The organism is Rahnella perminowiae (assembly GCF_019049695.1).
Lineage (GTDB): Bacteria > Pseudomonadota > Gammaproteobacteria > Enterobacterales > Enterobacteriaceae > Rahnella > Rahnella perminowiae.
This window is the reverse complement of the sequence record NZ_JAFMOT010000164.1, coordinates 1-57,671: the sequence shown is the minus strand read 5'-3', so window position 1 is coordinate 57,671 and position 57,671 is coordinate 1. Positions and strand designations below refer to the sequence as shown.

Genomic DNA, 57,671 nt, shown 5'->3' with positions numbered 1-57,671 from the left:
CTCATCAGGTACATAACCGACCTGTTCAAAGAAATAATCAGAACCATAGTATTGGCTCTGGTCGATCATATCAAAACGCGTTTCGAAGACAGGCGTAACAGTATTTGATGGACCATCCTTGAGTGAAGGTTCACCGGTATTACGCTGGTTCCATTCTGGTGAATAAGGGAACATCGCCGGCATTTTACTCATCGCATCAATGGTGCTCATTGGCGAAATACCGGCGCGATATTCTTCAATATCTTTAAGGTTAATCAGAACCTCGGTGCTGCCACCAATCGGGGTGATTTCCTGATCCCCAACTTTTTCGACATTCACAGAATCCGACGTACCCGTTTCAATCGTAAAATCACCGATACCGTTATTCAGTTCCCCACCGTTATGGGTGAAAGTCCCCAACGTGACAATGCTGCCCTTATCATTAGGCAGGAAGTAAAATCCTTTTTCCTTCAGTGCTTCATCATCAGACTGAGTAATATTGTCCCAGTCCCCTCTTAACGTATTCAGATCTTTGGTAATCCAGCTCTCACCAAACATCATGGTCATCACAGTGTTAAGCTGCGGAGATGCGGTAGATTTGCTACCGCCACCCGCAGCCTTACGTAATGCCTTCAGGAAATCATCCTTATCCAGCGATTCACCGCCACCCTTTGAGCTTGGTTTACCGTCGCCAAATATCCAATCCATGAAAATATAAACTGAGTCAAATGTTGCATAACCTTCACCATCAGCAACGAGTTTCCAATAATATTCGATCTCTATCGGCTGTGCTAAAGGTTCAGTGATATATTCATACAGTGATGCTTCTGTATATTTAGGTTTATTGGTCAGATTACCCGTAATGGTCATATCGCCGACCGACTGGATCATACCGCCTTCGTTGAGTACCTCTAAAGGATTCTCAGCCGTATTTTCAAAAATACCGCGCTGATTGATGTCGATCTTACCGCCCGATGAAATCTCCGCTTTGGTTGTTACCGCAAGATCAGAGGATAATACCGGCAGATAAGTTTCTACTCTCCAGGAAACATAGGTTGCAGCTTTTACATAATCCTCAATAAAGCCTTCCCCCTCCTGAAGGGCACCTGTTTGCCAGCCACCGCCGCTGTATTCACTGAGGTTGCTCAGGCTTTGGGCATCCAGCGCCATATCACCTTCTGAGCGAATAATACCCGCATCATTGATGATATCGTGGGCGATAATACTCATATCGCCCACGCTCAGGACGTTACCGTATTTTTGATTGTGGAATGTACCTTCCCGTGCATCAATATTAACATCACCGAACGCCCAGATAAGGCTGCTCATGCCAGCAACAGGGTTGCCTTCACTATCCGTACCTGGCGCATTATAAGCATTGGTAATATTCTTACCTTTCAGCGTAATATCCTGGTTACTGACAATCGCAAAATAGTTAGTAATATCTTTCCCGGCGTCCAGAATAATATTACCCATACTTTCAAGGGAATCACGAACCTCAATATTCCCGTCAGAATGAATAGATAATTCCTGCGTGGTCAGAAGATCCCCCGCCGCCTCATTGAACACAAAATCTTTCTGCATATCCAGAGATAATTTATCATTACCTCGGACAGTACCATCCTGATTCACAAAATCATTTTTAATTCTAAGATCAGCGGTGCTGAAGCCTTCAATGTTACCCGAGGTATTATTCAGATCATTAACGTCTACAAGAACATTTGTTGCATTAATTTCGCTGTTATTCACCAAAGTATTTGCATGAATATCAATATTTCCGTCAGAAACCAGATTGGCATTAAATACGGTCGGGTTATCGTATTCATCAATGCCAGAGGACGATAAGTTTTCAAGTATATTCGTGATATTGAGAACAATATCACCATAACTTTGAATATTACCGGCCAGGTTCGTGAGATTAGCGGCATTGATAGTCAACGCATCTTCTGACTGGATGAGCGCCGCGTTATTGATCAGCGTACCAATGGAATTGAGCACTAATTCCAGACCCGCAGACAGGGTTGCGCTCTCGGTATTGGATAAGCTGGTGATATTCGCCATCGTCAGATTATCAAGCGCAGCAATCAGGGAAGATTCACCTGAGTTCAGCAACGTGAGCACATTCTCAATGGACAGATTGCTATTGGACTGGATAGTCCCCGCATTCTCCAGACTTTCTGCATTCGAGATATTCAGCGCAGTTTCACTGATTATCTGACCCGAAGCATCATTATGAATATTTTTTACAGTATCAATATTCATCACATCTTGTGAAATGAGAGAAGAACCCTCTGTATTTTCCAAAGAAGTGACAGAATTGATCAACAATGCCGCAGAGGCCTGAATGGTTGACACCGCAGTATTGAGTAAATTTTCAACATGGTTGATGTCCAGAATGCCACCGGAACTTATCAGACCATTCACGTTACTCACATCAGAGACGTTGCTTATAGTGACATCGCCATCAGACTGAAGAGACGATTTATTGTTATTCAGGGTATTAACATCAGTGATCTGAAGGTTACTGCTACCTTCAATAACGGAGTCTTGGGTGTTGTCGATATTTTGAACATGGCTTAATAATACAGAGTCAGCCTTAATCAGAGAATCATCATTAAAGATGTTATTAATGTTGGTAAGCTCAATAGCATTATTGGCAATGAGCGTCCCGTTCGCCGTGTTACTGATGGTATCAATATCACTTAAGCGAATATTACCGCCCTGTATCCAACCCGCCTCATTGAATACAGAAAGTTCATGATCAGTCAGGTTACTGTGAATTAACAGGTCCTGTTCGGCAATGATTTCTGCCGCTTCGCCACTATTTTTCAATTCTTTCGTTAACGCAAGATCAGCCACTGTACCTGCAGTGACTTGGCCGCTGTTATGCATTGAATCAGAATTGATATGCAGGGAACCACTGGTATCTATACTGCCATCATTGACAAAAATGGCACTTTTATCAGCCTGATTTTTCTGATTGATGGTGATATTTTTCGCAGCCATGCTGCCGTTGTTATTGGCTGTCGTACCATTAACATTAAGCTGAATATCGCCGTCAGTTGAACTCATCTTACCGCTGTTGATGAATGAGTCAGTTGTCGCATCAATGGTATTCTGCGCATACAAACCACCGGTATTTTCTAATGAGCCGGTATTAATCAACTGACTGTCAGTAAAGATAATCCCTTTATTTTTAAATGCGCGGGTATTGATGGTCAGTTTACCCGATGCGTTGATCATACCGTTGTTTTCGACCAACTCATCAATGTTTAATACCAATGCGCCTTTCTGAGCAACGATGCCCCCGTTATTATTTTTGGCAGATTTGGCATTGATGACAACATCACCACTATTACTCACAACCTGGGCATTGGAGGCAACGCTGGCCTCGATGACCTGGCCATTTCGGCGTACCACATAGTCGCCATTTTCCAGAGAAACCACCGCCCCTGGTATAGTCTGGCCGGACTGATCAACCGCATACAGCGAGCCGACGATCTGGTATTCATTCGCAACGTTGATCTGGATTGATGGCACGTTGACAGAGGCATTCTGACCATTTTTTGCCATTAATGTGGCGGCATTTTGCAGCATTGAACTGGCATCAATAATGATCCGGCCCTGCTGCGAGATAGCATCAGCACCAATATCTACATGGCCCAGCGCATTGATCATCAGATCCCATTGGCTGTCGATGCCACCTTGCCCCGCTGAGTTTTTCTGTATGCTGACATTATTACCGGCAAGCGCGACGCTACCCTGATCGCTTTTCAACCCGGATAACCGCAGATCACCGTTCGCCGAAATTTCGATGCTCTGATTGCCAATGATACTGCCCTCGTGACGTACACCTGCGCCACTTTCGGTACTGATCAGTTGGATACGGCCACCATACATTGAGCCTAATGCACTGCCGTCAATGGAAACTTCGGGACGGTCGCTGGCATTGGCATCACGGACAGTATGCGTACGGGTCTGAATGTCATAGTCATTCAGACCTGTTACCATTTTAATATCAGCCTGGCCGGCAATTTCACCTTCCAGTACGGCTGAACGGCTGATGATATCAAAGTAACCCAACCCTTCGGTTGAAATCCCTTGCCCCTCAATATTGATCGTCCCTTTCTCGACGCTCAGTTGGATGCGGCCATCAGCCTGCGGATTAATTTTACCCGTCGTTAAGGTCAGGTTATTGGCATTAACCGTTGATACACCATTAACGGAAATACCATTTTGGTTAGCAATAATGACATCGGCTTTTTTACCAAAAACTTCCATCGCACCATTGATCTGAGTTCCCTTTGTCCCGGTCACTTCAGAAATAATGGCATTTGCCTCATTATTCAACTGATCATTCTTAATAACAAAACCGCCGATCTTACTGGCACCATCGGTCGTGCTATTGTTAAAAATGACACCTTCCTGATTAACGTTAAATTCAGTAAATTTATTATGAGAAATACCGCTTGCATTGGGATCAACAATGTTAATAACGGGTGTGCCATTAGCACTTTGATTCATCGTGGGCGCGCTATGGTCACGACTATCAGGAATAATTGCCCCGGCATCGGCAAAGCTTGAAAAAATACCAGCCATTGCCAGGTATAGTGGCTTCAATTTTATCACTCTTTTTGAGTGACCTTTTTTACTATGATTATTCATAACATCCTCTGTTTTCATAGGTAATTATTGGTGTTTTTCATTAAAACGAAACTGACGCATTATAATAAATTGCTTCTTCTGACATTCCGGTATGTCTTAATGAGGTTGGTTCTGTTAGTGGGCGGCTGTACGTTAATGCACTATTGAAATGAGTGGCATTAAATTTCAAACCTATTGCCGCGCCGGTCATGTATTCTGCATGGCACAAGGAGATATCTTGGGAGCAATTATCTTTTACCGCAGCCAAATCATAACCGATGAAGGGTGAAATCTGATTGATGCCGTATTTGAAGATACTGATTGGGAATTTGAAAGTATTGGAAATATAGGCAGCACTGTTTACAGACATATAGCTATCTTTATATCCACGAACGGTATATTCATCGCCTACGCTCATATTTTCGTCGCTGACCAAAATATCATCTGTATACTGGAAACCAGAACCCAGTTCATACTCAACGCCAACACGCCCGGCCTGATACAGATTCTTTGACCAACTGAGCAAACCGTTGTATTTCACGGCATCGATGTCGAACCCCGTTAAATCAGGGTCGTTTTTCCAGGCAGCACCAAACCATGGCACACCAAAGGTCGTACTCAAATCAGCGTAAAGTGATCCATCAAACATCGTGCCGACCCGGGTTAACCCCAATGTCACATTCGAGAAACGCTTACTGCTCACATCAATTTGTGAGCCTTCGATGCGGTTGTTACTGTCATTAGTTTCTACTTTGGCATAAGCACTGGTTTTACCCTGTGCATTACGGAAAAGCATCCGGCTGACTTTCAGCGACAAACGATCGGATGAACCGTCGGAACCGTAACCACCGAAATCTCCCCCAATGGTTTTGTCATAACTTGAATGATAATACTGTGTATCAAATGCCCAATATCCCAACGGGATGCTGTAGTTCAGAGACCAGGACTTCTGATTATCATTATTATTATTCAGATCATTGAATGAAGTATAATAGTTAAGTACATCATTAAAGCCGACCAGATTATTCGCACTGAGGCTGGCAAAATATTGACTCCAGCCATCTCTTTCTGTGCCTGAGTTATTGGTCCCCAGGCTACCTGAAAACATCTGAACATCGCTGTTCTGTAAATCCAAGGTGGAATAGCCATTTTTATCTGACGGGACAATAATGAGTTTGCTGCCCCCGGAGACGCGCAGGAGGTTATCCAGCCCCTGGTCTACGTCAGACATATTCAGCACGTCATTTTTGGCAAACGGGATTGCACTGAACAGACGGGTCGATTGGCGAAAATTTGGGTTTTTCCCCTCAACGCTAAAACCATCAATTTTTCCCCACAACACTTTAAGTGTCAGAACGCCGCTTTTCAGGCTACTTTCCTGAATAGTCACGGTGGTGGTTGTGTAGCCTTTACCCACATAAAAATTAGTCAGGTCTTTAACGAGCGAAATAATCTCATATTGCCCCATTTTCTTATGATTATAGGCATCAATAATTTTCTGTCGCTGTGGAGAGTCATTAAACTCCTCATCACCCGACACAGTAATTTCATTAATATCAAATTTATACCCTGGCCCGGCTTTCGCAAAGCTATCAGGTAACTGTTCGCTATCCTTCTCAGCATTGATAATTTCTGCTTCGCGGCTTTTCTCCTGCTCAATATTCATTTGAGTCTGGCGACGTTCTAACTGGTCAAGTTCACGATTTGAGTTCATCGGCGTCAATACAGCGGCCTGCCCAGAAAGTGAAATCACAAGTAAACCAGCGCCCAACGCACCGTATTTCCTATACATTACATTCTCCCTAAATAGTATTTATATATGTAATTAATCAATTCATTAAAATATCGAAAACCACGAAAGTATCTATTTTACCTGCGGTCATTTGAGTTTCATCAAGCGGATATATTTGTGCTTTATATCCAAATGTTTTATCACCCGATATAATGGTTGATGCACCTTTCTTTCCTGTCGCATCGACAGAAGCACCTGCGGTATCAATAGCGGCTCCTGAATTATTCAGCAATCTCACACCGACCTGCTGAGCACAGCTTTCGTCATCGCAATTAGCAATATATCCGTTCGGTGCACCCACAGGTCTTTCACCCCGAAATTGAAATTGCACTGAGGTTTGATCAGGGCAACTAAATATCAGCGTAAAGGGGACTTCCGCGCCCCGCCTGACCTTCCGGCTCTGAAAATCAGCCAGGGAATAGGTGCCTAAATCAACGTTTTGAGTGGTTGTTAAAATGGCACATGAGCGTGGCACCACATCAATAGGTGCCCCTAAATTAATAGTGACAATATCAACCGGCGTACCCGGACTGGTATCCGCAACTAAACTCACATGCCCGATAAGGCCAGCAGGGATCGTCCCGCTTTTGATGACACCAGTCTGAACAAACTCCAAAACGACTTTATCAGCAGGTTCAGTACATATGCCTATGCACTCAAAGGCATCGGGGAAATAGGCATTTCTGGAAGCCGGCCAACTTAACCGGATCCCAAGACCGACAATGTTCGTATTATAAACATTGTCCGATGCCTGCAACGTTGACTCAGGCCGGGTAAAAGCTGAGCGCCAGGTATTGCGGACTAACCCGCCGCAGGTATAGGTAATGGCAGAAGTATTCACTTCGGCCCTTCCTAATACGGTTCCCACTGTGCCTTTACTGGCGGGCCTGAGCGTCGGTATTATTACGGAAACATTAATGGCTTTACCCTGTGTGATGGTACAGTCATTAGCGGCAAATGCCACAGACACAGGCATCAGCCAGGATAATAAACCCAGCATAACGACTGATATTATCAACCTCATCATGCCCCTCCTTAAGTTATCAATAAATATGAGTTATCGTTATTCACACACTTTATTGAGTGTGGCGATACCAACTGTTTTTTCTGCAGATTCCTTTTCGTCTGGAATATATCTCATACGACAAGAATGAGCGTTTTTCTTTTCAGACCAGGAAACGGATAACCATTGTTCAGCATTATTTTCAGGCTGAGCCACCATCGCCCTTCCGCCCTGCCCAACAATCCCAAGGACGATTTCATCACTGTCTTTAATCATCGCTCCATAAGGGACAACAACACCTTTTTTATCTTTAATAAGTAAGAATTTATTGATGTTATTTTTTGTTTTAAAACTTAGTTTTACTGAGGCGCCGGCAGTAGGAACTAAACTTGCCTTAGTATCGTCAACTTCGACTTCCATATCCGCACCCTTAGTATCAAGATAAATATCGTTATATTGATAAGGATTGAGTGAGGAAATAATGGCATAGCCATTCTCTGAAACCTGAGAGATCATATCAGGGTAAACATGTGAGCCTGTTGCTCCTTTCGCTTCGACAATACCGAAGGTATCGCTCAATGCAGAACTGTAATTAACGCCTCCTTCATGCAATACGATCCCGCCACTGGCATTCATCGTGGTCATAAATGAAGTTTCGGTTTGGCTATACCCGATATTCCCCTGCATGGCACTGCCGCTGTAACCTAAATTTATCCCTGCATTTGTCTGGTGATCCTGTACATAGTTTATCCAGCCACCATACGACATCTGGTTATATTCCCCGGCAGTACCGTTCAGCGCGGTTCTGATGCTGGAGTCTTGGTCGCTGTAGCTGACAGACGCATTAAGTTTCGGCACCTTCGAGTGCAGCGTACCAAATGGCACTGACATACTGAGATATATCGCATCATCGGTATCGCCATCTTCATCAATAGTTTTGCTGAAGTTAATGTTATAACTCATTGCATGCCATGAATTGGAATAACCAAACTGATAGCTGCTGGCGTTATTTTTTTCTGTTTGTGAATCCCAGGCACGGCCATAGTATCCGGAGAGATAAACATTCCCCCAGCCATCGATAAGATTCTGGCTAATATTTATTTCAACCTTATCCCGGTAGTTAATAGGTAAATATTTACCATCATCGTCCTCTAATGCCTGAGCGGTCAGCAGAGCATCACTGAGAGAATAATAATCCTTACTTGAATAACGGTAACCCGCAAGGCTGAGGTTCGTTCCGGTGTCATTGAAAAATTTAGCCAGACTCAGTTTCAAACTCATATTGCAGAAACGATCACAGGAATCCTCATCTTCCACCTCGAACGAGGTGAAGGACCGGGTAATATCGGCCCCCAAAGCGCCTATGGGTGTATTGACAGCAGCACCGGCCATCAGCGCGGAATATTCGTTATCCTCTGTGGTCTGAAAACCTGTGTAAGCGGTGACCTGGTTAGTCAACCCATATTGGTAAGTTCCCTCCAGAACCAGGGGTTTATCGCGTAATGAGTCATTACGTATTTCACCGACAGTGGTTGAAAATCTCGACTGCCCCGGACGTAATAACATCGGTACGCTGGAGTAAGGCGTAATAAAGGTACGTACCTGACCTGTTGCCTCGGTGATTGTAACTTCCAGATCACCGCCATAGCCCGTAGCATAAAGATCCGTGATTTCGAATTCACCGGGTGGAACCGTCAGTTCCTTAAGGACATTACCATTTTGTCTGATGGTTATTTTTGCATTGGTATCCGCAACACCACGGATCACCGGCGCATAGCCGCGCAGTGAATCAGGCAGCATGCGTTCATCAGTGGCTAAACTGACACCACGCAGCGAAACGGTATTAAACAGTTCGCCGGTCGTGTTGATATCACCGGCTTTCATTTCGGCTTTAAGCGGTGCGATTGCACGCTGTGTATACGCTGAAATATGATCCCACTGGGTGGAAGTGCTGTCTTTAGTAACGCTGTCGAACGTATAGAAACGCCATGCTCCCAACTTTAATGATGAGAGGGCATTCCCGTAATAGTAATCATCGGAGGTATGATCCTGATTACGCACATTCGTTGCACTGAGAGAATAGTTTACCGCTAAAGAAGGTACACCATTATCCCAAAGCGCAGGGTTAACATACCCTTCAGGATTATTGAGTAAGCTTACCTGGGGTATAGAAAACTCTAATGTTTCTTCATCAGAGTCATACTTAAATGTTGCGGAAGGAATGAGCTTACTTAATAGTATACACTTATCCACATCCCATCCGGCATGAAGCTTAGAAGTATCAATATCGAACTGATAAATAAACTCTTTTGTTAAACAAGGTTGAATTTCGCTACCTACAGAGACATATTTAATTTTTTTTACGCCAATAGATTTGCCATTGACTTTAACATCTACGTGATAGTCGCCTGGTTTCGTTAATTCTTCATTATCAAACGCCGAGAGATCCATGCCTGCAAGATTGCCGACCATAAACCCATTGTTAAACCGTACGGCTTTTTTCTCTTTTACAGTACTCTTAGATTCAATATTGCTTCCAAGCGTCATTCCAGTAACAGGCACTGTTTCGCAAAATGCATTACTTACCATGAAACTGGAAAATCCCACTATAAAAGCGGAAAAATTTCTTGATGCTTGATTTAAGCGAATCACAAAAATATCCCTTTATTTATTGCAATAACGTTACGTCATTACAATTTCAATTCCTTATTGACAAACGCACCTAGGTCTGTGATGAAAGTATATTTAAGGACCGGTGCCGTAGAATTTTTAATATTTTTAAATTCAAACACTTTACTACTGAAAGGTTCGATAACATCACCCTGAAGAATAGTGTCTTCCTGACCCGCAATCTTTAGCGAGGCAAAAGAAATATAATATGGCGAGTTATTGCTTCCCGTAACTTTATAACCTGTTGCTGTTTTCTGTGTGGTCCAGGCAACATTCTCTGAAGCAGTCAAAAGTTCGCCTTTTAAGCCCGCCGGGCGGTAAAAGAATTTAAGGCGTGTTCTTACCGCAATATTCATCAGATTCTTATCAGCTGCATTCTCACTTTCAGGGGGTATATCGAGAATGTTTATCCAAAGCATCGTCTCGCGATCCTGAGGGTATTTACTGGCTGTTTCGTCTGTCGGAAAGATACGTAAGACCTTCCCTTTGCCTTTATTAACTCTGGCAATCGGCGGGTTGATGATAAAAGGTAGATTCTCTTTATCTTCAACACTTGATTCCCGGCGACTATCAATCCAGACCTGAATAAGCGCAGGAGCATCCCCGACATTATTAATACGGACTGATTGTTCTTTTTCTTTGGCGTTAAAAATAACCCGCGTTCCCATTACCTGAATAGAGGCAAAGGCTGGCGTCAGAAATGAGAAAAGCAGAGGCAACAGAATTGCCAATTTTAGCTTCATCTTTAATACTCCGATAAATTAACCAGGGTACAAGTACCCTGGCTTTTATTCTTAGTTATAAATAATGGAGTAAACAACGTCGGTATTCACTGTACCTGCGCCGGTGGCACCACCGGTAGCAATATATTGTGCCCAATAATCAAAACGGGCAGCATTATTTGCAATCACTTTACCGGTAGTCGGATCAGTCACAGGTACACGTAAATCGATGGCTTGTTTATTTTCGTCAGACAAGACAACCTGTACTTTCGTTGCCGAACCTGAAGCAGTAGAGTTCATCAGGTTACCGGTCGCACTGTCAATTTTGGTGCTTGCCGCGCGTTCCCAGGAAACGTTAGCAAATTTACCATTCGGACAGTCAGTACCGCTTAAGCTGATATAAAATGGCGTATCACCCGCTTTCTTACCGGCAACATCCAATGCTGTCGTGCTGACAGGTTTAAGGTTGACTGTAAAAGTACCGGACGGCGTCAGACCTTCATCAGTCCCACCATTGACAATACAGGTTGCACTACTAATGGTACCGGTAAAAGTAATGGTACCGTCTTCAGCACTGGCCGCCATGCTGCTGGCAAATAAGCAAACAGGCAATAATAAAAGTTTGGATTTCTTTAACATAAATAACTTTTCCTTGTTATTGAGACAAATATAATCAACCGCTCTAGAAGGTGCATATTGTACATAAATGAACGATAGTTGAAATATATACTAATTTTTAACAAATCACTTCCATATGCGATTAATTATATTTTATTATGTTTTTTTGATTTATTATTTACAACCCAAATGAATTTATGCCGCTATTGTATATTCACTTTCAAATTCAGCATGAAAAACACCGGGTTATACTTTTAGAACTCCACTTCGTGTTAAGCATTTCGTTTAATTGCCCTGTCTTTTTTTTAAATTAAGATATGGATAATTATAAATTAAAATAACTTAAGATCTAAATTGTAAAAAACACCTAGAATAATTTACATTTGGAGAAAAGATAAAATCTAATAGAATCAAAGGAGAGTAAGCATTTAGTAAAAACTATCCTAAGGTAAATGTTAATAAATCGCGTTTCAAAAAGTTCCCTCAATTTTGAACTTTTTTCCCCTTATTCCATCTTTCACATCACTGCAACCAGAACTTCACCCAACTGTCACTTAACTTCTCCAACATGATGCCAACACCGAACTGAGGATTGCATCATGTCTCCTTTATTTCGTTTCCGAAAAATTCTCCGGCGAATGCACATTACCGCAGCGCTCTCCTTTGCCTGTTTCTCCCGTGCGAGGTATTCATTGTGATGAACTTATCTAGACATCCGACCAGTCACACGACTGTCTATCAACAAATTGCCGCTGAGCTGGAACAGGAACTGCGTAACGGTTACCGCTGTGGCGATTATTTGCCACCGGAACAACAGCTTGCCGAACGTTTTCAGGTAAATCGTCATACGCTGCGCCGTGCGGTGGATGAGCTGGTGGATCGCGGCTGGCTGCAACGCCGCCAGGGAATTGGCACGCTGGTCCTGATGCGCCCTTATGATTATCCGCTGCATTCACAGGCACGGTTCAGTCAGAACCTGTTGGATCAAGGCAGTCACCCGACCAGCGAACGACTGCTGGCGGTGCTGCGTCCGGCGACCGACCACGTTGCGGCGGCACTGTCCCGTCAGGAAGGCGATACGGTGATCCATCTGCGTACGTTACGCCGCGTTAACGGCGTGCCGGTCTGCTTAATTGACCACTATTTACCGGACCTGGACTGGTGGCCTGCGCTGCAAAATTTCCACAGCGGCTCGCTGCATGATTTTATTCGCCAGGAAATTAAGCAAAAACTCACCCGCCGTACCACCCGCATTAATGCCCGCCGCGCACTGGCTAAAGAGAGCAAATTACTTGAAATCGTACCCCAGGCACCGCTGCTGTGTGTCCGCACCCTGAATATCTGTGAAAGCAACGCGTCCGTGGCGGAATACTCCGTCAGCCTGACACGTGCCGACATGATTGAACTGACAATGGAGCACTGAATGGATCACTTGCAAACCCGCCAGCGCTGGATGTCAGTGCTGGCTCACAGCCGGCCTGATGAGCTGCTCGCACACTGGCAACCGCTGAATTTATCGCCGCAATTTGAGCGACTCCGTGCAGCTGAAACCGGCCTGACTCAGCTTCAGGGCCGGATGGGGGGTACCGGTAAACGTTTCGTGATGGGCGACATGACCATTACCCGCGCGGTTATCCGCACCGATAACGGCATCTATGGCTACAGCTATGTTGCCGGTCGCAATAAAGCCCACGCCGAACTGTGCGCCATCATTGATGCATTACTGCAAATACAGGGCATGGACGAACTGCTGCATAAACGCGTGATAGCACCGCTGGCCGCACTGCAACAGGAACGCCGCCAGCAACGTGCCCGCGAAGTGGCTTCCAGCCGCGTCGATTTCTTTACTCTGGTTCGTGGAGAATAACTCATGTCACTTGTTGCCAGTTTTCAGCATCCGGTCGCCGATGCGCAGTACAGTTTTCGCCGTATTCTCAAAGGATTAAGCGAGCCAGGCATCAGCGTACAACTGCCTGCCATGCCCGGTTTCGGCGCACTGGGATCCGCCAGTGCCTGTGTGCTGCTGACGCTTATCGATCAGGACACACCGCTATGGCTGAGTGCATCGCTTAACGATGAAATCCTGCGTAAAAACCTGCGTTTTCATACCGGCGCCGTACTGACCAATGACCCATCCGCTGTCAGTTTTGCGCTGGCTGATCCTGCGCTGGACAGCGCAACCCTGCTGGCTTTCCCGTGCGGCGATGAAATGTCGCCGGAGCTGGCGACCAGCGTGATTGTTCAGCTCGAAAGCCTCACCGGTGGCACGCCGCTGCGCCTGCGCGGGCCGGGGATTGAAAACAGCCGGACTATTTCTCCACAGTTGCCTGATTGCGTGCGCGATTATCTGCTGAACCGTCCTCACCGTTTCCCGCTGGGTCTGGACTTTATGTTCACCTGCGGCGAAGAACTGATTGCCATACCGCGCACCACGCGCGTGGAGGTCTGCTGATGTATGTAGCCGTTAAAGGGGGTGAGAAGGCGATTGCCGCCGCCCATCAGTTGCTGGCGCACGAGCGCCGTGGCAACACGAATGTGAATGAAATCGGCTGTGATCAGATCGAACAACAATTAGGTCTGGCAGTCGATCGCGTCATGAGCGAGGGCGGGATTTATGACCGCGAACTGGCAGCACTGGCCATTAAACAGTCCGGCGGGGATCTGGTTGAAGCCATTTTCCTGCTACGCGCTTACCGCACGACATTACCCCGTCTGGCCACCAGCGAGCCGCTGAATACCCAATCGATGCGTATTGAACGGCGTATTTCCGCCATCTATAAAGACTTACCCGGCGGTCAGGTGCTTGGTCCCACTTACGATTACACCCACCGTCTGCTCGACTTTGCGCTGCTGGCCGAAGGCGAAGCGCCGTTCACGCCAGTGGCAGATGAACCGCAGCCGGAAAACTGCGGCCATGTGTTTGATTTACTCACGCAACAACAGCTGGCGATTCAGGAAGAAGATGACGGCAGCGAACCGGAAGATATCACCCGCACGCCGCCTGTCTATCCGGCATCCCGCGCCGCGCGCCTGCAGCAACTTGTCCGCGGCGATGAAGGATTTTTGCTGTCGCTGAGCTATTCCACGCAGCGCGGTTACGGGCGAACGCATCCTTTCGCGGGTGAAATCCGCACCGGCTGGCTGACGGTCGAAATCGTGCCGGAAGAGCTGGGCTTTGCGATTGATATCGGCGAAATCCTGCTGACCGAATGCGAGATGGTGAACGGTTTTGTCGCACCGGAAGACAAGCCCCCGCACTTTACCCGCGGTTACGGACTGGTGTTTGGTCGCGCTGAACGCAAGGCGATGTCGATGTCGCTGGTCGATCGCGCACTGCAAACCCGTGAATACAACGAACAGATCAGCAGTCCGGCGCAGGATGAAGAATTTGTGTTATCCCATGCCGATAACGTCGAAGCCGCCGGTTTTGTCTCGCACCTCAAGCTGCCGCATTACGTCGATTTCCAGGCCGAACTGGAGTTGTTAAAACGTCTGCGCGCCGCAAAACAACAGGACTCCGCCCATGAACAATAATGCCGCCCAAACGATCACCGGCTACAACCACGGTTATCTCGACGAGCAGACCAAACGTATGATCCGTCGTGGCATCCTGAAAGCGGTGGCGATCCCCGGTTATCAGGTGCCGTTCGCCGGTCGCGAAATGCCGATGCCTTACGGATGGGGCACCGGCGGGATCCAGCTGACTGCCAGCGTGATTGGCGAAAACGACGTGCTGAAGGTTATCGATCAGGGCGCTGACGACACCACCAATGCCGTGTCGATCCGTAAATTCTTCCAGCGCGTCGCAGGGGTGAAAACCACCGTAAAAACCGTGGAAGCCAGCCTGATCCAGACCCGGCACCGCATTCCGGAAACGCCGTTGCAGGAAGATCAGATCCTGATCTTTCAGGTGCCGATCCCGGAGCCGCTGCGTTTTATCGAACCGCGTGAAACCGAAACCCGCAAAATGCACGCGCTGGAAGAATATGGCGTGATGCAGGTGAAGCTGTATGAAGACATCGCACGCTTCGGCCATATCGCCACCACCTACGCCTATCCGGTGAAAGTGAATGATCGTTACGTGATGGATCCGTCGCCGATCCCGAAATTTGATAACCCGAAAATGAACATGATGCCTGCATTGCAGCTGTTCGGCGCCGGGCGTGAAAAACGCATTTACGCCCTGCCACCGTTCACCAAAGTAGAAAGTCTGGACTTTGACGATCATCCGTTTACCGCTCAGCGATGGGATGAGCCCTGCGCCCTCTGCGGCTCGCACCACAGTTATCTCGATGAAGTGGTGCTCGACGATCAGGGCAACCGCATGTTCGTGTGCTCCGACACCGATTTTTGCGCTCAGCAGGTTGAACAACAGGCTTCAAACGAGGGTAACCACTGATGAACACTCCCTTAAATCTTACCGCCGGGCCGCTGTTGTCGGTGAATAATCTGACTCATCTTTATGCGCCGGGCAAAGGCTTTTGCGATGTGTCGTTCAATCTGTATCCCGGCGAAGTGCTGGGCATTGTCGGCGAATCCGGTTCCGGCAAAACCACACTGTTGCAGTCGATTTCTGCCCGTCTTGCGCCGCAGCAAGGCAACGTGATTTACAACAACGGGCAGGTTCCTGCGCAATCGTTGTATGACATGCCCGAAAGTGACCGCCGCCGTCTGCTACGCACCGACTGGGGCGTGGTGCATCAACATCCGATGGACGGCCTGCGTCGCCAGGTTTCAGCCGGGGGAAATATCGGCGAGCGTCTGATGGCTGTCGGTGAGCGCCATTACGGCAATATCCGCAAGAAGGCCGGTCAGTGGCTGGAAGATGTCGAAATCCCGGTTTCACGTATTGATGACCTGCCGACCACGTTTTCCGGCGGAATGCAGCAACGTCTGCAAATCGCCCGCAATCTGGTGACGCATCCCCGTCTGGTGTTTATGGATGAACCAACCGGTGGCCTGGATGTGTCCGTTCAGGCACGTCTGCTGGATTTACTGCGCACGCTGGTGGTGGAAATGCAGCTGGCAGTAGTGATTGTCACCCACGATCTTGGCGTTGCCCGCCTGCTTGCGCACCGTTTGCTGGTGATGAAACAAGGTCAGGTGGTGGAAAGTGGTTTAACCGACCGCGTGCTCGACGATCCGCATCATCCCTATACACAGCTGCTTGTTTCTTCCGTGCTGTCCTGAATCTACTTCCAGAGAAAGAGTGACCAAAATGACGACGAAGCTCAGGGTCGAAAATCTCAGTAAAACTTTCGTGCTGCATAACCAGAACAGTGCCCGATTACCGGTGTTCAGTCACGCCAGTCTGACGGTCAATGCCGGGGAATGTGTGGTGCTGCATGGCCAGTCCGGTAGCGGAAAATCCACCCTTTTGCGCTCCTTATACGGCAACTATTTGCCGGACAGCGGCACCATCTGGGTGGAGCATCAGGGTCAGCAAATCGACATCGTCAGCGCCGAAGCGCGCGAGATTCTGGCGGTTCGCCGTCATACCGTCGGCTGGGTCAGCCAGTTTTTGCGGGTTATTCCGCGTATCAGCGCGCTGAATCTGGTGATGCAGCCGCTGCTCGAACTGGGTGTGGATAAAGCGCAGAGTGAATCACGCGCCAGCGCATTGCTGCACCATCTGAACGTACCGGAACGCCTGTGGCATCTTGCGCCTTCAACGTTTTCCGGTGGCGAACAACAGCGCGTGAATATCGCCCGTGGTTTTGTGGTCGATTATCCGGTGCTGTTGCTCGATGAACCTACCGCCTCACTGGATGCGGTTAACCGCGCCGCCGTGGTTACGCTGATTGAGCAGGCCAAAGCACGCGGTGCGGCGGTCGTCGGGATTTTCCATGACGAGGATGTGCGCCAACGTGTTGCCGATCGTTTGTATGAAATGAGCCCCGAAACCGCGCCGGAGATGTCCGTATGATCATCAATAACGTCAGACTGGTACTCGACGATCAGGTTGTTGAAGGATCGCTTGAGATGAAAAACGGCGTGATCAGCGCCTTCGCAGACAGCTGCAGTCAGTTGCCGCAGGCGCTGGATGCGCAGGGCGGCTGGTTGCTGCCGGGTTTAATCGAGCTGCACACCGACAATCTGGATAAATTTTTCACGCCGCGCCCGAAAGTTGACTGGCCGGCGCATTCGGCTATGAGCAGTCATGATGCCCTGATGGTCGCCAGCGGCATCACCACGGTGCTGGACGCCGTCGCCGTCGGTGATGTGCGCGACGGCGGACATCGTCTGGATAATCTGCAAAAGATGATCGACGCTATCATCAACAGTCAGAATGCCGGACTAAACCGCGCCGAACACCGGTTGCATCTGCGCTGCGAACTGCCGCATGAAACCACCTTGCCGTTGTTCGAAAAGCTGATGGATACGTCAATACTGTCACTGGTTTCGCTGATGGACCATTCACCGGGCCAGCGCCAGTTCGCCACGCCGCAGAAATACCGTGAGTATTATCAGGGCAAGTACCACCTTAACGACCAGCAGATGGACGACTATCAGGAAGAGCAAATCGCCCTCTCGCGCCGCTGGGCACAGCCAAACCGTGAAGCCATTGCCGCGCACTGCCGGGCACGCAATATTTCACTGGCCAGCCACGACGACGCGACGGCCGCGCATGTTGAAGAATCGCTGGCACTCGGCAGCGTGATTGCCGAATTCCCGACCACTGAAGAGGCCGCACGCGCCTCGCACGCCAACGGTTTGCAGGTGCTGATGGGTGCGCCAAATATTGTGCGCGGCGGGTCCCATTCCGGCAATGTCCCGGCGCATCATCTGGCCTCGCTCGGTCTGCTGGATATTCTCTCTTCTGATTACTATCCCGCCAGCCTGCTCGATGCTGTTTTCCGCATTGCCGGTGATGAAAATAACGCTTTCAGCCTGCCGCAGGCGGTGAAACTGGTAACACGTAATCCGGCCAATGCCCTGGGCCTGAAAGATCGCGGTGAAATAGCCGAAGGCAAGCGCGCGGATCTGGTGCTGGCACGCGCGCATGGCGATCATCATTACGTGCAAAACGTCTGGCGTCAGGGCATTCAGGTGTTCTGAGGGGATGAGAGTCTAAGGAGATGAAATGAGTCGTTTACTCTATCTGATGGGCGCTTCTGGCTCGGGAAAAGACAGTTTGCTGGATGCCCTGCGTCAACATTTACCGGACAATGTCACGGTGGCGCATCGTTATATTACGCGCCCCGCAGACGCCGGTTCGGAAAATCATATTGCATTGAGCGAAGCTGAATTTATGCAACGCCGTCAGCAGGGATTGTTCGCGCTGGAATGGGTCGCACACCAGTGCCGGTATGGCGTGGGCATTGAGATCGACCATTGGATGCAGTTGGGCTGTCATGTGGTGATGAACGGCTCGCGTGCTCATCTGGAACAAGCCCGTCAGCGTTACGGCCAGCGCCTGCTCCCGGTGTGTTTGCAGGTATCGGCTCCTGTGCTGGCCTCACGACTTTCGCAGCGCGGACGTGAGGATGTGGCGCAAATTGCCCGCCGTCTGCAACGTGCCAGAGAATATGCCAGCACGCTGCCCGCAGAGTGCCATCTGCTGAACAACGACGGTGCATTGCAGGAAACCTTACAGCGTCTGCTGGCGATCCTTTCTCTGCCGGTCAGTACGCCTGTTTATCCCGTAACTTCACAATGAAGGATCCTATGACAGACATCATTTCTCCCTTTTCGCTGGCTGATGAACAGGATTATGCCCGACCTAAAATTGGTCAGCAGGTCGAGCTGAACGGATCGCAGCTCGGACAATATGTACATATTGCCGATAATGCGATTATTGAAGAAACGCAGATCGGCGATTACTCCTATACCGCCGGAAATAATCAGATCTTCTACGCAACGATCGGCAAATTTGTATCGATCGCCACCTATGTACGGATCAATCCTGGTAACCATCCGACTTATCAGCGCGTGGCTCAGCACCATTTTACCTACCGCAGTTCGGCATACGGGCTGGGTGAGGACGATCAGGCATTTTTCGACTGGCGACGTGAACATCACGTCACCGTGGGTAATGATGTATGGATTGGTCATAACGCGGTACTGATGCCCGGCGTGAAAGTCGGTAATGGCGCGGTCATTGGTACGTCAGCCGTCGTGACCAAAGACGTCGAGCCATACTCCATCGTCGCAGGCGTGGCGGCTAAAAAGATCGGCATGCGGTTTGACGACAGTATGATCGAACGGATCGAGAAAAGTCAGTGGTGGAACTGGGATCATGAAACACTGAAAGAAAGGATGCCGGACTTCAGAGATCTGGCTGTGTTTGCGGAAAAATATCTGTAGAGAAGGTGGGGAGCGGGCTCAGGGTTTGACAGGCAGAAAATTCGCATTTTTTACCTGTCAGCTTATCACAGGGATCCGCTGAAGCGGATCCCTGTGCATTAAAGTTCTTCAACGCTGGCAGCAATCTGATCGGAATCCAGCACGGTGATTCCCCCCAACCCGGCGTTAAACGCCTGTTCCAGCAAAGCTTTTGCCACGATGTCAGACTCCACGGCTTTCCATTTCCCTGGCAGCATTTTGAATAATGGCGCGCTCAGTTGCTCGAGCAGGCGCGGCGGATGACGCCGGCCTACCAGCAGCGACGGTCTGACCAGCGTGAGCAGTGGCCAGCCCTGTTGCATCAGCGCCAGTTCCATTTCACCTTTGGTGCGGTTGTAGAGGAAACACGAATGCGCATCCGCGCCGTGTGCGCTGACAGCCAGACAATGGCGGGCACCCAGTTCCCGTGCCGCTTTGGCGCAATCGACCACCAGATCGTAATCCACGGCCCGAAATGCCTGTGCACTTCCCGCCTGTTTACGTGTGGTACCCAGACAGCAGAACAGCAAATCAATCGGTTCATCAAGTGCAACAACCAGTGAGGTCAGATTCGTGCCCAGCGGATTGATCAGTTTATTGCCCGGTGGCAATGGACGGCGACTCGGCGCAACAATACGGCTGACACGCGGATCCAACTGCAGCAGGCGTAAAAGCTCCCTCCCGATCAGACCACTCCCACCCAGCAGAAGAACTTTTGCCATATCACTTCCTTTTAAATCACGGCATACAGACACAGAGGATCGAAGTGTTACCTGAATGTGAATATCACGCTATAAGACAGTTCCTGTTACCTGACCAGACTCGGAGGAATCCAGTTTGATCAGTCCGTCCCTGGCTTCTAGGATTATGGGGGTAAGTCAAAAAACACATTCTCAGCAGGAGGAACCATGAGCAAGAAGATAGCGGTACTCATCACTGATGAATTTGAGGATTCTGAATTCACTTCACCCGCCGGGGCTTATCGCGAGGCTGGACATCAGATCATCACCATTGAGAACAAAGCGGGTAACGTCATTAAAGGCAAGCAGGGGAAAGCTTCCGTTACCATTGATAAATCAATTGATGATGTGAACGTCGCTGAGTTTGACGCCCTGCTGCTGCCCGGCGGACATTCGCCGGATACCCTGCGCGGAGATGACCGGTTTGTCGAATTTACCCGGGAGTTCGCCAATAGCGGCAAACCGATTTTCGCCATCTGTCACGGGCCGCAATTGCTGATTAATGCCGATGTCGTTCGGGGACGCAAACTCACCACGGTGAAACCGGTGGTCGTGGACGTGAAAAATGCGGGTGCCGAGTTTTATGACAAAGAAGTGGTGGTCGACAACAACACGCTGGTCACCAGCCGGACGCCGGATGATCTGCCCGCTTTTAACCGTGAATCACTGAAGATTCTGGCAGAATAAACCCGCCGCCCCTCTGCACAGAGGGGCAAATCACCTTGTCTCTTCTCTGTCCCATACAAGTTTCTTACCAAATCCCAACGCATTATCTGTCATTTTAATGTGGCTGAGCCTCAGTGCCCAGACCGGCGCTTTCATCGCGATGGCGACAGGGAAACGTTTACAATACTGACTGCGCGCACGGCTTTCTTCTTCACCATCGAGAACGGTAGCTTCCCCACGATACTGAATGCCTTTAATCAGCGCGATGGATTTCGGAGGTGGCGCAATCGTTCCCACAATGTGTGGCGATCGGGACATCAGCGAGCCATGAAGAGTCTTGAGTTCTGTCATGAAATAGAGCGTCATGCTGCCCTCATCGGTAACATAAAAGCAATTAGCGCTCCACATTTCGCCGTCAGCAGTAGCGCACAGCGCCAATACATGGTTCTTTTTCAAAAATTTCAGGATATGTTGCAGATCATCAGGGTTATTCATCGCCAATCCTCATCTTCATTTTTCACAGTTTAACGCTGTATGACGATGTTTTGCCTCACTCTGTTGTGCCTTTCGGGTAAACTGACACGACCTTTTCCTTTCCCATACCTAAGCTTATGCCCGTCACCGCCAACTGGTTTTTATATATGCTGAGAACGCCTACCGGGATGCTCTATACCGGCATCACGACAGACGTGACGCGGCGTCTCGCCCAGCATCAGTGTGGTAAAGGAGCGAAATCATTGCGTGGGAAAGGAGAATTAGCGTTGGCATTTCAGTGCCGGGCAGGTGACCGCTCGCGGGCATCAAAGCTGGAAATAAAAGTCAAAAAACTGAGTAAGGCACAGAAAGAGCTGCTGGTGACAAACGCGCCGGAATGCCTGGAAAATTATCTGGGATTCGCGGAAAGCGGAAAATAAAAAAGGCCGGGAAACCGGCCTCTGTGCCCTCTGACTGTCATCAGAAGCGATTAAACGCTGACGGGAAGACCACTTCACCGCTGGCGTCGGACAGCGCATCGTCTGCCAAAGTAAACAGCTGGAACATGATTTCAGTATCTGTCCAGCGGCAATGCAGGCCGTGAGCAGCCGCAGGTTGAAAACCGAAACGCTTGTAATACGCAGGGTCACCTAATACCACGACGGCGGCATAACCAAATTCATTCAGGGAATCTAACCCTTCGTACACCAGTTTTTCGCCCAGTCCCTGACCACGCAGAGAGTGCTCTACCGCCAGCGGTGCCAGCGCCACCCAGTTACGGTCTTCGCCCTGAATATCCACCGGACAGAATGCCACATACCCCACGACACCCCCTTCATCGTCGGTCGCGACCACGCCCAGCGTCAGGAGACCATCTTCACGCAACTCCTGCACCAGATCAGCTTCTGCGCCAGTCGGAAATGAGGCGCGCAGCAGACGGTCTATGCCCGCAGCATCGACCGGAATTTCAGTACGGATTAACATGGCTCAGCTACCGGAGTTTTTGACCCGCGGTCCTCTTGCAGTCCCGCTTCGACAAAACCGGCCAAACGCAGCAGACCGTTTTTCAGCAACAGCGGCATGGTATCAAGATCGATAGAATCCATCAGATTTTTCACATACAGACCGAGCTCCGTATCGCCTTCAATGCGCAGACGGCGCTGGAAGAACAGCGTATCAGGATCTTCTTTACGGGCGGCAATCAGGATCAGGTCGTTAGCGTTTGCGCTGAAGCTGACATCCGCCTCGCCGTGTTCAGCGATCATCAGCTTACCTTCGCCCACCGACATCAGCCAGCTCAGGTTCAGATCGCTGACATCAATTTTCAGCCATCGGTTTTCGAGGAAATCCAGTTCGCCATCAGCCAGTGCCTGACGAAGCTGCCAGCTCAGCACCTGTTGCAGAACCTGACGTTGTAATGCAAATGGCGTGAATTTCAAAGGCACACTCAACAGGGTTGGTCCCTGACGAACCAAACCTGCACGTAGTTTTTGCAACACTGGCACTACTCCTCTCGGTAACTTTTCGACAAGTTTTAAGGCGGTTATGCGGCCTATTTTGACACATTGCCGGTAACGTTCAGCGGTCTATATCAATAAATACTGCAACAGAAAAACGCCACGTACAACCTCCCCGGGGGCGGTAAGCCCTTCAAAGCCGCAGAAACTGCCTCAAATCAAAATATTGCATCCCTGCATTCTCTAAAATAGTTCGCCAATCAAAGCCCTGACTGATGAATGAATGACGTCGGCAACTGGCTTTTCATCACCCCCAACTGTTCAGCTCTGGCTGACCGGTTGCAGTAAGGAACGAGAATGGAGCTACTTTGCCCGGCAGGAAATTTACCTGCGCTGAAAGCGGCGATCGACAATGGCGCGGATGCGGTTTATATCGGTCTGAAAGATGACACGAATGCGCGCCATTTCGCCGGCCTGAATTTTACGGAAAAAAAACTGCAGGAAGCCGCCAGTTACGTTCACCGCCACCGTCGTAAACTGCATATTGCTATCAATACATTTGCCCATCCTGACGGTTATCAGCGCTGGGAACGCGCGGTAGATATGGCGGCACAACTCGGCGCAGATGCGCTGATCCTGGCTGATCTGGCGATGCTGGATTACGCGGCGAATAAATATCCTCATGTTGAACGCCATGTATCGGTGCAGGCTTCCGCCACCAACGACGAAGCCATTCGTTTCTATAAACGCAACTTTGATGTTGCCCGCGTGGTATTGCCGCGTGTGCTTTCCATGCATCAGGTGCGTCAGCTTTCCCGTACTACCGTTGTGCCGCTGGAAGTATTCGCATTCGGCAGCCTGTGCATTATGGCCGAAGGCCGCTGCTATCTTTCGTCCTATCTGACCGGCGAATCGCCCAATACTGTGGGTGCCTGTTCTCCGGCACGGTTCGTACGCTGGCAACAGACCACGCAGGGCATGGAATCACGTCTGAATGATGTGCTGATCGACCGTTATGACGAAGGCGAAAACGCCGGTTATCCGACTCTGTGTAAAGGCCGTTATCTGGTGGATGGCACGAAATACCATGCGCTGGAAGAACCGACCAGTTTAAACACGTTGGAATTATTACCGGAACTGTTCGCCGCCAATATTGCGTCAGTGAAAATTGAGGGGCGTCAGCGCAGCCCGGCGTATGTCAGCCAGGTCGCACGCGTATGGCGTGCGGCCATCGACCGCTGCATGGCTGATCCGCAAAACTTTAAAACCGAGGAAGCCTGGATGAACACGCTGGGCTCCATGTCTGAGGGCACACAAACGACGCTGGGTGCCTATCACCGCAAGTGGCAGTAACTGAAGAGACGATGATGAAATATTCTTTAGGCCCCCTCCTTTATTACTGGCCGAAAGCACAGGTGGAAGACTTTTATCAGGCTGCGGCGACCAGCAGCGCGGATGTGATTTACCTCGGCGAAAATGTGTGTGCCAAACGCCGGGAAATGAAAGTGAACGACTGGCTGGAGATCGCGCGTCAGCTGGCTGCAACGGGTAAACAGGTGGTGATTTCCACGCTGGCGTTGTTGCAGGCACCATCAGAGCTCAATGAACTGAAACGCTATGTGGAGAACGGTGAATTTTTGCTCGAAGCCAATGATTTCGGCGCGGTGAATATGGCGGCGGAACGCAATCTGCCGTTTGTCGCCGGCCATGCGCTGAATTGCTACAACGCGGTCACGCTGAAATTGCTGCATAAACAGGGCATGGTGCGCTGGTGTATGCCCGTCGAGCTTTCCCGTGACTGGCTGGTGAATCTGCTCAACCAATGCCAGGCTTTGGGCATTCGCGATAAATTTGACGTAGAAGTGCTGTCCTACGGGCATCTGCCACTGGCGTATTCGGCGCGCTGTTTTACTGCACGTTCAGAAAACCGGGCGAAGGATGAATGTGAAACCTGCTGCATCAGTTATCCGCAGGGCCGTAAAATGCTGTCTCAGGAAAATCAGCAGGTGTTCGTGCTCAACGGCATTCAGACGCAAAGCGGCTATTGCTATAACCTGGGTAACGAACTTATGTCAATGCAGGGGCTGGTAGACATTGTGCGTCTGTCGCCGGAAACCATGGACACACTCGCCACGCTTGAAGCGTTTCGCACCAACGAACGCGGACTGTATCCGCTGACACTTACCGATAAAGCCGACTGTAATGGCTACTGGCAGCGTGTCGCCGGGCTGGAACTGCGCCAGTAACCAAAGACAAACAACACTAAGAAGGGATATGACCACTGCGCCATATCCCTTTTTTATGAGTGCGGAGGCTTTGGCCGGAACATCGCGCGCAGCCGGACGCCATCACGCAACATGCCCACGGCAATGCCAATGAAAGTGTAAAACACGCACAGGATCAGCAGCATCATAATGTCGCCACCCACGTCTTTAAACGGCAATCCCATCTGATTCACACCGGCAATGGCTTTGGTCGCCCACGTTGAAGGGAGCATGGAAGAAATCGCCCGAACCCATGCGGGCATCGCCTGCAACGGCCAGATGGTACCTGATATATAGAAGACCGGCGTAGTCAGAAACGCCAGCGTCAGGTAAATCAGCTCCACGCTGCGCAGACATTCCGTCACCAGTTTCCCTAAACCTAATACCGCCATCAGGAACGGAAACGTCAGCAGCAAAATCTCAGGAATGGTTGCCGTTTGCCGGTAACCCAATACCCAGGGCCACAATACGAACAATACAATAGACAGAAAAAGCCAGACCGGAATCAACGCCGAAATTCCCCCCAGAAACGCCGGGATCGATGATTTCCCGGAAGGCCCGCTGTTGAGCACAATACTGACGCGCACACTGGCTATCAGTAATGAGTGCTGCAAAAGCATCACCAGTAAACCTGGAAAAATAATGGCGGCAAAACTGATGCCGGGGTTAAACAGATCAGATGACTGGCCCAGGATCGGCGAAAGCACCACGCTGGCCTGACGCTCACTGAAACCGTTGCTGAGCAGCAAATCTGTGTTGTACTGCGTCAGGATTGACTGATACGCCGACAGCACATCCTGTTGAATCTGCCCGTTTGCCAGCCGGTTGGTGGCATCACCATACACCGGGATCACAATATTTTGTCCGGCGAGGATCTTCTTCTCCAGATCGACCGGCATGATGATCACTGCGAACAGTTTTCGCAGCGCCAGATCGTGTTCCGCGTCAGCCAGATTGTCATACGCGACGGTGGCAATTTTCGACCCCGCATCAAGCTGGCGGGACAGCATGCGGCTGGCCGTACTGTGATCCTGGTCGATCACCGCGACGGGCAAGTCCCACACTGTTCTGTTGGCATAAACCAGACTCATCACACACAGTGAAAGCAGTAACATCATCCACATCGGTTTATCGAGCAAACCGGTCAGCACTTTACTGAAGGTTTTCCACCAGGTTTTCCCCCATTCGCGACCCGTCATTGCCCTGGTTCCTGTTGTTTCATTCGCATATACAGGCGTTTACGCACCAGCAAACTGGTCAGCAGCGGATAGATCAGCAGAATGCAACACACCATCAGAATGCCGCGCACTGACACTTCCCGCAGGAAAACATCAAACATGGCGGCCAGCGCATAACTCAGCGGCTCAATACCGGAAATGATACGGGCTGGCAACGGCATTGACAGCACCGGCACCGCCATGCCCGAGAAAGTCAGCGCAATACTGACGAAAATCCCCATCATGGTGTAAGCCGTGATGGTGGTTTTAGTGAAAGTGAAAAGGAGTAATCCGAGGCTTTGTGCGGCGATCACATAGAAAAAACCGATCAGCAGCATATACAAAGGATTACCACTGACACGGGCGTCAAAAAACCCGACCAGCATGGCGATTTCCACCATCAGCAACGTGGTAAAACACAATGTGTATGGCGCGAGTTTGCCAAGCAATGCCAGTGTGAACGAAGGTGCGCCGAGTAATGCCTGGCTGCGCGCCATCACGTAAATCATGCAGGTGACAGTAAACAGTTGCAGCAGATGGATGGTCGCGGCAAATTGCTGATAATAAATGTAGCTGCCACTGGCGTTAAACAGGCTGCCGTACGAGAGATCTACACTTGCCAGCGAAGGCAGCGTTTTCCCCATTTCTGTCGCAATGATTGAACGGTAGCGGGTATTAAGTTCGGTGATCAGTCCGCTGAAATCTTGCGTGGAATATAATCCGGCACCGTAGAATAATGCGTTGTAATAGAGGACGGCGCCGGGCTGTTTTCCGGCCAGCACATCGGCTTCAAAATCGTTGGGAATATACAAAAGCGCATAATCCTGCGCGGTACGCAGACGGTATTCAGCTTCCGGCAAACCGCCTTCAAAAGCCTGCACGTGCGCGTGAGAACCGGCGTCCAGTTTGCGGACCAGCATTTTGGATAGCGGACTATGATCATTGTCGACCACAGATACCGGTAAATCCAGCAATGTACCTTCCGAGAAGTTACTGCTGATAAGCCCGAAAAGCAGCAGAGGAAAAATCCAGCACAACCAGTGGATCACCGGCTTGCGGAAAGCATGCCGGACCTCGCGGGTAAAAGCCCGACTGAAACAGCGCCATGCGGCTTTTACCCTTTCACTGCGCGGCGCTTTGACCGGCCTCATTGAGCTTGCCATTGCCACAATGCGCTCATGCCCTGACGTAATCCGGGCACAGGTTTCGCGGGATACAGACGCACTTCAAAAGTTTTTAAATCAAAGTCGCCGGTCGCTCGCGTGGCGCGTTTGGTCGCATAATCGCCAAGCGGAGCAAGGTAACGCACTTCCGCTTCGATCATCTGGTTATTCAGCGCGGGAACGCGTATCCGGACTTTATCGCCTTTACGCACGCCCGCCAGGATATCCTCCCGCAGGTTAAACACGAAATACGCATCAGGCAGACGAACCAACGTCAGTAACGGGCTCGAGGCGTTTTGCAACTCGCCGACCTCCACAGGAATCGGTCCGACCTCACCATCAACCGGGGCTTTGACTAATAAATCATCGGTTTGCGCTTTTACTTCCAGAAGGTCTTCTTCCGCCTGGCGCAACTGAGCGGCATAGCTTTCACGTTGCTCGACGCGGTCACCGTTGACGCCTTCATCCAGGTTGGCTTTGGCCACCAGCACCTGCTGATAAGCACTGTCGCGGGCGCGGCGGGAATCTTCCAAATCAGCCGCAGAAATGAAACCTTTGGATGCCATTTTGGCATTACGGTTATAAAGGTCCCGTGCATTAATGTATTCCGCCTGCGACTGCGCCAGCGTGGCTTTCAGATTGCGAATACTTTCTTCACGCGTGCCGTTAACGGAAAGATCAAGCTGCGCTTTTGCCTGATCGCGTGCCGCTTCAGCCGCACGTAACTGCGCCATTAATTCGGGGCTGTCGAGGGTAATCAATAGCTGTCCGGCTTTGACATCGTCACCGCGTTCTACATGACGTTCTGTCACCCGGCCTTTGGCTTTCGAGGCCACAATGACTTCCGGTGCATCCACTTCACCCTGCAATAACAGATCCTGATTGTGCGCCCGGAACAGCACAGCCAGAGAAACCGCTACTGCAATCAGCAGCAGGGTCAATAAAATTCGTTTACTCATCGGTACGACATCCTTTTTGTTTGCCTGTTTTTATCAGCGGCTTTGGGTATCCTTTCCATATTGTTGTCCTTTGTTGCATCAATCTCTTCAGGCGGAACATACAGATATCAGTGAAATCATAGCGGGATAAACAGAGCATTTTTAACTCAAAACAACATATTGTCTGAAATGATAGTTTAGGTTAATTCAATCATATTTTTGGATGTTTAAATGGCATTTAAGGGCACAAATGCCGTATTCAATCTATTACTATTGGGTGATACTCGTTCTAATTATGAGCGGAGTGAATACTTTCTCCACTCACCTCAATCAAGAGTGAGCTGCGATTATGTCTGATAAAAACACCGTCCCCCTTTCCGTTCTCGATCTGGCACCGGTTCCGCAGGGCGCCGATCCTGCCCGCGCATTTCAGTGTTCACTGGAACTGGCACAACATGCCGAGAAATGGGGCTACCAGCGTTACTGGATGGCGGAACACCACAATATGACCGGCATCGCCAGTGCGGCAACCTCTGTGCTGCTGGGTTATATTGCAGGTGGGACGAAAACAATCCGCGTGGGTTCCGGCGGCGTGATGCTGCCGAACCACTCACCGCTGGTGATTGCCGAGCAGTTCGGTACGCTCGCTACACTCTACCCGAACCGTGTGGATCTGGGATTAGGTCGTGCGCCGGGCACCGATCAGCGCACCATGATTGCCCTGCGCCGCCATCTCTCCGGTGAAATCGACAACTTCCCGCAGGATGTGCAGGAGTTGCAGATGTACTTCGGTGACGTTCAGCCGCAGCAACCTGTCCAGGCCGTGCCCGGCCAGGGTTTGCATGTGCCGATCTGGTTACTGGGCTCAAGCCTTTACAGCGCCCAGCTGGCGGCGGCGCTCGGACTGCCCTTCGCCTTCGCTTCACATTTCGCACCGGACATGCTGTATCAGGCATTAGCAATTTACCGCAGCAAGTTCCAGCCTTCTGCACAGCTTGAGAAACCCCACGCCATGGTATGTATCAATGCCATTGCTGCCGACACGGATGAAGAAGCGCGCCGGATGTTCACCTCTAATCAGCAACAGTTCATCAATTTGCGCCGTGGAATGCCGGGTAAACTCCCTGCGCCGGTTGATAACATCGAAAGCTTATGGTCCGCTCAGGAACGCTTTGGCGTTGATAATGCGCTGCGTATGTCGGTGGTCGGCAATAAAGAAAGTGTGCGTCAGGGGCTGCAAAATATTCTGCGGGAAACTGAAGCCGATGAACTGATGATCAACGGCCAGATTTTTGATCATCAGGCACGCCTGCATTCATTCGAGATTGTTTCACAACTTCAGGGTGAACTGGTCAAAGAGCAACGCATCAGCTGACAGGTCAGGTAAATCGCAGGCATAAAAAAACCAGCCCGGAGGCTGGTTTTTTATTATCTGAAAATCAGCGAACTGAGAGCAGATTATGCGTCAGAAGTACGACGTGGTGCGCGGCTTGGCGGACGACGATCACCTGCGGCTGCAGAACCTTCACGACGGTCACCGCTGAAAGAACGTGGAGCACCGTTACCACGGCCACCTTCACGACGTTCACCGTTGAACGGACGCGGAGCACCATTACCACGACGCTCACCGCCAGCACCGGCCGGACGATCACGACGTGGAGCCTGTGGCACCGCATCACCGATCAGTTGCATGTTCATCGGTTTATTCAGGATACGTGTACGGGTGAAGTGAGACAGGATCTCGCCCGGCATACCTTTCGGCAATTCGATAGTAGAGTGCGTACCGAACAGTTTGATGTTACCGATGTAACGGCTGCTGATGTCGCCCTCATTAGCGATAGCACCAACGATGTGACGAACTTCAACGCCATCGTCACGACCCACTTCGATACGATACAGCTCCATTTCGCCAGCGTCACGACGCTCACGACGCGGGCTGTCGCCATCACGTGCAGGGCGGTCATTGCTGCGGGCCGGACGGTCACGACGATCACCACGGTCGCCACGTTCTTCGAATTCACGACGTGGTGGGCGGCTTTTGAAGACAGGATCCGCTGCAACGATCAGAGGGCGTTCACCCTGTGCCATTTTCAGCAGTGCCGCAGCCAGTGTCTCAACGTCCAGCTCTTCTGCAGGTTGCAGTTTTGCCAGCAGCGCACGGTATTGATCCAGATCGCTACTTTCCAGTTGTTGCTGAACTTTCGCTGCAAACTTAGCCAGACGACGCTCGCCCAGAACTTCTGCAGTTGGGATTTCAACTTCCGGAATGGTCAGCTTCATGGTGCGTTCAATGTTACGCAGCAGACGACGCTCACGGTTCTCAACGAACAACAGTGCGCGACCTGCACGGCCTGCACGGCCGGTACGACCGATACGGTGAACGTAAGATTCTGAGTCCATCGGGATGTCGTAGTTAACCACCAGGCTGATACGTTCTACGTCGAGACCACGTGCTGCCACGTCGGTTGCGATCAGAATGTCCAGACGGCCATCTTTCAGACGTTCCAGAGTCTGCTCGCGCAGGGCCTGGTTCATGTCACCGTTCAGCGCAGCGCTGCTGTAACCGCTACGTTCAAGTGCTTCAGCCACTTCCAGCGTCGCGTTTTTGGTACGTACGAAGATAATCGCCGCATCAAAATCTTCTGCTTCCAGGAAACGTACCAATGCTTCGTTTTTACGCAGACCGTAAACAGACCAGTAGCTCTGGCTGATATCAGGGCGCGTGGTCAAGCTTGACTGGATACGCACTTCCTGAGGATCTTTCATGAAGCGACGGGTAATACGACGGATAGCTTCTGGCATGGTTGCAGAGAACAACGCGGTCTGATGTTCAGCCGGGATCTGCGCCATGATGGTTTCGACGTCTTCGATGAAGCCCATACGCAGCATTTCATCAGCTTCGTCCAGCACCAGGCCGCTCAGGTTAGAGAGGTTCAGCGTGCCACGTTTCAGATGGTCCAGCAGACGACCCGGAGTACCCACAACAACTTGTGGTCCCTGACGCAGAGCGCGCAACTGGACGTCATAGCGCTGGCCGCCATAAAGGGCAACCACATTCACGCCATGCATGTGTTTAGAAAAATCGGTCATTGCTTCAGCAACCTGAACCGCCAGTTCGCGGGTCGGGGCCAGAACAAGAATTTGTGGTGCTTTCAGTGAAGCATCAATGTTATGCAGCAGCGGTAAAGAGAATGCGGCTGTTTTACCGGAACCTGTCTGAGCCATGCCCAGAACGTCGCGGCCATTTAACAGGTGAGGAATACACTCAGCCTGGATTGGTGAAGGTTTTTCGTAGCCCAAATCAGTCAGGGCAGAAATGATCGGAGCAGACAGCCCCAGGTCAGCAAAAGAGGTTTCAAGCTCAGTAGTCATGTACACGTGCCTCATTAATAATGGCAGCCAGTCTACATAACTCGTCGAGAAAATTTTCAGTCATTTTCATTGAAAAGTGTGAACCGGCTCAAATTAGATTATAAAACGAACAAAGCAACCCTCGCCCGTAAAGGCGCTAAAAAATGGTAAATACCATGATTTAAAAGGCTGATTGGTGTCGTCAGCTATTGCTGGTCCGATTCTGATAGGTCGTCTTGCTCATGGCCCAAAAGCGCCAATTCCAACAATGCATAGCGGTGCTCAACAAAGTTATGAACGTTGTTAGCTACCGTCAGTTTGAACAGTGCCGCAGCGCTGTTCTTGTCCCCCAGACTTAGGTAATGTTTACCTAAATAGAAGTCAGTTTCACTGAGATGCTCAGCGAGCGAAGTGTTATCCGTTGCTTCTGCCTTGAGGCGTTCCATCAGCGTAGATTCGCTGATTTTGCCCAGGTAGAATTCGACGATATTCCATCCCCATTGCCCTCTGTCCGCTTTGTCATAACGCTGTTGAAGCGCTACCTCGGCATCCTTCGGATTGATTTCTCGCTCCGCAAGATAAAGCCATAACGAACGGAAGGGATCATTTGGATCGTCTCGATAAAACGCCTGCAGATCATCCTGCGCTAACGAGAATCGGCCACCGTAATACAGTGCGATACCTCGGTTCAAACGCGCGTAGTTGTAAGTTGGATCAAGCTCTAGTACAGAATCAAACGCTTCATAGGCAGCATCGAAATTGCCTGCCTGCGTTAAGTAAATCCCCAGGTAGTTAAAAACTTCTGGCATATCAGGACGAATAGACAGCGCTTGTGAAAAATCATTTCGCGCCAATGCTCTTAGCCCGAGACTATCATACAGCACACCGCGCTCATATAATAGCTGTGCTCTCTCATCATCGGTTAATGACCGACTGGCAAGTATTTGTTCCATGCGTGCCAGGATGACTTCCTGCTGCAACGTCGGTTGCAACGGAATCGCCAGAACTTCATTTTTACGCCAATCATGGTTGCTGCATCCTGCCAACATAAGTGCTGTCGCAACATAACACCAGCGCAAGAAAGGCTTCATTTCTACTCCCGGAGACAAACATTGGATGAACATCCTGTCATCCGCTTGCTTAACACAAACGCGTCCTGCGTCCGTGAGACGAACAGCTCCTTTCCAGATGGAAAGGAGCTGTAAAACTTCTGTTACAGATTATTCTGCTGCAGGTTGCTCAGTTGTTTCGTCCTGAGTAGGTGCGGTAGCTTCTTTGATGCTCAGACGCACACGACCCTGACGGTCAACTTCGAGAACTTTAACCGGAACTTCCTGGCCCATCTGCAGGTAATCAGTCACTTTCTCTACACGCTTGTCAGCGATTTGAGAAATATGCACCAGACCTTCTTTACCGCCGCCGATGGCAACAAATGCGCCAAAGTCTACGATACGGGTCACTTTACCCTGATAGATACGACCCACTTCGATTTCAGCAGTGATCTCTTCGATACGACGAATAGCGTATTTCGCTTTCTCGCCGTCGGTTGCTGCGATTTTCACAGTACCGTCATCTTCGATTTCGATCGTGGTGCCGGTTTCTTCGGTCAGCGCACGGATCACAGAACCACCTTTACCGATCACGTCCTTAATTTTGTCCGGGCTGATCTTGATGGTGTGAATACGTGGAGCAAACTGAGAGATATCGCCACGTGGAGTGCTGATAGCCTGTTCCATCACGCCCAGGATATGCAGACGCGCACCCTTAGCCTGGTTCAGAGCCACCTGCATGATTTCGCGGGTGATACCTTCGATTTTAATGTCCATCTGCAGCGCGGTGATACCGTCGCGGCTACCGGCCACTTTAAAGTCCATGTCGCCCAGATGATCTTCGTCACCCAGAATGTCGGACAGAACGATAAAGCTTTCGCCTTCTTTAACCAGACCCATTGCGATACCGGCAACAGCGGCTTTAATCGGAACACCTGCATCCATCAGGGCCAGAGATGCGCCGCAAACAGAAGCCATTGAGGATGAACCGTTGGATTCAGTGATTTCAGAAACCACACGCACGGTGTACGGGAAGTCTTCTGGTTTTGGCATCATCGCCAGCACGCCACGTTTAGCAAGACGGCCATGGCCAATCTCACGACGTTTTGGCGAGCCCACCATCCCGGTCTCACCGACTGAGTACGGAGGGAAGTTGTAATGGAACAGGAAGCTGTCAGTTTTTTCGCCCATCAGCTCATCCAGGTTCTGTGCATCACGGGCAGTACCCAGCGTTGCAGTCACCAGCGCCTGAGTTTCACCACGGGTGAACAGAGCAGAACCATGGGTACGTGGCAGAACGCCAGTACGCACATCCAGACCACGGATCATGTCTTTTTCGCGACCATCGATACGCGGCTCGCCACGCAGCACACGGCTACGAACCACATTCTTCTCGATGCTGCCCAGGATGTCAGAAATTTCGCCAGCATCCAGGGATTCGTCTTCAGCTTGCAGAGCCTGAACAACGTCAGCTTTGATGACATTGATCTGGTTGTAACGTTCTTGCTTCTCGGTGATCAGGTACGCATCACCCAGACGGGATTCAGACAGTGCAGCGACGCGAGCATGCAGCTCAGCGTTAACGGCTTCTGGCTGCCAGTCCCATTTTGGCTTACCGGCTTCAGCAACCAATGAGTTGATGTTGTCGATAACAATTTGTTGTTGTTCGTGGCCAAAGACGACCGCGCCCAGCATCTGATCTTCACTCAGTACTTCAGCTTCAGATTCAACCATCAGAACCGCGCCCTGAGTACCTGCCACAACCAGATCCAGACGGCTTGTTTTCAGCTCATCAGCGGTTGGGTTCAGAACATACTGGTCGTTGATATAACCAACGCGTGCCGCACCGATCGGGCCATTGAATGGAATACCAGACAGGCTCAGGGCAGCAGATGCACCTATCATCGCAACGATGTCAGGGTTAACTTGTGGGTTCAGGGAAACCACAGTCGCGATAACCTGAACTTCATTCAGGAAGGAGTCCGGGAACAGCGGGCGAATCGGGCGGTCAATCAGACGTGAGGTCAGTGTTTCGCCTTCGCTTGGACGGCCTTCGCGACGGAAGAAGCTGCCCGGGATACGACCAGCAGCGTAAGTACGCTCCTGATAGTTAACCGTCAGCGGGAAGAAACTCTGACCTGGTTTAGCTTTTTTCTGGCCAACAACGGTCACGAATACCGCAGTATCGTCCATGCTAACCATAACAGCGGCAGTAGCCTGACGAGCCATCATGCCGGTTTCCAGCGTAACGGTGTGCTGGCCGTATTGGAATTTACGAATAGTCGGATTAAGCAATGTAATATCCTTTTGTATGACGCGCAGCTGTTATGACAGCAGTTCACGCCGATAAATATCCGAGCTTCTCACTACATTCTCGCGACTAATGACAATCCTTATATACCTGGCAATGTGGTAATAAAGTCTCTCATTAGCCGCGCGAAAACATCTGTAACGGAAGTTCATGTTCTTAGAATAACAGTAGAAACCGCAGCCATACAGTACCCTGATTTGGCTGCGCTTCCTAGAATAAAGGGGCCTATTGGCCCCTTTACACTGAAACTCGCTTGATTAGCGACGCAGACCCAGACGTTCGATCAGGCTGGTGTAACGTGCTACATCTTTACGCTTCAGGTAGTCCAGCAGTTTACGACGCTGAGAAACCATACGCAGCAGACCACGACGGCTGTGGTGATCTTTTTTGTGTTCTGCAAAGTGACCTTGCAGATGGTTAATTTGAGCAGTCAGCAGAGCAACCTGAACTTCGGTAGAACCACTGTCGTTAGTGCCGCGACCGAAGTCGGAAACGATCTGAGCCTTAGCTTCAACGCTTAGAGACATAATCTTACTCCAAAATATTATAGATAATTAAACGGGTGCCGATCTCTAATTCAGCAACCCAATGCATAAGCTGCGCTATTCTACCCTTTGCTATATATGATCGCAAGGTAAGCAGAAAGCGCTTAATCGGTGTATTCAACAACCAGACGACGAGGTGCAATACGACCCTCATCATCAATTTCTCCTACACCGATAAACTTACGTTCTTCGCCTTCAGTGATGCGAACCATACCGCTGACGGGCGCACCTGATGCCTGAACAGGTTGGCCCTGTTTGACATATCCGGCCACCATAGGTAACAGGTTCACTTCCGGGAAGTCTTCACATGCGCTATCCATCGGCAACAACAAAGGATCCAGCAGCAAGCGCGGCTCAATACCCTGCTCTTCTGCCTGAGCGATCAGCTCATGGAGTTTTTCCAGGGTGACCATTCGCTCTGAAGGATAAGTTGCCACCTGCAGACGACGCAGATAAGTCACATGCGCACCACAACCCAACTTCTCACCAAGATCATCGACGATAGTGCGGATGTAAGTGCCTTTTGAGCAATGAATCTCCAGCTCAACGTCAAAGCCTTCCCAGCGTATAAATTGCAATTCATACACCGTAATGCTGCGTGATTCTCGCGGAACTTCGATGCCCTGACGGGCATATTCGTACAGTTTTTTCCCTTCATATTTCAATGCGGAATACATGGAAGGAATTTGCTGAGTTTCCCCGCGGAAACTGTCGAGTGCGTCGTCAAGTTGTTGCCGGGTGAACGTCATTTCACGTTCACAAATGATGGCACCTTCAGCATCAGACGTATCGGTGCGTTGCCCCATACGGGCAATCACGCGATAGCGTTTGTCCGAATCAAGCAGGAACCGGGAGAATTTAGTCGCTTCGCCTAAACACAGTGGCAGCATACCGGTGGCCAAAGGATCAAGCGCGCCGGTATGGCCTGCTCGGTTAGCGTTATAAAGGCGTTTAACCTTTTGCAGGGCATCGTTAGAAGACAAGCCTAAAGATTTGTCCAGTAGCAGAACACCGTGTATATCACGGCCGCGGCGACGTGGGCGACTCATTATGCTTCCTCGTCATCGCCTGCAGCGGAACGGCGTTCAGCATCGTTCTTCACGACATTAGTCACCAGATTGGACATACGCATACCTTCAACCAAAGAGTTGTCGTAAGCGAAAGTCAGCTCCGGTACTACACGTAAACGCATCGCTTTACCGATCAGCGTACGAATAAAACCTGACGCGTCCTGCAAGGCTTTGATGCCATTTTTGACACGATCAGGATCGTGATTATCAGTGGTCAGCACATCCAGGAAGGTGACGAACACTTTGGCATATGCCAGGTCGCGTGAGACTTCTACGCCTGAAACTGTCGCCATGCCTACGCGTGGGTCTTTGACTTCACGCTGTAAGATGATGGCGATTTCTTTTTGCATCTCCTGAGAGACGCGCTGAGTACGGCTAAATTCTTTTGCCATGAGGCTTTCTCCTTACTTGCTCCAGACAAATAAGGGGGCGCAAGGCCCCCATCTGGATATCAGCGACTTCGCAAACGTTAAGCGATAGTACGTTTGATCTCGATGATTTCGAAGACTTCGATCACATCACCAGTACGCACATCGTTGTAATTCTTAACGCCGATACCACATTCCATGCCGTTACGGACTTCAGCAACGTCATCTTTGAAGCGACGCAGGGATTCCAGTTCGCCTTCATAGATCACCACGTTTTCACGCAGCACACGGATTGGGTTGTTACGCTTGATCATACCTTCAGTCACCATACAACCTGCAATAGCGCCGAATTTAGGTGACTTGAATACGTCACGAACTTCAGCCAGGCCAATGATTTGCTGTTTGTATTCTGGCGCCAACATACCGCTCATTGCCTGTTTGACTTCATCAATCAGGTTATAGATAACGGAATAGTAACGCAGATCCAGGCTTTCACTTTCAACAACGCGGCGGGCAGACGCATCTGCACGGACATTGAAGCCGAGGATGATCGCGTTAGAAGCAGCAGCCAGTGTCGCATCAGTTTCGGTGATACCACCGACACCCATACCAACGATCTTAACTTTAACTTCGTCGGTGGACAGGCTCTGCAATGCATCAGAGATTGCTTCACAAGAACCCTGGACATCTGACTTCAGAACGATGTTCAGTTCAGAAACTTCACCTTCGGTCATGTTCGCGAACATGTTTTCCAGTTTAGATTTCTGCTGACGAGCCAGTTTAACTTCACGGAATTTACCCTGACGATACAGCGCAACTTCACGTGCTTTTTTCTCATCACGTACAACGGTAACTTCATCACCCGCAGCCGGCACACTGGACAGACCCAGCACTTCGACAGGGATAGAAGGACCCGCAGACGTAATGTCACGGCCCATTTCGTCACGCATCGCACGGACACGGCCGTATTCGAAGCCACACAGAATGATGTCGCCTTTGTTCAGCGTACCTTCCTGAACCAGCACGGTAGCAACCGGACCACGACCTTTGTCCAGGAAGGACTCGATCACAACACCACTTGCCATACCGCTACGCACCGCTTTCAGTTCCAGAACCTCGGCCTGCAGCAAGATAGCTTGCAGCAGATCGTCGATACCAGTACCGACTTTCGCAGAAACGTGGATGAACTGAGATTCGCCGCCCCACTCTTCCGGCATAACGCCGTACTGAGACAATTCGGTACGAACACGGTCCGGATCAGCATCTGGTTTATCAATTTTGTTTACCGCAACAACGATTGGCACGCCAGCCGCTTTCGCATGCTGAACAGCTTCGATGGTTTGCGGCATCACGCCGTCATCAGCGGAAACAACCAGAACCACGATATCTGTTGCCTGAGCACCACGAGCACGCATAGAAGTAAACGCGGCGTGTCCCGGGGTATCCAGGAAGGTAATCATGCCGTTTTCAGTTTCTACGTGATAAGCACCGATGTGCTGAGTAATACCACCGGCCTCACCTGCGGCGACTTTCGTGGAACGAATATAGTCGAGCAATGAGGTTTTACCGTGGTCAACGTGGCCCATGATGGTCACAACCGGAGCGCGAGGCTCAGCAGCTGCGGAAGCACCTGTGTCACGATCGCTCATCAGCGCTTCTTCCAGCTCGTTCTCACGACGCAGGATAACTTTATGGCCCATTTCTTCTGCAACCAGCTGAGCAGTTTCCTGATCAATAACCTGGTTGATGGTCGCCATAGCGCCCAGTTTCATCATAGTTTTGATGACCTGAGAACCTTTGACGGCCATTTTGTTTGCCAGTTCGGCAACAGTAATGGTTTCGCCTACCACGACATCACGGTTTACGGCAACCACAGGCTTGTTGAAGCTCTGCTGCAGCGTGCTTGGTTTACGTTTGCCTTTACCATTACGGCCAACAGCACGGGCTTCTTCGCGATCCGCTTTAGATTCGGACAGCTTGTTGCCTTTTTTCTGTTTAGTCGCTTTGCCACCGCGGGTACGGCTACGACGATCGCCTTCAACTTTGGCATCATTCTCGTCTTCGGCCGCACGTGCATGCGTAGAAGTGGTGACATGGTAGTCAGCAGATTCTGATTCGCTCGGCGCAACAGTTTCAGTCCAGACGCCAGAATCAGCCATTTTACGGGCTTCTTCTGCAACGCGTTTGGCGTTCTCTTCAATCTTACGCTGGGCTTCTTCTTCCGTTTTGCGTTTCAGCTCTGCGGCTTCAGCTTCACGGCGTGCTTTATCTGCCTGAGCTGGTTTGGTTACTTCATCGGTATTTTGATTGGTCACTTTATCTTTTTCCGCTGCGTCACGCTTAGCTTTATCAGCGGCCTCACGTTTAGCTTGCTCTTCGGCGGCGCGTTTGGCTTTTTCCTGAGCTTCGCGCTGGGCTTGCTCTGCTGCTGCACGCTGTGCCTGTTCTTCCGCGTCACGCTTCGCCTGCTCTTCCGCTTCTGCCTGGGCTTGTTCTGCCTCGGTCATATCACGTTTAACATAAGTGCGTTTCTTGCGGACCTCGATTTGCACCGATTTACTCTTCCCGCCGGTGCTCGGAATATTCAGTGTACTACGCGTTTTGCGTTGTAACGTCAGTTTGTTTGTCGCACCTGGGTTTCCACCATTGAGATGCGCCAATAAAGTTTCTTTTTCTTGCTGGGTCACAGAGTCAGCTTCGGACTTCGAGATCCCTGCATCAGCAAATTGCTGTACCAGGCGATCAACCGGAGTCTGAATTTCTGCCGCCAGCGATTTTACAGTTACATCTGTCATGCTGTTCCTTCCTGCTACAGTTTATTACGCGTTGTCGCCAAACCAGCAGATATTGCGCGCGGCCATGATAAGTTCACCAGCCTGCTCGTCAGTAAGACCTTCAATATCAGCCAGATCGTCGACACCTTGCTCGGCAAGATCTTCCAGCGTACAAACCCCTTGTGCAGCCAGTTTAAATGCCATACTACGTTCCAGACCCGCCAGGTTAAGCAGATCGTCAGCAGGCTTTTTGTCACCGAGACTTTCTTCCTGAGCTAAAGCCAGCGTGGTCAGCGCTTCTTTTGCGCGTTCGCGCAGCGCATCCACGGTGTCTTCATCCAGGCCGTCGATTTCAAGCAATTCATTAACTGGCACATAAGCCAGTTCTTCAAGCGTAGAGAAACCTTCTTCAACCAGAACCGTGGCGAAATCTTCATCGATGGCCAGGTATTTGGTAAAGGTATCAATCGCAGCGTGTGCCTCAGCCTGATGTTTGGCTTGCAGGTCGTCTGCTGTCATCACGTTCAGTTCCCACTTGTCATCACCACGATGCTGTTTCAACAATTGGGAAGCCAAACGCACGTTCTGGCCATTACGGCCAATCGCCTGTGCCAGGTTGCTGGCTTCAACGGCGATATCCATGGTGCATTTATCTTCATCAACCACGATGGAAGCGACGTCTGCCGGTGCCATTGCGTTGATAACGAACTGCGCAGGATTGTCATCCCAAAGGATAATATCAATGCGTTCACCGCCCAGTTCGCTGGAAACGGCCTGAACGCGTGCACCACGCATGCCGACACAAGCACCGACAGGGTCGATACGTTTGTCATTAGTTTTTACGGCAATTTTCGCACGGGACCCAGGATCACGGGCAGCGGCTTTAATTTCAATCAGCTCCTCGCCAATTTCCGGCACTTCGATGCGGAACAGTTCAATCAGCATCTCGTTTCGTGAACGGCTGACAAACAGCTGGGCACCACGTGCTTCAGGGCGGACATCATACAACACGCCACGAATACGGTCACCAGAGCGGAAATTTTCACGAGGAAGCATGTCTTCACGCAGGATAACAGCTTCAGCGTTGCTGCCTAAATCCAGTGCAATACTGTCGCGGTTAACTTTCTTAACGACGCCAGTAACGATTTCACCTTGCTGCTCACGGAACTGATCAACCACCATCGCGCGTTCTGCTTCACGTACTTTCTGTACGATGACTTGTTTAGCAGTCTGTGTGGTGATGCGGTCAAAAGTGACCGATTCAATTTGATCTTCAATATATCCGCCGAGGTCGATTGACGGATCTTCGTATTGTGCAGCTTCAAGGGTGATTTCGCGGGTCGGCTGGGTCACTTCGTTCACTGCCACCCAGCGACGGAAAGTATCAAAGTCGCCGGTTTTACGGTCAATGCTGACGCGGACTTCGATTTCCTGCTCGTATTTTTTCTTGGTCGCCGTTGATAATGCAATTTCCAGCGCTTCAAAAATCTTCTCGCGCGGGAGGGATTTTTCATTAGAAACTGCTTCTACAACAGCCAGAATCTCTTTGTTCATCCTAGTTGCCTCTTCCAAACTCTTTAAAAGTGGGGTACCAGGTTCGCTTTCTGGATGTTGCTCAGTGCGAACACTTCATCTTTCCCTTCCACTGTCACCGTGATCATTTCGCCTTCGACAGCTTTAATGATGCCCTGCCATTTGCGGCGGTTTTGCACTGCCATACGCAAAACAACACTGACTTCATCGCCAAGAAAACGTTGATAATGTTCAGCGGTGAACATAGGACGATCAAGGCCTGGAGAGGAAACTTCCAGGTTGTAGGCGACAGTAACTGGATCTTCAACGTCCAGCACAGCGCTCACCTGGTGGCTGACATCAGCACAATCATCAACATTGATCCCGGCGTCACTATCAATATAGATGCGCAACGTCGATTGGCGAGCCCGAACGAACTCGATGCCCACCAGCTCAAAGCCAAGTGCCTCGACTGGTGCTGTAATCAGCTCTGTTAATTTTTGTTCTAATGTGGACAAGCCCACCCCCAAGACATAAAAAAAGGGCTAAATAGCCCAGTGATTCTGTTGCCAAATAACAAAAAACCCCGATAAATCGGGGCTTTATGCAACTGGACCCTATTCGCCGCATAGCGGCTTCGGTACAACTTTCGCAAAGTGTTGTTTTCAAATTGAAGCTGCAGAACATCACAGGAAGATACTGAAAGTCTATTTGAAATAAACACTTAGGGAAAGTGGTTGCGGGGGCCGGATTTGAACCGACGACCTTCGGGTTATGAGCCCGACGAGCTACCAGGCTGCTCCACCCCGCGTCCGAAAACGTGGCAAATACTACGCCGATAACCGCTAAAAAGCAAGTTATCATAAAGATTGGTACCGAGGACGGGACTTGAACCCGTAAGCCCATTCGGGCACTACCACCTCAAGGTAGCGTGTCTACCAATTCCACCACCTCGGCACTCTTTTTTTTTCACAATCGCTTATACTGTCCAAGCACAAGCCACTGTTTCAAAACCTGTCTTCTATCTTAAAGAAGTTTACTGCTTAATGAGGAACGTCACTGTTAGGCGCTGCTGGAGCTGCCGGCGTAGTGGTCTGCTCAGTTTTAGCTGGCTGACTCAGGTTCTCCCACTCACTGCCTTTTTGGCCTTTATTGGTGCTCATGTTCCCGAGAATCAAACTAATGATAAAGAACAGTGCTGCCAAAATGCCGGTCATACGGGTCATGAAGTTACCGGAACCACTCGAACCGAACAATGTGCCAGAAGCACCTGCTCCGAAAGAGGCTCCCATATCAGCGCCTTTACCTTGTTGCAGCATAACCAGAGCGACAAGCCCGATTGCTACGATAAGGAAAATCACCAGAAGAGCGTCGTACATAGTAGTACCTGTATCCTCGCGGGTTCACCGCATGCCAATTGCTTCTCACCATTTAGCAGGTCATCAAAGGACCCACTGAAGCGGGTGTGAATACTAACCAAAGCCGTATTGCCGTGCAAGGGCAATTTTCATCAAATTGTTCGTTTGCGGAAAAAAACGGCAAATCGGCATGAAACCTGCTGCCCGAACGTCCGGCAGCAAGAAATCCACCGAAAATTTACCGTTTTTTATCGGCTTACGCTTTGACCGCTTTTACGGCATCAGCAATGCGGTTGGCCAGTTTTTCCACCAGTTGTGCGTCTTCCCCTTCCACCATTACGCGCAGCAGAGGTTCGGTACCTGATTTACGCAACAGCACCCGACCGCGGCCGGCCAGCTGTTTCTCAACGTCTGCCGTCACTTGCTTGACGTCATCAGATTCCAGCGGATCATGTTCACCGGCAAAACGGACGTTGATCAGGATCTGCGGAAGCAATTTCATGCCGCTGCAGAGGTCATGCAAGCTCATGTGGTTGCGCACCATGGCGGTAAGCACTTGTAACCCTGCCACAATGCCATCACCCGTCGTGGTTTTATCCAGCAGAATGATATGGCCAGAGTTTTCAGCACCAATGCGCCAGCCTTTTTCTTGCATTTTTTCCAGCACGTATCGGTCGCCCACTTTCGCCCGCGTAAAGGGAATACCGAGCTGTTTGAGCGCCAGCTCGAGGCCCATATTGCTCATCAGCGTGCCGACCGCACCGCCTTTCAACTGCCCCTGACGAAGCCCTTCACGCGCAATGATGTAAAGGATTTGGTCACCATCAACTTTGTTGCCTTCATGGTCAACCATAATCAGACGGTCACCATCGCCGTCAAATGCCAGTCCGACATCTGCTTTTTCAGCCAGAACGCGCTGCTGCAACTGACGGACATCCGTTGCGCCGCACTCTTCGTTGATGTTCATGCCATCCGGCTCACAGCCGATAGCGATAACTTTTGCCCCAAGTTCACGCAACACACTGGGTGCAATATGGTAAGTGGCCCCGTTAGCGCAATCGACCACAATTTTCAGGCCGTTCAGGCTCAACTCTGTCGGGAATGTTCCTTTACAGAATTCGATGTACCGACCAGCTGCATCCACGATTCTGCTGGCTTTACCCAGTTCGGCGGACTCAACACAGGTCAATGGTTTTTCAAGCTCTGCTTCAATCGCCTCTTCAACCTCGTCAGGCAATTTGGTCCCGTCGATAGTGAAAAACTTGATGCCGTTGTCGTAGTAAGGGTTATGCGAGGCTGAAATGACAATGCCAGCTTCTGCACGGAAAGTACGCGTCAGATAGGCAACGGCAGGCGTTGGCATCGGGCCGGTGAAAGACGCCGATAAACCTGCCGCCGCGAGACCGGCCTCTAACGCGGATTCCAGCATGTAACCCGAAATGCGGGTATCTTTACCGATGATCACTTTCCGCGAACCGTGGCGTGCTAATACTTTGCCCGCAGCCCAGCCCAGTTTCAGAACAAAATCAGGGGTAATCGGGGTATCGCCCACTTTTCCGCGGATGCCATCTGTCCCAAAGTATTTACGGTTACTCATAATTAATTTTTATCCCTTGCAGAAAGTGTCGCTTCAACGATACGCATCGCTTCAACGGTTTCTTTCACATCATGTACGCGCACGATCCTGGCACCTTGCATGGCGGCAATCACAGCACAAGCCACACTTCCTGTAACCCGTTTTTCCGGGGAGACATGCAGAAGTTGCCCCACCATGGATTTCCTCGACATCCCTACTAACAACGGTATGCCAAAGTGATGGAAATCAGCCAGCCGTGCGAGCAACTGATAGTTATGCTCTAAATTTTTACCGAAACCGAAGCCCAGGTCGAGCAGCAATTTCTCTTTTGCAATGCCAGCGTTCACACAACGTGAAATTTGTTCAACAAAATACTGTTCCACCTGTGCAACAACATTATCGTAATGCGGGGCATGCTGCATCGTTTTGGGTTCCCCCTGCATGTGCATCAGACAAACAGGCAAACCGGTTTCGGCTGCAGCCTGTAGCGCACCGGGTTCCTGAAGCGAACGAATATCATTGATCAGATGCATACCCGCATGTGCCGCTTCCCGGATCACGCAGGCTTTTGAGGTATCAACAGAGATCCAAACATCAAAACGCCGTGCAATGGCTTCAACGACCGGCACCACACGGGCCAGTTCTTCATCCTCACTGACTTCTGCTGCACCAGGACGAGTCGATTCGCCCCCAATGTCGAGAATGGATGCGCCTGCATCAACCATTGCCTGAGCATGTCTGAGGGCAAGATCAAGTGTGTTATGTCGCCCGCCATCGGAAAATGAATCTGGGGTAACATTCAGGATCCCCATGACCTGGGGGAAAGTGAGGTCCAACCTGGACTCTCTGGCTGTGAGGTGCATAAATCACGTCCCTTCTGATCAATCAATAAAGGCCTTTTTAAATTTCGTGGTAAAGAATGCACGCATAAAAAACCCCGGGCAAGCCCGGGGTTGAGTGTTATCAGCGTTATTTTCCAATCAACAGCTTATTTGCCGCTGAATTGCTCAAACATCGTGTTACCAGGATTCGGTGTACGAGGTTCGTCAACAGGCGTTGGCGCTTTCGGGGCACCGCCGTCGCTGGAATTGCTGTTACCGTTTTTGCCGTTAGCGTCGTCCCAGCCAGCTGGCGGGCGAACTTCAGTACGGTTCATCAGGTCATCAATTTGTGGTGCATCGATGGTTTCATATTTCATCAGGGCATCTTTCATTGAATGAAGGATATCCATGTTTTCCATCAGCAAAGTACGCGCACGAATGTAGTTACGTTCAACCAGAGACTTAACTTCCTGATCAATGATGCGGGCGGTTTCATCAGACATATGTTTAGCTTTCGCGACTGAACGGCCGAGGAAGACTTCACCTTCTTCTTCTGCATACAGCAACGGACCTAATTTCTCTGAGAAGCCCCACTGTGTCACCATGTTACGGGCAATCGACGTCGCTACTTTGATGTCGTTTGACGCACCGGTAGACACTTTCTCTACACCATAGATGATCTCTTCAGCAAGACGGCCACCGTATAAGGTAGAAATCTGGCTTTCCAGTTTCTGACGACTGGCGCTGATCGCATCACCTTCAGGCAGGAAGAAAGTCACACCCAATGCACGGCCACGAGGAATAATGGTCACTTTGTGCACAGGATCATGTTCCGGAACCAGGCGACCAATAATAGCGTGACCCGCTTCGTGATAGGCGGTGGATTCTTTCTGCGATTCGGTCATCACCATGGAACGGCGCTCAGCACCCATCATGATTTTGTCTTTGGCTTTTTCGAACTCGACCATTGACACCACACGTTTGTTACCCCGTGCAGAGAACAACGCGGCTTCGTTAACCAGGTTCGCGAGATCTGCACCGGAGAAACCCGGTGTACCGCGGGCGATCACCGAAGCATCAACGTCAGTTGCCAATGGCACACGACGCATATGAACTTTAAGGATTTGTTCACGGCCACGAACATCTGGCAAGCCAACAACAACCTGACGGTCGAAACGACCCGGACGCAGTAACGCAGGATCCAGGACATCCGGACGGTTGGTTGCAGCAATAACGATGATACCTTCGTTACCTTCGAAGCCATCCATCTCAACCAGCATCTGGTTCAGTGTCTGTTCACGTTCATCGTGACCTCCACCTAAACCTGCACCACGCTGACGGCCTACGGCATCAATTTCATCGATGAAGATGATACATGGAGCTGCTTTCTTCGCTTGTTCGAACATGTCACGCACACGTGATGCACCCACACCCACGAACATTTCAACGAAGTCAGAACCGGAAATGGTAAAGAACGGGACTTTGGCTTCGCCGGCAATCGCTTTAGCCAGCAAGGTCTTACCCGTACCCGGAGGACCTACCATCAGAACGCCTTTAGGAATTTTACCGCCCAGTTTCTGGAAACGGCTTGGTTCGCGCAGGTAATCTACCAGCTCGCTTACCTCTTCCTTCGCTTCGTCACAACCTGCAACGTCGGCAAAAGTCGTTTTGATTTGGTCTTCCGTCAGCATGCGGGCTTTGCTTTTACCAAAGGACATAGCCCCTTTGCCACCGCCGCCCTGCATTTGCCGCATAAAGAATATCCAGACGCCAATCAGAAGCAGCATCGGGAACCATGAAATAAAGATAGTCGCCAGGAAACTCTGCTGTTCAGGCGGTTCTCCAACAACTTTCACGTTTTTGCTCAGCAGCGTATCCAGCAATTTAGGATCATTAACCGGAATATAGGTTGTGTATTTGCTGCTGTCTTTTTTGATAACGTCAATCGCACGTCCATTGATACGTACTTCACGGACCTGGTCTTGGGCCACTTCGGTTGTAAAGGTAGTGTAATCTACCTTGTTACCATTTGATTCGCTGGGACCAAAACTCTGAAATACAGACATCAATACAACTGCGATGACTAACCAGAGGATCAGGTTCTTCGCCATGTCACTCAAGGGATTAACCTCATATTACAACTGTGTTAACAAACAGCGTTAGGGAACTACAGTTTCCGCCCTGTCGCTACGATGTACACTTCTCGCGAACGTGCTCGGGAAGCGTCTGGCTTACGAATCTTCACCTTCGTAAACAGGGAGCGAATTTCCCGCAGGTATTCATCAAAGCCATCTCCCTGAAACACCTTCACCAGGAAACTTCCGCCTGGTGCTAATACATCCCGACACATATCCAATGCTAATTCAACCAGATACATCGATTTTGGAATATCGACTGCCGGAGTACCGCTCATATTAGGGGCCATATCGGACATGACCACCTGAACCTTGTTTTCTCCCACGCGTTCAAGCAACGCTTTGAGAACTAATTCATCACGAAAATCCCCCTGAAGGAAATCGACTCCAACAATAGGATCCATAGGTAAAATATCACAGGCGATGATACGCCCTTTGTTACCGATTTGTGTCACAACATACTGTGACCAACCGCCGGGAGCTGCCCCTAAATCCACGACTGTCATACCCGGTTTAAACAGCTTATCGCCTTGCTGTATTTCATCAAGTTTAAACCAGGCACGGGAACGCAGCCCTTTTTTCTGTGCCTGCAGCACATATTTATCGCTAAAGTGTTCCTGCAACCAGCGACTGGAACTTGCAGAACGCTTTTTATTAGACATTATTTATTAACCATATAGTTTTCCAACCACCCTGAGTTAGAGCTTTTGGAACAAGCTGTTAGCATCATGACGTCTATGGCTAAGTCAGTATTATTGCCTCCCCGAAGCAGTCCGGGTTGGTGATATACATGAGATGGCGGTAGAATGACCCGTTTTCAATCCCAACTTAAGCAAAAAAGACGATGAATCTTAACAATAAACAAAAACAGTACCTGAAAGGCCTCGCGCATCCACTCAAACCGGTTGTTATGCTGGGCAACAACGGGCTGACTGAAGGTGTGCTCGCCGAAATTGAACAGGCGCTGCAACATCACGAACTGATCAAGGTTAAAGTCGCGGCAGAAGAACGCGAAACGAAGTCCCTGATCGTAGACGCGATTGTGCGTGAAACCAAGGCGTGTAATGTGCAAGTCATCGGCAATATGCTGGTACTTTATCGCCCTTCCACCGAAGACCGCAAAATTATCTTACCGCGTTAATCTATTAAGGTTTAACGAAAAGCGCTGTAGATTTTCGGAAAGGTGCCACGAAATCACGTTCAGGGGAAGGTCTGAGCAGGCCTTTTTACTTTAGTTTTCAATTTACTGTGAAGCAATTCACTGCATGAATGTGAGAATAACAGGGCGAAACGTCTCGTTTCGCCCTTTTTAATGCAGATTTTAAAGGTATTCGACCTTCAATACTTCAAACTCGACATCACCACCCGGCGTTTTGATCACAACAACATCATCCTGTTCTTTGCCGATCAAACCGCGTGCAATCGGGGAATTTACAGAAATCAGATTTTGCTTAAAATCAGCTTCATCATCCCCCACGATACGGTATTTCTGCTCTTCTTCAGTGTCCAGGTTCATGACACTCACGGTAGCACCAAAAATTACCCGGCCAGTGGCAGGCATCTTGGTCACATCAATGACCTGAGCATTCGAAAGCTTAGCTTCGATTTCCTGGATACGGCCTTCACAAAAACCCTGCTGTTCGCGGGCGGCATGGTATTCAGCATTCTCTTTCAAATCGCCGTGTTCACGTGCAGTCGCGATATCAGAAATGATTTTCGGGCGGCGGACGCTCTTCAGATGGTCCAGTTCTTCACGTAATCTCTCTGCGCCACGCAATGTCATCGGAATCGGTTTCATATATTCATTACCTCTAACTTGGTCCTTTCGGTAAACACCGTCCTGATTGAATCAGGTAAGAAATTAAGTCAGTTCTTTTGACCGACTCTCTCTGGCGAAAAACAAAAAAAACCTCACCCGGAGTTGCCACCAGGCCAGGAATCATTTTGCATTTTGATTCGTATTTTAACGTAGAGTTCCTTGAGGATCATCGTTTACTTTCAGCCACGTTGCGCCTGGGTTCGTAGCATCGTAGTATGGCACCACATTTATCCTGCCGTTACTCAGAGCCTTTACCAAAATAATGCGTTTTTTACGAATTGTCAGTGGATTAGCATGCGCGTTTGTTCTGAATACAAATGCGGCTCAGATCGAAAACTACACAGAATATCTGCCTGATGGCACGAATCTGGCGGTCCTGGTACAAAAAATTGGTGCCCCTGCACCTGCGATCGATTATCACGGTACTCAGATGGCGCTGCCTGCCAGCACCATGAAGATCCTGACGGCGCTGGCTGCGCTGTTGCAGCTAGGGCCTGATTTCCGCTTCACTACCACACTCGAAACGCCAGGTTCAGTTTCTGACGGTGTGCTCAAGGGAGATCTGGTCGCGCGTTTTTCGGGCGACCCGACCCTGAAGCGTCAGAATATTCGGAATATGGTCGCTGTTTTGAAAAAACAGGGCGTCAAAGAAATCAGCGGCGATGTGATCATTAACACTTCCGTGTTCGCAAGCCATGATAAAGCTCCGGGATGGCCATGGAACGACATCACCCAATGCTTCAGCGCCCCCCCGGCAGCCGCGATTGTCGACAGAAACTGTTTCTCGGTATCACTGTATAGCGCACCTAAACCTGACGAAAACGCGTTTATCCGCGTGGCCTCATATTATCCCGTACACATGTTCAGTGAAGTCCGCACGCTGGCAAAAGGCTCACCGGATGCGCAATATTGTGAACTGGATGTCGTACCGGGTGAATTCAACCGATACACTCTTACAGGTTGTCTGACACAACGCAGCGAGCCTTTACCGCTGGCTTTCGCTATTCAGGACGGAGCCAGCTATGCCGGTGCGATTCTCAAAGACGAGCTGCTGCAGGCGGATATCCAGATTGATGGTACGCTGAAACGTCAGACCCAGCCGACGCCAGCGGGTACTGTACTGGCGCAAACCCAATCGGCACCGCTGCATGACCTGTTGCATCAGATGCTTAAGAAATCAGACAACATGATCGCCGATACGGTATTCCGTACCATTGGTCATCAGCGTTTTGGCGTACCGGGAACATGGCGGGCGGGTTCAGATGCTGTTCGTCAGGTTTTGCGCCAAAAAGCAGGCGTGGATTTAGGCAACTCTATCCAGGTGGATGGTTCTGGCCTTTCACGTCATGATTTATTGTCACCGGCCACAATGATGCAGGTGCTGCAATACATCGCCCAACACGATAAAGAATTAGATTTTATATCGATGCTACCTTTAGCGGGTCATGACGGAACCTTGCAGTATCGCGGCGGCCTGCACGAAGCAGGTGTGGACGGCAAAGTGTCGGCAAAAACCGGCTCGCTGTCAGGTGTATATAACCTTGCCGGTTTTATCACCACAGCCAGCGGCCAGCGTATGGCCTTTGTGCAGTTCCTCTCAGGCTATGCGGTTCCCCCTGAAGATCAACGTACACGTCGTGCACCGCTGGTGCGCTTTGAGAGTCGTCTCTACAGGGATATTTACCAAAATAATTAACCACGGAGAAGTGCCAGACGATGAAACTGCTGATAGTGGAAGATGATGAACTTTTACGGCAGGGATTAATGCTGGCACTTACCAGTGAAAATTACGCCTGTGACTGCGCTTCTACTGCGGCGCAGGCACAAAGCCTGATCCAAACCAGCCAGTACAGTCTGGTGATCCTGGACTTAGGATTGCCAGATAAAGATGGCGCAACGCTGTTACGCCAGTGGCGTCGTCAGAACATCTCCCTGCCCGTTCTTATTCTTACCGCCCGGGATGCACTCGAAGACCGGGTCGATGGCCTGGATGCAGGTGCCGATGATTATCTGATTAAACCTTTTGCTTTAGTCGAACTGCAGGCGCGTGTTCGTGCTCTGATCCGCCGATATCAGGGGCAAAGCGACAACCAGATTTCCGTGGGTAACCTGAAAATTAATCTTTCCTCACAGCAGGCTTATCTCGGCGATACGCCGGTAGAAGTGACCCCCAAAGAATTCGCTATTTTATCACGGTTGATGATGCGTGCCGGACAGACGGTAAACCGTGAATTGCTCCAGCAGGATCTCTATACCTGGCAGGATGATTTAGGCTCCAACACCCTCGAAGTGCATGTTCATAATCTGCGCCGTAAACTCGGTAAAGAAGCCATAAGAACCGTGCGCGGTATCGGTTACAGGTTGGAAATGAGCGTATGACCAGTATGCGCCGCCGTCTGCTGGTTATGCTTGCACTGATCCTGTTCGTCACTCAGCTCACCAGTATTTTCTGGCTCTGGCATGAAAGCCAGGAGCAAATTAACCTGCTGGTTAATGACACACTTTCGGCCAAAGTCCGCAATGCTCACGTTGAGAAGGAGATTGCTGAAGCCATTGCCTCTCTGATTGCCCCTTCTTTGCTGATGATGAGCATTACCCTGTTGTTATCTTTCTGGGCCATCAGCTGGATTATACGTCCTCTTAACCAGTTACAAAAACGCCTGGAAACCCGCTCGGCCGATAACCTCTCTCCCCTGCCACTCAACAGCGAAATCAGGGAAGTTGTTGCCGTGACTAATGCACTGAATCAACTATTTTCACGACTTTCTACGACGATTCAGCAGGAGCGATTGTTCACTGCCGATGCCGCTCATGAGTTACGCACTCCGCTGGCTGGCGTCCGGCTACATCTTGAGATAATGCAAAAAAAGGGCGTGGAAGGCAGTGATACACTGATCAGCCGCATCGACCTGTTAATGCATACGATAGAGCAATTACTCATGCTTGCCCGCGCAGGTCAGAATTTTGCGAAAGGGGAATATCAGCAGGTTGATCTGATAAATCATGTCGTTGAACCACTGCGGGAAGAGTTGGGTGAAATGCTCAATGAACGTGGACAGACGCTGAAAATTCAGGTGCCACTGCATGCTGAAATACAGGGTGATGCCGTACTGCTGCGTTTGATGGTGCGTAATCTGGTCGAGAATGCTTACCGCTACGGGCCGGAAAAAAGCGATATCAACATTACCATTGTGACGCAGGATAACGGCTTTCTGATACAGATTGACGATGCGGGTCCGGGCATTGATGAGACGAAAGCCAGTGAACTGACGCAGGCTTTCAAGCGTGTCGATCAACGTTATGGGGGTAGCGGTCTGGGGCTGAATATCGTCGTCAGGATTGCACACCTGCATGGCGGTACGCTGACATTGCGAAATCGTATCGACAATGCAGGGCTCAGCGCGCAGTGCTGGTTACCGCATGTTGCACTTCAAAGCTCACTGGCACTCAACTGATGCCCGTTAATGCCTTGTAAAAAAAAGAAAAAGGCTGCCAGGGGCAGCCTTTGGTACTGAGATGAAAAGTTAATCCGCAGGATTAACGTTCGTAAATGATTTCGACACCTTCATCGTCATCTTCATCCCAGTCATCATCCCAGTCGTCGTCGGCTTCAGATTCCACTTCTGCCAGTTGTTCACGGTGATAATCATCCCACATGAACTCAACTTTTTCTGGCGCTGCCTCTTCAATTGCCATGTGCTTAGGGTTTTCGTTGATGAATTTCATCACGTCCCAGCACAATGCATTGACGCCTTCGCGGTTTGCGGCGGAGATGAGGTAATAATTACCCTCCCAGCCCAATGCGTCAGCAATTGCTTTTGCACGCGTTTCAGCTTCTTCTTTCTCAATCAGATCAACTTTATTGAACACTAACCAGCGCGGTTTTTCAGCCAGCTTAGCGTTGTATTGCTTCAGCTCGTTGATGATGACTTTAGCATTTTCGATCGGATCAGACTCATCGATCGGTGCAATGTCGATCAGGTGCAACAGAACGCGGCAACGCTCAAGATGCTTCAGGAAGCGGATACCCAGACCAGCGCCTTCAGAAGCCCCTTCGATCAAACCAGGTATGTCTGCAACCACGAAGCTTTGTTCGTGATCCATACGCACCACGCCAAGGCTTGGCACCAGTGTGGTAAACGGATAATCAGCCACTTTTGGCTTCGCAGCAGAGACGGAGCGGATAAACGTCGACTTACCCGCATTTGGCAGCCCCAGCATGCCCACGTCGGCCAGCAGCATCAGCTCAAGGGCGATATCACGCTCTTCACCTTTAGTGCCCATGGTTTTCTGACGCGGTGAACGATTCACGGAGGATTTAAAACGGGTGTTACCCAGTCCGTGGAAACCGCCTTTAGCGACCATATTAACCTGACCATTTTGCGTCATATCGGCCAGGACTTCGCCAGTACTTTGGTCAAGGACACGTGTTCCGACAGGCACTTTAATGGTGATATCTTTACCGCGTTTACCGGTACAGTCGCTGCTCTGACCGTTAGTACCGCGCTCAGCACGATAAGATTTCACAAAGCGGAAATCGATCAGCGTATTGAGGTTCTCATCAGCAACCAGGTAGACATCGCCGCCATCGCCGCCATCGCCGCCATCCGGGCCGCCACGTGGAATGTATTTTTCGCGGCGGAAGCTGACGCACCCGTTACCGCCATCACCGGCCACAACCAGAATCGTGGCTTCATCAACAAACTTCATTTGTACCGTCTCCGTAAATCATTCGCCGGGCAGCTAACGTTTAGCTACCAGGTTTTGCTCTGTCCGACGTGGCCACCATCGATGGCCAATTGCGGAAAACATTGCACCTGCCACCACCACAAATGCACCAAGATACCCAATGAAATTAAGCACCGGTGCAGCAAAAAAGTCAGGCCAGGCAAGTGCCAATAAATCTGAAAATAGCAGGGTAAACAGCGGAGTGAGTGTTACTAAAGCACTCACCTGAGCCGCCTGCCATCTCGCCATCGCTTCCGCTAAGGCGCCATATCCCACTAAGGTATTCGCGCCGCAAAACAACAGACAGGCAAACTGCCAGCCGCTGAGCTGTGAAAGCACCGCCGGGCTGGCCAGCGGGAGCAATGCGATAGAACATAAAGTGTACAGCAAAAACAGGATTTGCGGTGAAGCCAGTTGGCGCAGCAATACCTTTTGCGCCACACCGTATATCACCCAGACCGTCGCTGCCCCGACGCCAAAAATCACACCCAGAGTGTAATCTGTCAGACGGGTAAAAATTTCAATCAGGCTGGTATTGAAAAACAATATCAGCCCGAAAATTAGCATAAGAGCGCCAATGACCTGCGTCACGCGCATCCTTTCTTTGAGGATGATAACGCTGGCCACCATCATACCGACCGGAGAAAGCTGGCCGATAACCTGCGACGCCGTTGGACTGAGAAACTGCAAAGAGGAACTAAAAAGCACAAAGTTTCCCAGCAATCCACAGGTGGCGACCAACACTAAGATCAACCAGCGCGGGCGGCTGAAAATCGCTTTAGAGGGCAATCGGCGTCTTACCGCCAGAATGCAACCCAATACGATCGCAGCTATCGAAAACCGATACCAGACCACGGTAAAGGGATCCATTACCACTAACACCTGCTTCAGGGCTATAGGCAAAGAACCCCAACTCATGGCAGTAATCAGCGCCAACAGAATCCCGACAGGTGCCTGCGATTTCGTATCCATATCCCGCCAGAATGGGCTAACCAGAATGTAAAAAGCCCCGCAACGAATTGCGGGGCTTACATCTATTTACTAAGACGCGAAAAACTTATTCAGCTTCGATGCTGATGTACTTACGGTTTTTCGGGCCTTTAACTTCGAACTTGACTTTACCGTCAGCCAAAGCAAACAGAGTGTGGTCCTTGCCGCAACCCACGTTGATACCCGCGTGGAATTTGGTGCCGCGCTGACGAACGATGATGCTGCCTGCCAGTACTGCTTCGCCGCCAAAGCGTTTTACGCCCAGACGTTTAGCTTCTGAATCGCGACCGTTACGTGTGGAGCCGCCAGCCTTTTTGTGTGCCATTGTTCCGCTCTCCTAATCTTAAGCGCTGATGCCGGTGATTTTAACGTCAGTGAACCACTGACGGTGGCCCTGCTGCTTACGATAGTGTTTACGACGACGAAACTTAACGATTTTGACCTTTTCGCCACGACCGTGAGCAACGACTTCAGCTTTGATTACACCGCCAGCAACTAAAGGCAGGCCGATGTTGATTTCTTCACCGTTTGCAATCATCAGAACCTGATCGAATTCGATAGCTTCGCCAGTTGCAACGTCCAGCTTCTCCAGACGAATAGTCTGTCCTTCGCTGACACGGTGTTGTTTACCACCACTTTGGAAAACCGCGTACATATAAAACTCCGCTTTCCGCGCACTCAACTTTGTATAGTCCAGAGGGCGCTATAAATATTCACAATAGGGCGCGAATTCTACGCAAAAAATCAGCATAAGACAAGAGCACAATCACGACAAAAGAAGAAAAAAAGCGCAGTTCTTCCGATAGCATTTATCTACACTGTTTTTCAAGTACAATCCCCTTTACAGTTAGCGCCATGTGCCAATGTGAGCCAGACCTCATTGCGGTGAAGAGAACAACAGCTGAAAAAACACAATGAACCTAGAACAGATTATTGATCTTACCCAGGACGACATGGCTGCCGTCAACGCATCCATCCTTGAACAGTTGAATTCAGAGGTTTCTCTCATCAATCAACTGGGATATTACATCATCAGTGGCGGCGGCAAACGTATCCGCCCGATGATAGCAGTACTGGCAGCCAAAGCACTATCCTACAAGGGCGATAAACACATCACGGTTGCCGCCCTGATTGAGTTTATTCATACCGCCACACTGCTGCATGATGATGTGGTCGACGAATCAGATATGCGTCGGGGAAAAGCAACGGCGAACGCTGCATTTGGCAATGCCGCCAGCGTACTGGTCGGCGATTTTATCTACACCCGCGCCTTTCAAATGATGACTGATCTGGAATCGCTTCCTGTTCTGGCTCTGATGGCAAAAGCGGTTAACGTGATTGCAGAGGGTGAAGTGCAGCAATTGATTAATTGCAACGATCCCGACATCACAGAAGCCAGTTATATGCAGGTGATTTACAGCAAAACGGCGCGTCTTTTTGAAGCCGCATCGCAAGCCTCTGCCATGCTGGCGGGTGGAAGCAGCGAGCAGATTACCGCCTTGCAAGATTATGGTCGTTATCTGGGCACGGCGTTCCAGCTAATTGATGATTTGCTCGATTATGATGCTGATGGCGAAACGCTGGGTAAAAACACCGGCGATGACCTTGATGAAGGCAAACCCACCCTGCCCCTTTTGCATGCAATGCGGCACGGCGATGCTGAGCAATCTGCTATGATCCGCAAAGCTATCGAAGAAGGTAACGGGCGTCATTTACTGGAGCCTGTGCTGGCAGCCATGCATCAGTGGGGGTCTCTGGCTTATACCCGCCAGCGTGCCGAAGAAGAAGCTGACAAAGCAATCCGGGCGCTTCAGGTACTGCCTGAGTCCGAATACCGCTCGGCGCTTGAAGGCCTTGCGCATATGTCTGTAAAACGCGATTTCTGACATTTGCCTGTCGCGCCTGCTGATTCTGGCAGGTACGACAGGCACTATTGTGCTAGTTTTTTTCAGGCTCACGTAATCTGTTGAGCAACTCAGATATCCCTTCCCTCACAATGAATGAAATGATCGTTTCACGTTCAGGTTCTCTCAGTTGCTTATAACTCTCAATCCAGATCGCCAGTGGGTCCTGATGTGATGTATAAACATATTCAGCAGAACTCTCATTCATTGATAAGCTGGCGGCGGCATTACCGGGCAAACTGTCGATGTGATATTCCACTGCACGTCCCTGAACACCCAGCCTGCGGCGTTTAATCCAGCACAATCTGCGAGCCATCCCATGGACACCTTGGGTTGACGTCGGCAGTCCTTCTTTTCCGGTCAGTTCCTTTGCTGCAAACCACTCTTTTTTCATAACATTCCTTGTTTCTTATTAAGTCAGTAAGAAAGATTGTTGTTATACATCCATGAGAGTAATACCAATATTTTCTGGTAATGAGCGTTTATATAAAGGATGGTACTAACACAAGTCATTTAGAAAAACATCTATTTGACAGAAAGAAGATATTCAATTTTCAGGAGTGAGTCTATAGATGTATTTAAATGCTTCCATGAATTATGTTTATCAAACATCGGTCAGGATGGTTAAAATTTTTTTTCGGAAAGCAGGTTAAATAAAATCTTAGAAAAAATTTAAAATCAAAAATAG

General features: G+C 50.0%; 54 protein-coding genes and 2 tRNA genes (1 of these 56 running past the window's edge). 20 read left to right on the top strand and 36 right to left on the bottom strand.

Features of this window, described 5'->3' with window-relative positions; translation table 11 throughout:
- From J1781_RS07145 to J1781_RS07120, 6 genes are all read right to left on the bottom strand, one after another.
- Positions 1–4,599, bottom strand: the 5' portion of a protein-coding gene (locus tag J1781_RS07145) for a two-partner secretion domain-containing protein (protein WP_217233384.1). 3,834 nt of this gene lie to the left of the window's left edge; the window shows 4,599 of its 8,433 coding nt (coding positions 1–4,599); it begins with the start codon at positions 4,597–4,599; its stop codon lies off the left edge, out of view.
- A gap of 85 nt (positions 4,600–4,684) precedes the next feature.
- Positions 4,685–6,415, bottom strand: a complete 1,731-nt coding sequence (locus J1781_RS07140) for a ShlB/FhaC/HecB family hemolysin secretion/activation protein (protein WP_217233383.1) — start codon at positions 6,413–6,415, stop codon at positions 4,685–4,687.
- Between the two features lie 37 nt (positions 6,416–6,452).
- Positions 6,453–7,442 (bottom strand): fimbrial protein, encoded by a 990-nt coding sequence (locus tag J1781_RS07135; RefSeq protein WP_217233382.1) that lies wholly within the window; start codon positions 7,440–7,442, stop codon positions 6,453–6,455.
- A gap of 36 nt (positions 7,443–7,478) precedes the next feature.
- On the bottom strand, positions 7,479–10,070 hold the full coding sequence (locus J1781_RS07130; RefSeq protein ID WP_217233381.1) for a fimbria/pilus outer membrane usher protein: 2,592 nt from the start codon (positions 10,068–10,070) through the stop codon (positions 7,479–7,481).
- 38 nt (positions 10,071–10,108) lie between these two features.
- A complete protein-coding gene (locus J1781_RS07125) occupies positions 10,109–10,831 on the bottom strand; it encodes a fimbrial biogenesis chaperone (RefSeq protein WP_217138266.1) in 723 nt (240 codons plus the stop codon).
- A gap of 51 nt (positions 10,832–10,882) precedes the next feature.
- Positions 10,883–11,449: a fimbrial protein gene (locus J1781_RS07120; protein WP_217218591.1), complete on the bottom strand. Its 567-nt coding sequence runs from the start codon at positions 11,447–11,449 to the stop codon at positions 10,883–10,885.
- Between the two features lie 676 nt (positions 11,450–12,125).
- Here J1781_RS07120 and phnF point away from each other — a divergent pair.
- The 10 genes from phnF to J1781_RS07070 are packed head-to-tail and all read left to right on the top strand — an operon-like array spanning position 12,126 to position 19,735.
- Positions 12,126–12,851 carry a phosphonate metabolism transcriptional regulator PhnF gene (gene phnF, locus J1781_RS07115; RefSeq protein WP_217233380.1) on the top strand — a complete coding sequence of 242 codons (726 nt, stop codon included), beginning with the start codon at positions 12,126–12,128 and terminating at the stop codon, positions 12,849–12,851.
- Positions 12,852–13,295 (top strand): phosphonate C-P lyase system protein PhnG, encoded by a 444-nt coding sequence (phnG, locus tag J1781_RS07110; RefSeq protein ID WP_129954385.1) that lies wholly within the window; start codon positions 12,852–12,854, stop codon positions 13,293–13,295.
- Between the two features lie 3 nt (positions 13,296–13,298).
- Complete coding sequence (gene phnH, locus J1781_RS07105) at positions 13,299–13,880, top strand: phosphonate C-P lyase system protein PhnH (protein ID WP_217219013.1); 582 nt, start codon at positions 13,299–13,301, stop codon at positions 13,878–13,880.
- Positions 13,880–14,962, top strand: coding sequence for a carbon-phosphorus lyase complex subunit (locus J1781_RS07100; RefSeq protein ID WP_129991631.1), 1,083 nt, complete (start codon positions 13,880–13,882; stop codon positions 14,960–14,962). The genes phnH and J1781_RS07100 overlap by 1 nt, the downstream gene beginning before the upstream one ends.
- Entirely contained in the window at positions 14,952–15,827 is an 876-nt protein-coding gene (locus J1781_RS07095) for an alpha-D-ribose 1-methylphosphonate 5-phosphate C-P-lyase PhnJ (RefSeq protein WP_217219011.1), read from the top strand. The genes J1781_RS07100 and J1781_RS07095 overlap by 11 nt, the downstream gene beginning before the upstream one ends.
- Positions 15,827–16,618 carry a phosphonate C-P lyase system protein PhnK gene (phnK, locus tag J1781_RS07090; RefSeq protein WP_129954377.1) on the top strand — a complete coding sequence of 264 codons (792 nt, stop codon included), beginning with the start codon at positions 15,827–15,829 and terminating at the stop codon, positions 16,616–16,618. Before J1781_RS07095 ends, phnK begins: the two co-directional genes overlap by 1 nt.
- A gap of 28 nt (positions 16,619–16,646) precedes the next feature.
- The gene (gene phnL / locus J1781_RS07085) at positions 16,647–17,354 is read left to right on the top strand and encodes a phosphonate C-P lyase system protein PhnL (RefSeq protein WP_217138269.1); all 708 of its coding nucleotides are present in this window, start codon (positions 16,647–16,649) and stop codon (positions 17,352–17,354) included.
- Positions 17,351–18,487 carry an alpha-D-ribose 1-methylphosphonate 5-triphosphate diphosphatase gene (gene phnM / locus J1781_RS07080; RefSeq protein ID WP_129954373.1) on the top strand — a complete coding sequence of 379 codons (1,137 nt, stop codon included), beginning with the start codon at positions 17,351–17,353 and terminating at the stop codon, positions 18,485–18,487. The genes phnL and phnM overlap by 4 nt, the downstream gene beginning before the upstream one ends.
- Before the next feature lie 25 nt (positions 18,488–18,512).
- A complete protein-coding gene (gene phnN / locus J1781_RS07075; protein WP_217233379.1) occupies positions 18,513–19,088 on the top strand; it encodes a ribose 1,5-bisphosphokinase in 576 nt (191 codons plus the stop codon).
- An 8-nt stretch (positions 19,089–19,096) separates the two neighbouring features.
- Positions 19,097–19,735, top strand: a complete 639-nt coding sequence (locus J1781_RS07070; RefSeq protein ID WP_129954369.1) for an LbetaH domain-containing protein — start codon at positions 19,097–19,099, stop codon at positions 19,733–19,735.
- 98 nt (positions 19,736–19,833) lie between these two features.
- Here the strand turns inward: J1781_RS07070 and J1781_RS07065 are convergent, their stop codons facing one another.
- Complete coding sequence (locus J1781_RS07065; protein ID WP_217138271.1) at positions 19,834–20,475, bottom strand: Rossmann-fold NAD(P)-binding domain-containing protein; 642 nt, start codon at positions 20,473–20,475, stop codon at positions 19,834–19,836.
- Positions 20,476–20,661: 186 nt separating this feature from the next.
- Here J1781_RS07065 and J1781_RS07060 point away from each other — a divergent pair, with 186 nt between their 5' ends.
- A complete protein-coding gene (locus J1781_RS07060) occupies positions 20,662–21,180 on the top strand; it encodes a type 1 glutamine amidotransferase domain-containing protein (RefSeq protein WP_217233378.1) in 519 nt (172 codons plus the stop codon).
- Between the two features lie 30 nt (positions 21,181–21,210).
- Here J1781_RS07060 and J1781_RS07055 read toward each other — a convergent pair whose 3' ends face one another.
- On the bottom strand, positions 21,211–21,654 hold the full coding sequence (locus J1781_RS07055) for a YhbP family protein (RefSeq protein ID WP_217138272.1): 444 nt from the start codon (positions 21,652–21,654) through the stop codon (positions 21,211–21,213).
- Positions 21,655–21,770: 116 nt separating this feature from the next.
- On the opposite strand from J1781_RS07055, the gene J1781_RS07050 reads away from it, so the two are divergent.
- Complete coding sequence (locus J1781_RS07050; protein WP_217233377.1) at positions 21,771–22,073, top strand: GIY-YIG nuclease family protein; 303 nt, start codon at positions 21,771–21,773, stop codon at positions 22,071–22,073.
- A 40-nt stretch (positions 22,074–22,113) separates the two neighbouring features.
- On the opposite strand, the gene J1781_RS07045 is transcribed toward J1781_RS07050, so the two are convergent.
- The gene (locus J1781_RS07045; RefSeq protein WP_217233376.1) at positions 22,114–22,617 is read right to left on the bottom strand and encodes a GNAT family N-acetyltransferase; all 504 of its coding nucleotides are present in this window, start codon (positions 22,615–22,617) and stop codon (positions 22,114–22,116) included.
- Positions 22,611–23,132, bottom strand: coding sequence for a ubiquinone anaerobic biosynthesis accessory factor UbiT (gene ubiT, locus J1781_RS07040; RefSeq protein WP_217233375.1), 522 nt, complete (start codon positions 23,130–23,132; stop codon positions 22,611–22,613). The genes J1781_RS07045 and ubiT overlap by 7 nt, the downstream gene beginning before the upstream one ends.
- A 315-nt stretch (positions 23,133–23,447) precedes the next feature.
- On the opposite strand from ubiT, the gene ubiU reads away from it, so the two are divergent.
- Positions 23,448–24,443, top strand: a complete 996-nt coding sequence (gene ubiU, locus J1781_RS07035) for a ubiquinone anaerobic biosynthesis protein UbiU (protein ID WP_129991634.1) — start codon at positions 23,448–23,450, stop codon at positions 24,441–24,443.
- A gap of 14 nt (positions 24,444–24,457) precedes the next feature.
- Complete coding sequence (locus tag J1781_RS07030) at positions 24,458–25,336, top strand: U32 family peptidase (protein WP_129954625.1); 879 nt, start codon at positions 24,458–24,460, stop codon at positions 25,334–25,336.
- 53 nt (positions 25,337–25,389) lie between these two features.
- On the opposite strand, the gene J1781_RS07025 is transcribed toward J1781_RS07030, so the two are convergent.
- The 3 genes from J1781_RS07025 to J1781_RS07015 are packed head-to-tail and all read right to left on the bottom strand — an operon-like array spanning position 25,390 to position 28,693.
- A complete protein-coding gene (locus tag J1781_RS07025) occupies positions 25,390–26,553 on the bottom strand; it encodes an ABC transporter permease (RefSeq protein ID WP_129954353.1) in 1,164 nt (387 codons plus the stop codon).
- Complete coding sequence (locus J1781_RS07020; protein WP_129954624.1) at positions 26,550–27,722, bottom strand: ABC transporter permease; 1,173 nt, start codon at positions 27,720–27,722, stop codon at positions 26,550–26,552. Before J1781_RS07020 ends, J1781_RS07025 begins: the two co-directional genes overlap by 4 nt.
- On the bottom strand, positions 27,719–28,693 hold the full coding sequence (locus J1781_RS07015; RefSeq protein ID WP_129954351.1) for an HlyD family secretion protein: 975 nt from the start codon (positions 28,691–28,693) through the stop codon (positions 27,719–27,721). The genes J1781_RS07020 and J1781_RS07015 overlap by 4 nt, the downstream gene beginning before the upstream one ends.
- Positions 28,694–29,021: 328 nt before the next feature.
- Here J1781_RS07015 and J1781_RS07010 point away from each other — a divergent pair, with 328 nt between their 5' ends.
- Complete coding sequence (locus J1781_RS07010; protein ID WP_129954349.1) at positions 29,022–30,047, top strand: luciferase-like monooxygenase; 1,026 nt, start codon at positions 29,022–29,024, stop codon at positions 30,045–30,047.
- A gap of 83 nt (positions 30,048–30,130) precedes the next feature.
- Here J1781_RS07010 and J1781_RS07005 read toward each other — a convergent pair whose 3' ends face one another.
- The 17 genes from J1781_RS07005 to rlmE form a co-directional block, all read right to left on the bottom strand.
- Positions 30,131–32,044 carry a DEAD/DEAH family ATP-dependent RNA helicase gene (locus J1781_RS07005; protein ID WP_129954347.1) on the bottom strand — a complete coding sequence of 638 codons (1,914 nt, stop codon included), beginning with the start codon at positions 32,042–32,044 and terminating at the stop codon, positions 30,131–30,133.
- A complete protein-coding gene (yrbN, locus tag J1781_RS26475) occupies positions 32,034–32,108 on the bottom strand; it encodes a protein YrbN (RefSeq protein ID WP_223499600.1) in 75 nt (24 codons plus the stop codon). Before yrbN ends, J1781_RS07005 begins: the two co-directional genes overlap by 11 nt.
- A gap of 121 nt (positions 32,109–32,229) precedes the next feature.
- Positions 32,230–33,114, bottom strand: a complete 885-nt coding sequence (nlpI, locus tag J1781_RS06995; RefSeq protein ID WP_129954345.1) for a lipoprotein NlpI — start codon at positions 33,112–33,114, stop codon at positions 32,230–32,232.
- A gap of 129 nt (positions 33,115–33,243) precedes the next feature.
- A complete protein-coding gene (gene pnp, locus J1781_RS06990; RefSeq protein ID WP_129954343.1) occupies positions 33,244–35,367 on the bottom strand; it encodes a polyribonucleotide nucleotidyltransferase in 2,124 nt (707 codons plus the stop codon).
- Between the two features lie 273 nt (positions 35,368–35,640).
- Complete coding sequence (gene rpsO, locus J1781_RS06985; RefSeq protein WP_014333706.1) at positions 35,641–35,910, bottom strand: 30S ribosomal protein S15; 270 nt, start codon at positions 35,908–35,910, stop codon at positions 35,641–35,643.
- Between the two features lie 122 nt (positions 35,911–36,032).
- Positions 36,033–36,977, bottom strand: a complete 945-nt coding sequence (gene truB / locus J1781_RS06980) for a tRNA pseudouridine(55) synthase TruB (RefSeq protein WP_129954341.1) — start codon at positions 36,975–36,977, stop codon at positions 36,033–36,035.
- Positions 36,977–37,390 carry a 30S ribosome-binding factor RbfA gene (gene rbfA / locus J1781_RS06975; RefSeq protein ID WP_014333704.1) on the bottom strand — a complete coding sequence of 138 codons (414 nt, stop codon included), beginning with the start codon at positions 37,388–37,390 and terminating at the stop codon, positions 36,977–36,979. The genes truB and rbfA overlap by 1 nt, the downstream gene beginning before the upstream one ends.
- A gap of 77 nt (positions 37,391–37,467) precedes the next feature.
- Positions 37,468–40,161 (bottom strand): translation initiation factor IF-2, encoded by a 2,694-nt coding sequence (infB, locus tag J1781_RS06970; protein ID WP_129954339.1) that lies wholly within the window; start codon positions 40,159–40,161, stop codon positions 37,468–37,470.
- Positions 40,162–40,185: 24 nt separating this feature from the next.
- Positions 40,186–41,694, bottom strand: a complete 1,509-nt coding sequence (nusA, locus tag J1781_RS06965) for a transcription termination factor NusA (protein ID WP_013573819.1) — start codon at positions 41,692–41,694, stop codon at positions 40,186–40,188.
- 23 nt (positions 41,695–41,717) lie between these two features.
- Complete coding sequence (rimP, locus tag J1781_RS06960; protein WP_014411570.1) at positions 41,718–42,170, bottom strand: ribosome maturation factor RimP; 453 nt, start codon at positions 42,168–42,170, stop codon at positions 41,718–41,720.
- A gap of 216 nt (positions 42,171–42,386) precedes the next feature.
- Positions 42,387–42,463 (bottom strand) — tRNA-Met (locus tag J1781_RS06955).
- A gap of 59 nt (positions 42,464–42,522) precedes the next feature.
- Positions 42,523–42,609, bottom strand: a tRNA-Leu gene (locus J1781_RS06950).
- Positions 42,610–42,695: 86 nt separating this feature from the next.
- Positions 42,696–43,031: a preprotein translocase subunit SecG gene (secG, locus tag J1781_RS06945; RefSeq protein ID WP_129954337.1), complete on the bottom strand. Its 336-nt coding sequence runs from the start codon at positions 43,029–43,031 to the stop codon at positions 42,696–42,698.
- A gap of 235 nt (positions 43,032–43,266) precedes the next feature.
- Complete coding sequence (gene glmM / locus J1781_RS06940; RefSeq protein ID WP_129954335.1) at positions 43,267–44,607, bottom strand: phosphoglucosamine mutase; 1,341 nt, start codon at positions 44,605–44,607, stop codon at positions 43,267–43,269.
- Between the two features lie 2 nt (positions 44,608–44,609).
- Complete coding sequence (gene folP, locus J1781_RS06935; RefSeq protein WP_217233374.1) at positions 44,610–45,449, bottom strand: dihydropteroate synthase; 840 nt, start codon at positions 45,447–45,449, stop codon at positions 44,610–44,612.
- 125 nt (positions 45,450–45,574) lie between these two features.
- A complete protein-coding gene (gene ftsH, locus J1781_RS06930; RefSeq protein WP_129954331.1) occupies positions 45,575–47,518 on the bottom strand; it encodes an ATP-dependent zinc metalloprotease FtsH in 1,944 nt (647 codons plus the stop codon).
- A gap of 56 nt (positions 47,519–47,574) precedes the next feature.
- Positions 47,575–48,204, bottom strand: a complete 630-nt coding sequence (gene rlmE / locus J1781_RS06925) for a 23S rRNA (uridine(2552)-2'-O)-methyltransferase RlmE (protein ID WP_014333696.1) — start codon at positions 48,202–48,204, stop codon at positions 47,575–47,577.
- Between the two features lie 182 nt (positions 48,205–48,386).
- On the opposite strand from rlmE, the gene yhbY reads away from it, so the two are divergent.
- Positions 48,387–48,683: a ribosome assembly RNA-binding protein YhbY gene (gene yhbY / locus J1781_RS06920; protein WP_013573813.1), complete on the top strand. Its 297-nt coding sequence runs from the start codon at positions 48,387–48,389 to the stop codon at positions 48,681–48,683.
- Between the two features lie 180 nt (positions 48,684–48,863).
- On the opposite strand, the gene greA is transcribed toward yhbY, so the two are convergent.
- Positions 48,864–49,340 (bottom strand): transcription elongation factor GreA, encoded by a 477-nt coding sequence (gene greA, locus J1781_RS06915; RefSeq protein WP_129954329.1) that lies wholly within the window; start codon positions 49,338–49,340, stop codon positions 48,864–48,866.
- 283 nt (positions 49,341–49,623) lie between these two features.
- Between greA and dacB the strand changes: the two genes are divergently transcribed.
- From dacB to pmrB, 3 genes are read left to right on the top strand one after another with little or no spacing between them, the layout of a single operon-like run.
- Entirely contained in the window at positions 49,624–51,057 is a 1,434-nt protein-coding gene (dacB, locus tag J1781_RS06910; protein WP_129954327.1) for a serine-type D-Ala-D-Ala carboxypeptidase, read from the top strand.
- Between the two features lie 20 nt (positions 51,058–51,077).
- Positions 51,078–51,740 (top strand): two-component system response regulator PmrA, encoded by a 663-nt coding sequence (gene pmrA / locus J1781_RS06905; protein ID WP_129991636.1) that lies wholly within the window; start codon positions 51,078–51,080, stop codon positions 51,738–51,740.
- Positions 51,737–52,816 (top strand): two-component system sensor histidine kinase PmrB, encoded by a 1,080-nt coding sequence (gene pmrB / locus J1781_RS06900; protein WP_129954323.1) that lies wholly within the window; start codon positions 51,737–51,739, stop codon positions 52,814–52,816. The genes pmrA and pmrB overlap by 4 nt, the downstream gene beginning before the upstream one ends.
- An 82-nt stretch (positions 52,817–52,898) precedes the next feature.
- On the opposite strand, the gene cgtA is transcribed toward pmrB, so the two are convergent.
- From cgtA to rplU, 4 genes are all read right to left on the bottom strand, one after another.
- Complete coding sequence (gene cgtA, locus J1781_RS06895; RefSeq protein WP_129954321.1) at positions 52,899–54,071, bottom strand: Obg family GTPase CgtA; 1,173 nt, start codon at positions 54,069–54,071, stop codon at positions 52,899–52,901.
- A 33-nt stretch (positions 54,072–54,104) separates the two neighbouring features.
- Entirely contained in the window at positions 54,105–55,061 is a 957-nt protein-coding gene (locus tag J1781_RS06890) for a DMT family transporter (RefSeq protein WP_217138277.1), read from the bottom strand.
- Between the two features lie 85 nt (positions 55,062–55,146).
- On the bottom strand, positions 55,147–55,404 hold the full coding sequence (gene rpmA / locus J1781_RS06885; protein ID WP_013573805.1) for a 50S ribosomal protein L27: 258 nt from the start codon (positions 55,402–55,404) through the stop codon (positions 55,147–55,149).
- A gap of 18 nt (positions 55,405–55,422) precedes the next feature.
- Positions 55,423–55,734 carry a 50S ribosomal protein L21 gene (gene rplU, locus J1781_RS06880; protein ID WP_013573804.1) on the bottom strand — a complete coding sequence of 104 codons (312 nt, stop codon included), beginning with the start codon at positions 55,732–55,734 and terminating at the stop codon, positions 55,423–55,425.
- A 259-nt stretch (positions 55,735–55,993) separates the two neighbouring features.
- Here rplU and ispB point away from each other — a divergent pair, with 259 nt between their 5' ends.
- The gene (gene ispB, locus J1781_RS06875) at positions 55,994–56,965 is read left to right on the top strand and encodes an octaprenyl diphosphate synthase (RefSeq protein ID WP_129954317.1); all 972 of its coding nucleotides are present in this window, start codon (positions 55,994–55,996) and stop codon (positions 56,963–56,965) included.
- A 52-nt stretch (positions 56,966–57,017) separates the two neighbouring features.
- Here the strand turns inward: ispB and J1781_RS06870 are convergent, their stop codons facing one another.
- Complete coding sequence (locus J1781_RS06870; RefSeq protein ID WP_129954315.1) at positions 57,018–57,377, bottom strand: DNA-binding protein; 360 nt, start codon at positions 57,375–57,377, stop codon at positions 57,018–57,020.
- Between the last annotated feature and the right edge of the window lie 294 nt (positions 57,378–57,671).

Bases quoted from the DNA above. Each gene is read 5' to 3' on its own strand.
- J1781_RS07140 (WP_217233383.1), bottom strand. From the start codon at position 6,415: ATGTATAGGAAATACGGTGCGTTGGGCGCTGGTTTACTTGTGATTTCA.
- J1781_RS07135 (WP_217233382.1), bottom strand. From the start codon at position 7,442: ATGATGAGGTTGATAATATCAGTCGTTATGCTGGGTTTATTATCCTGG.
- J1781_RS07125 (WP_217138266.1), bottom strand. From the start codon at position 10,831: ATGAAGCTAAAATTGGCAATTCTGTTGCCTCTGCTTTTCTCATTTCTG.
- J1781_RS07120 (WP_217218591.1), bottom strand. From the start codon at position 11,449: ATGTTAAAGAAATCCAAACTTTTATTATTGCCTGTTTGCTTATTTGCC.
- phnF (WP_217233380.1), top strand. From the start codon at position 12,126: ATGAACTTATCTAGACATCCGACCAGTCACACGACTGTCTATCAACAA.
- phnG (WP_129954385.1), top strand. From the start codon at position 12,852: ATGGATCACTTGCAAACCCGCCAGCGCTGGATGTCAGTGCTGGCTCAC.
- phnH (WP_217219013.1), top strand. From the start codon at position 13,299: ATGTCACTTGTTGCCAGTTTTCAGCATCCGGTCGCCGATGCGCAGTAC.
- J1781_RS07100 (WP_129991631.1), top strand. From the start codon at position 13,880: ATGTATGTAGCCGTTAAAGGGGGTGAGAAGGCGATTGCCGCCGCCCAT.
- J1781_RS07095 (WP_217219011.1), top strand. From the start codon at position 14,952: ATGAACAATAATGCCGCCCAAACGATCACCGGCTACAACCACGGTTAT.
- phnK (WP_129954377.1), top strand. From the start codon at position 15,827: ATGAACACTCCCTTAAATCTTACCGCCGGGCCGCTGTTGTCGGTGAAT.
- phnL (WP_217138269.1), top strand. From the start codon at position 16,647: ATGACGACGAAGCTCAGGGTCGAAAATCTCAGTAAAACTTTCGTGCTG.
- phnM (WP_129954373.1), top strand. From the start codon at position 17,351: ATGATCATCAATAACGTCAGACTGGTACTCGACGATCAGGTTGTTGAA.
- phnN (WP_217233379.1), top strand. From the start codon at position 18,513: ATGAGTCGTTTACTCTATCTGATGGGCGCTTCTGGCTCGGGAAAAGAC.
- J1781_RS07070 (WP_129954369.1), top strand. From the start codon at position 19,097: ATGACAGACATCATTTCTCCCTTTTCGCTGGCTGATGAACAGGATTAT.
- J1781_RS07065 (WP_217138271.1), bottom strand. From the start codon at position 20,475: ATGGCAAAAGTTCTTCTGCTGGGTGGGAGTGGTCTGATCGGGAGGGAG.
- J1781_RS07060 (WP_217233378.1), top strand. From the start codon at position 20,662: ATGAGCAAGAAGATAGCGGTACTCATCACTGATGAATTTGAGGATTCT.
- J1781_RS07055 (WP_217138272.1), bottom strand. From the start codon at position 21,654: ATGAATAACCCTGATGATCTGCAACATATCCTGAAATTTTTGAAAAAG.
- J1781_RS07050 (WP_217233377.1), top strand. From the start codon at position 21,771: ATGCCCGTCACCGCCAACTGGTTTTTATATATGCTGAGAACGCCTACC.
- J1781_RS07045 (WP_217233376.1), bottom strand. From the start codon at position 22,617: ATGTTAATCCGTACTGAAATTCCGGTCGATGCTGCGGGCATAGACCGT.
- ubiU (WP_129991634.1), top strand. From the start codon at position 23,448: ATGGAGCTACTTTGCCCGGCAGGAAATTTACCTGCGCTGAAAGCGGCG.
- J1781_RS07030 (WP_129954625.1), top strand. From the start codon at position 24,458: ATGAAATATTCTTTAGGCCCCCTCCTTTATTACTGGCCGAAAGCACAG.
- J1781_RS07025 (WP_129954353.1), bottom strand. From the start codon at position 26,553: ATGACGGGTCGCGAATGGGGGAAAACCTGGTGGAAAACCTTCAGTAAA.
- J1781_RS07020 (WP_129954624.1), bottom strand. From the start codon at position 27,722: ATGAGGCCGGTCAAAGCGCCGCGCAGTGAAAGGGTAAAAGCCGCATGG.
- J1781_RS07015 (WP_129954351.1), bottom strand. From the start codon at position 28,693: ATGAGTAAACGAATTTTATTGACCCTGCTGCTGATTGCAGTAGCGGTT.
- J1781_RS07010 (WP_129954349.1), top strand. From the start codon at position 29,022: ATGTCTGATAAAAACACCGTCCCCCTTTCCGTTCTCGATCTGGCACCG.
- J1781_RS07005 (WP_129954347.1), bottom strand. From the start codon at position 32,044: ATGACTACTGAGCTTGAAACCTCTTTTGCTGACCTGGGGCTGTCTGCT.
- nlpI (WP_129954345.1), bottom strand. From the start codon at position 33,114: ATGAAGCCTTTCTTGCGCTGGTGTTATGTTGCGACAGCACTTATGTTG.
- rpsO (WP_014333706.1), bottom strand. From the start codon at position 35,910: ATGTCTCTAAGCGTTGAAGCTAAGGCTCAGATCGTTTCCGACTTCGGT.
- truB (WP_129954341.1), bottom strand. From the start codon at position 36,977: ATGAGTCGCCCACGTCGCCGCGGCCGTGATATACACGGTGTTCTGCTA.
- rbfA (WP_014333704.1), bottom strand. From the start codon at position 37,390: ATGGCAAAAGAATTTAGCCGTACTCAGCGCGTCTCTCAGGAGATGCAA.
- infB (WP_129954339.1), bottom strand. From the start codon at position 40,161: ATGACAGATGTAACTGTAAAATCGCTGGCGGCAGAAATTCAGACTCCG.
- nusA (WP_013573819.1), bottom strand. From the start codon at position 41,694: ATGAACAAAGAGATTCTGGCTGTTGTAGAAGCAGTTTCTAATGAAAAA.
- secG (WP_129954337.1), bottom strand. From the start codon at position 43,031: ATGTACGACGCTCTTCTGGTGATTTTCCTTATCGTAGCAATCGGGCTT.
- glmM (WP_129954335.1), bottom strand. From the start codon at position 44,607: ATGAGTAACCGTAAATACTTTGGGACAGATGGCATCCGCGGAAAAGTG.
- folP (WP_217233374.1), bottom strand. From the start codon at position 45,449: ATGCACCTCACAGCCAGAGAGTCCAGGTTGGACCTCACTTTCCCCCAG.
- ftsH (WP_129954331.1), bottom strand. From the start codon at position 47,518: ATGGCGAAGAACCTGATCCTCTGGTTAGTCATCGCAGTTGTATTGATG.
- rlmE (WP_014333696.1), bottom strand. From the start codon at position 48,204: ATGTCTAATAAAAAGCGTTCTGCAAGTTCCAGTCGCTGGTTGCAGGAA.
- yhbY (WP_013573813.1), top strand. From the start codon at position 48,387: ATGAATCTTAACAATAAACAAAAACAGTACCTGAAAGGCCTCGCGCAT.
- greA (WP_129954329.1), bottom strand. From the start codon at position 49,340: ATGAAACCGATTCCGATGACATTGCGTGGCGCAGAGAGATTACGTGAA.
- dacB (WP_129954327.1), top strand. From the start codon at position 49,624: ATGCGTTTTTTACGAATTGTCAGTGGATTAGCATGCGCGTTTGTTCTG.
- pmrA (WP_129991636.1), top strand. From the start codon at position 51,078: ATGAAACTGCTGATAGTGGAAGATGATGAACTTTTACGGCAGGGATTA.
- pmrB (WP_129954323.1), top strand. From the start codon at position 51,737: ATGACCAGTATGCGCCGCCGTCTGCTGGTTATGCTTGCACTGATCCTG.
- cgtA (WP_129954321.1), bottom strand. From the start codon at position 54,071: ATGAAGTTTGTTGATGAAGCCACGATTCTGGTTGTGGCCGGTGATGGC.
- J1781_RS06890 (WP_217138277.1), bottom strand. From the start codon at position 55,061: ATGGATACGAAATCGCAGGCACCTGTCGGGATTCTGTTGGCGCTGATT.
- rpmA (WP_013573805.1), bottom strand. From the start codon at position 55,404: ATGGCACACAAAAAGGCTGGCGGCTCCACACGTAACGGTCGCGATTCA.
- rplU (WP_013573804.1), bottom strand. From the start codon at position 55,734: ATGTACGCGGTTTTCCAAAGTGGTGGTAAACAACACCGTGTCAGCGAA.
- ispB (WP_129954317.1), top strand. From the start codon at position 55,994: ATGAACCTAGAACAGATTATTGATCTTACCCAGGACGACATGGCTGCC.
- J1781_RS06870 (WP_129954315.1), bottom strand. From the start codon at position 57,377: ATGAAAAAAGAGTGGTTTGCAGCAAAGGAACTGACCGGAAAAGAAGGA.